Raw genomic sequence first — 56,735 nt, 5'->3', positions numbered from 1 at the left:
CGGCATCGTAATAATCCTCGCCCGGCTGATCGCCGGCTCCCTCGCCCTTGCCGGGACCGGCAGCGGCCTGCGGATCAACGCCAAGCACATCACCTACTTGGCTATCGCCGTCCCCCTGTCCGACGTGCTTGCTCTTATTGTAGTTATAACGTAGACGGTATTCGTCCAGGCTGCGGATCGGCACCTTGACGATTTGCTTGCCATCGGACATGACGATGCTTTCATCGGTGACGAGGTCGGGCAGGTTTTGTTTGATGGCTTCGCGTACCTTTTGCTGGTGCCGCGTTTGATCTTGGTAGCCTTTGCGGTGCAGCGACCAATCCTCGCGGGATACGGTAAATAATGGTTTCACCATTGCGGGACACCTCCTGGCAGTTATGCGCAGCTTAACGGCTATGCCGGCCGGTTGTTTGAGTGAGCTGGAGAGGCGGGCTGCGAGCGGGCCATCGCTTACTCGTCCTTGTCTGCCCTGCGCGTCAGAGCTCCAAAAAGAGTGCTTGTTACTAAATATATTCAAGCGGGACGGGGATATGTGAGCGGGATGAATGCCTATTTATGCGGATGGCTATACAAAAAAGACAGCCCTCCAGGTTGAAGGACTGTCTACATATACGGGATTACAGCACTTGATCGCCATCGTAAGTGGCGATGGCTTTATACAGCTCGGGGCGGCGGTCACGGAAGACGCCCCACTCGATCCGCTGCACCTCCAGCTGGTCGAGGTCGAACTCGGCGACCAGTACGGCTTCCTCGGTGCGGCCGGCTTCGGCCACTTTATTGCCCTGCGGTCCTGCGATGAAGGACGAGCCGTAGAAATCGATGCTCGACTCCTCGTCCTCTTCGCGGCCGATCCGGTTGGAGGCGATCACCGGCATCAGATTGGCTGCGGCGTGGCCGAGCATGCACATCTGCCAATGATCCTTCGAGTCGATCGAGCCGTCTTGAGGCTCGGAACCGATCGCGGTCGGATAAAACAGCAGCTCTGCGCCCATCAGGGCCATGCAGCGGGCGGCTTCCGGGTACCACTGGTCCCAGCAGACGCCTACGCCGATCTTGGCGTACCGCGTGTTCCATACCTTGAACCCGGTGTCGCCGGGATTGAAGTAAAATTTCTCCTCATAGCCGGGACCGTCGGGAATATGGCTTTTGCGGTAGACGCCGAGCACCTCGCCGTCCGCATCGATCACGGCAAGCGAATTATAGCGGGCATAGTTCTTTTTCTCATAGAAGCTGATCGGCAGTACCACCTTCAGCTCCTTGGCGATTGCCCGGAAATGGTTTACCGCCTTGTTGGTTTCCACTTCAGAAGCATACCGGTAGTAGTCCGATTTTTCCTTCTGGCAGAAGTATGGCGTCTCGAATAGCTCCTGGATCAGGATGATCTGAGCGCCTTTTGCCGCGGCCTCGCGTACAAGGGCTTCGGCTTTGCGGATATTGTCCTCGATATCGGTGGAACAGCTCATTTGGGTTGCAGCTACCTTAACGTTTCTCATGAAAATCACCTCATTATGAAGATTAAGCCTGCTACTAGGGAGTTAACCCCTTACGCTGGCCGGCATTTGCTGGGTGGTGCAGTGAACGTTCCCGCCCTCTTTGATGATGGACATCCCGTCGATCGTACGGATTCTGCGGTCCGGGAAGGCTTCGCTCAGCACGCGGATAGCCTCGCGGTCCGTAGCCTCGGCTGTGCCGCCGAAAACAGGCAGGATGATCCCGCCATTTACGAAGTAAAAGTTCAAGTAGCTGAGCGTTAAACGCTGCTCACCGAAGAAGGTCTTGGGCGGCTGCTCGATCTCGATGATGTCGAAGGCTCGTCCTTTGGCGTCGGTCGCTTCGCGCAGAATCGCCAGATTTTCCTGTGTAATCGTATAGTTCTCATCAGAGGGATCATGGCATACCTGCAAAATGATGCTGCCGGGAGCTGCGAAGCATGCGATGTTATCGACATGGCCGTCCGTCTCGTCGCCATCGAGTCCTCTCTTCATCCAGACGATTTTCTCTACATTGACGAAGTTTTTGACATGCTCCTCGATTTGCTCGCGGCTGAGCTCCGGATTGCGGTTCGGATTTAGCAGGCACTCCTCAGTCGTGAGCAGCGTACCCTCGCCATCGACATGAATGGACCCGCCCTCCATGACAAGCGGAGCGTCGAGGCGCTGGATGCCGTAATGCTCCAGCAGCTGCGGGGCAACGGCATCGTCCAGGTCCCATGGCGAATATTTACCGCCCCAGGCATTGAATTTCCAGTTCACACCGGCTATTTCTTTCCGGTCATTCAACACGAAGGTAGGACCGTTATCGCGGAACCATGCGTCGTTATGCTCGATGACCAGAAAGTCCACATTTGTTTCGGTGAAGCGGGCTTTAACCTGTTCGGCGTCGACCGGGTTAACGATGACGGTAACGGGCTCGAATTCGGCTATGGCATGGATCAGGTCTTCATATCCTTTGCCTACTGACGCGAAGTCATCTGGGTAGACCATAGAAGCTTGCACGGGCCAGGACACGAAGGTGCGCTCGTGAGCCGTCCATTCCGCTGGCATTGTATAGTTCAGTTCTTTAGCATTCATCTCATCCAACTCGCTTTATTCTTGTATTTGTGGAGCGGCTCCCGGCTCGGTCTAGCAGCTTCAGGGCTGCATCATCTCTCATCATAACCTAAAAGGGGCACAGGCTCAATGAGGGAAAAGCATGCAGCGGGCAAGAGCTCCAGCGACATGAGGGTACCGAATTGCGACAATTGATTGTTTTACTTGAATGCGGTAAAGCGCAGGTGTACAATATGCGAAGTAAACGATTGCACAGGGGAGAGGATTGTTTTGTTATTTGCGAAGCACGATAAGCTTGTCATGATCGGAGATTCGATTACGGATTGCGGACGCAAGCGGCCATATGGCGAAGGCCGAAACGATGCCTACGGCAGCGGATATGTATCGGCTGTGAATGCGCTTCTCCAATCGACGTACCCGGAGCTGATGGTGCGGATAGTCAATATGGGAATCTCCGGCAACACCGTACGCGATCTGCAGGCCAGATGGGATACGGATGTGCTGGATTTGAAGCCCGATTGGGTCTCGATCATGATCGGAATCAACGATGTGTGGCGCCAGTTCGACCAGCCTCAGATTACGGAGTCGCATGTGTATATGGAAGAATACCGCGAAACGCTGGACGCTCTTGTGGCTGTCACGAAGCCGCAGGTCAAAGGAATCATCCTCTTGACTCCGTTCTATATCGAGCCGAATCCGGAGGATGCCATGCGCGGCAAGATGGACGAGTACGGGCAGGTGGTGAAGGAAACGGCAGCACGGCATGATGCGGTTCTGGTCGACGTCCAGGCTGCGCTTGCGCCGCTGCTTGCTCACCGCTATCCGGCCTCCCTTGCCTGGGATCGCGTCCATCCCGACTTAACGGGCCATATGGCGATTGCGCGAGCCTTCCTCGATGGCGTAGGCTTCGCTTGGAGCGGTTCATCCCGGTAGTGTTTCAACATACTTCCTTCATAATTCCCTCGGCCATGGCTAATCCTGAACATAGATAACATTAGGCATGGCATAAGAAGGAGGTAGACATGAAAACGGAGGATCGAATTCTGGCCGCGTTGGAGGAAGTGATAGATCCCGAAGTCGGGGTCAATATTGTGGATTTGGGACTTGTTTACGGAATAACCGCAGACGAACAGGGCCATGCGGTAATCGAGATGACTTTGACGATCCCCGAGTGTCCGCTTGCTGACCAGATCGTGGCGGATGTCAAGCAGGCCGCCGCTCAAGTGCCTGAGGTGAAGCAGGCTGAAGTGCGGCTGGTCTGGGAACCGAAATGGACTCCCGCCAAAATGAATGACCAGGCTAGAGAAGAAATCAGAGCCAGGCATACTTTGATGTCATAAACGAACCGGCCTGGCATAGATATACGTTAAAGCTCCTTCCTCCGGAAGGGGCTTTTGCTTGTGAAGAAGACCTCGACTTAGGTCCAGGTCTAAAACAGTTCGCGGGTCCGTACTTTCTTGCCGTATAAAACGGTAATTTATAAAGAGAGCGAAATACCGCACCGGGTGAATAAGCGTAGAAGCGAAAGAGGGGCTTATCAAATGAATAAGATCAACAAACCTAAAATTTTGCTGCTGACAGGCGCTTTGGGGGACGGGCACAATCAGGCGGCCCAAGCGATACTGGAAGCTTCTCGCATCATTCGTCCGGATGTGGACGTCGTGACCGTTGATTTTTTGGAGTGGACACATCCTTATCTGCATGGGGTAGGGAAGTTCTGTTACATGCAATGGGTGAAAAGCTTGCCGGGGATGTACGGCTACTTGTACCGCAAAACCCGCGACCCGAATATCATGTCGAACCTGTTCAAGCGTATCAAATCGTTTAGCATTGCCCGCATGCTCAAGCTGCTGGACGAGGTGCAGCCAACGATCGTCGTAAGTACGTTTCCGTCTGCCGCCGCCGCTATGTCCCTGCTGAAGGCCAATGGGATGACCAGCCTCCCTACCGTAACGGTGATGACCGATTATACGGACCACAGCTACTGGGTCCATCCCTGTACGGACCGCTATCTTGTCGGATCGGAGCAAGTGCGCAGCGCGCTGCTGCGATACGGGGTTGCCTCCGGCTCGATCTCGGTTACCGGCATTCCGATCCGCTTGTCCTTCTGCGAGAGGCAGGATCGCGAGCTGCTGCGGGAGCGTCATGGCGTGAAGGGTAATGTGCCCACGGTGCTTGTCATGGGCGGCGGGCATGGATTGATCGGGAGAGAGCTTATATCGCTTATTAAGCTGCAGAGGAAGGCAGCTGCCGCTCGTTATATTCTGGTATGCGGGCGTAATCATAAGCTGCGGCAGCAGCTGGAAGAAGAGTTCATGCATATGCGGCAAAGCGTTACCGTAGTCGGCTTTGTCGATCATATTCATGAGCTGATGGCGGTATCCGACTTAATCGTCACCAAGCCGGGCGGACTGACCGTCTCGGAAGCGCTGGCGATGGAGCTGCCGATGCTGCTCTATAAGCCCATACCCGGCCAAGAGCAGGATAACGCTTCGTATTTGGTTAATCTGGGGGCAGCGCTCGAGGCGAAGAACGCCGAGGAGCTTCAGGAGAAGCTATTGGGGTTATTAACCAATAAAACATCGTTATTAGCGTTGAAAAATAGAGCAAAGCTGGGTACCATGAAGAAAGGAGCGATTCATGCTCTAGATTCGATTCTGGGCACCGCCCGGGATTATCAGGGCCCAGTTTGGCAGGAGAGCCGACAAGCCATATATGCGAATGCTTGAAGCTGCAATATATTCCTGTGCAACGGGGAAGGCTGTTCTCAGGAGGTAGCATGATGGAGATGAATCTTGCGGTTGTATTCATGTTCGTGTTAGCTTTGTATACGGTGCTGCCGTGGATAATGACACGTGTGTTTGGCATCGGGGTGATGCGTGAAGGGAAAGGGAGCAAGGAAGTAGCGTTTACGTTCGATGACGGTCCCGATCCCGTATACACCCCATTGCTTTTGGATTTGCTGCGCAAGCGGGGGATTAAGGGGACCTTTTTCATCCTTGGCGCCAAGGCTCAGGAGTACCCTGAGCTTATCCTGCGCATGCATCGGGAAGGGCATCTGATTGGGATTCATAATTACAATCATATGTCCAATTGGCTGATGCTTCCTTGGACCGTGCAGCGGCGTCAGGTCGAACGTTCGGCCGATATTGTGGAGTCCATTACAGGGGTACGGCCCGTCTATTACCGCCCCCCTTGGGGGATTATCAACCTCTTCGATTATTTTCTCCGCAAGCGGTATACGATCGTGCTCTGGTCGGTCATGGTTCAGGACTGGCGCAGCCGGATTGGGACGGACCGGATGAAGACGGTTCTACTCGACCGGATCAGAGACGGCTCGATTGTCCTGCTGCATGACAGCGGGGATACGTTCGGTGCGGACCGGGATGCGCCGGGGTACATGCTGCGCGCGCTCGAAGAGGTAATCGACGAGCTGGAGGAGCGGGGATACCGCTACCTGCGGGTGGATGAGCTGACAGGGGGCGCTACGGTTGTCGGTTTCGCCAAGCGTTTGCTTGTCTGGATATGGATGTGCTGGGAGCGCAGCTTCGTGAAGCTTATGCAGGTTAAGCCGGTGGATACAGGCAACACCCTTCTTCAGCTGCGTATCACGGAATACCGCGGCAAGCAAACCCTTGTGCTGGCGGACGGCGAGCAAATTCAGCACGGGGATCGAATTGCCGAGCTTCACCTGGATAATCATCTGCTTTATCAGCTGGGCACAAGCTCTAGCAGTTCCTTGCATTTGGCTATTCAACTTGTGCGTCGTACCGAGCTGCTGATGCCGCAGATTATGTCCCTGCTTCAGACTGATCCCGCTTATCGAGATGTCAAGGGACTTTATGGCATCAGTATTATTCATCGGGGGACGAAGAAGCTAGGCTTTACCGTCCTGGATTTGCCGCAAGGCGTGTACTCTTATGCGACCCGGCTTTATTTGCGCTTTCTGCTTTACGTGATTCATCCCCAAGGGAAAGAAAGAATGAAAATCAACTCGGAGCTCCTGGTGCCGAAGATCATTGCCATTTCGAGAAAAGAGCTTATGAACCGGTACATCCCTCAATCATAGAAAGGTGTGTCAGGCTATGCAGAAGTCCCGAAACCTCTTGATCCTTACGGCGAGCTACGGTGACGGGCACCTGCAGGTGTCCCGGGTGCTCAAGCATAAATTTGAGCAGTACGGCTTCCAAAGCGTACGCGTGGTCGATTTATTTCAAGAAGCGCATCCCTTGATGAACAGAGTGACCCGATTTTTGTATATGAACAGCGGAGCCTTATCCTCTTACGGCTTGGATTATTATGGATGGAGCTACTATTTGACGAGGGATCTGAGGCCGGATAGCCTGCTGGCCAAATGTCTGAACATACTGGGAATCCGGAAGCTGATGAACGTCATTTTGAAGGAGAGGCCGGATATCATCATCAGCACTTTCCCGTTCGGGGGCATCTCGGAGCAATTGAAGCGCCGCGGCATCACGATTCCGACGTTTACGATTGTGACGGATTTCGTCCTTCATAATCGTTGGATTTATTCGATTCCGGACCAATTTTTTGTGGCAACCGAGCATTTGCGGCAAACCATGATCGAACGAGGGATACCGGAGCATATCATCACCGTGAGCGGAATTCCGATCCGCGATACGTTCTATATGGCTATGGCCGAGAAGCCTCTTGTGCCGGAGCGTTCGCTGCTCATAATGGCCGGGGCTTACGGCGTGCTCCGGGATTCGAAGAAAATGATCGAGCAGCTCCTGGGGATCTCGGATGTGCACATTAATGTGGTGTGCGGGAAAAATCAAAAGCTGAAGGATGAATTGGAGGAAGCCTTTGCCGGAGAGTCCCGCGTCCGTCTGTACGGCTTTATCGATCATATTCACGAGCTGATGAACGCCTCTTCCTGCGTCATCACGAAGGCAGGAGGGATTACGCTTTCCGAGGCTATTCATGTCAGTGTGCCTGTCGTCGTATTCAAGCCGTTTCCCGGACAGGAAAAAGAGAATGCAGGCTTTTTGTCGGAGCAGGGTATCGTCTTTATTGCTAATGATATGACGGAGCTGCTTCATCATGCTGAAGCACTGTTAAGCGATGAGGCGCTTAACCGGACGGTTAGAGAGCGTGCAGGCACTTTGCAGGCCGGCTATGCCGCCGAGCGCATTGTTGCCGATGTGCTCCGCATGCTTGCCGGTCGTGCCAAGACGCCCAAGTGGAAAGGATCGAGCGCTTGAGATTCGAATGATGGGGGTAAGCATGAAAGGTAACCGCAGTAAAGCATCCTTATATACTTCTTCTTTTATCCGCTTGGCCATGATCTTGTTCTTCACGGAGATGGTTCGGAGCGCCTTTGTTATTTCATTTTTACCCGCCTATGCGGCGGATTACCTCGGCATTTCCGTAGCAGCCGTCGGTCTGGCGATATCCGTTCACTACGTGGCGGATACGGCCGTTAAGGCGATAGCCGGCTATTTGCTGGACCGCTTCCCTCCTAAAGCCATCTTGCATGTTTCGCTCGCCATTGGATTTGTGGGCCTATGGCTGGCTTTCTTCAGCGAGCAGCCCTGGATGCTGATCATGGGGGCCGCTCTGATGGGATTAGGGGTATCTCCGATCTGGCTCATCTGTCTGAGCTCGATCCATGAAGATCAGCGAGGCTCCCAGATGGGGACGATCTATACGGTGTGGCTTGCCAGTCTGGGGCTTGGCCCCGTGGCCGTTAATTTTGTGATCGACTACGGGTATCGGCTCACCTTCTGGCTGCTTGCGGCGATCTATGCTATAGGTTGGTTGATTGCACTGAGCTGGAACGAAAAGCTAAAGCCTATCCCAACCTTGACGCTCGGGGAACAGATGGCTCAGCTTCGCTTGAAGCTGTTCGCGATGAAGCCGCTGGTGCCGGGGATGATCCTGCAAACGGCAGCAGCAGGGCTGCTCGTTCCCATTCTGCCGACCCTAGCGAGGCAGCATCTGGGGCTAAGCTATTCTCAATATTCGCTGGTTCTTATTGCGGGCGGTGCGGTAACGACGCTTTGTCTGATTCCTTTGGGACGCTTGTCCGACAAGTGGGGGCATAAGTGGTTTCTGGTCTTCGGATTCGGGGCGCTTGCGCTAGGATTACTCGGATTGCTATTCTCGGCTAATCATCTCTATGCGACCATGCTTATGGCTGCTCTGCTAGGCGGGTCTTATGCGGCTGTGCTGCCGGCCTGGAATGCTTTGATGTCCTACTTTGTACCTCCGGATCAGAAGGGGACAGGATGGGGCGTGTTGTCCAGCATCGAGGGCCTAGGCGTGATGATCGGACCGCTTATCGGAGGATGGATAGCGAGTCGTTACGATGCGTCGGTTACGGTCTGGATCAGCTCCGCGATGCTGGCGTCTATAGCGTTGTATTATTGGAGGACTTCGCTCTCCAGACCGGTCGCATGGAGCGGCTTGGACGGTTAGGCGGGAAGGCAAAAGGCTGCCGTAGGCAGCCTTTTGGGAGTCAAGCTAGAGCAGGACGTTTAATTTTTGGAGAGCTTCCGAATCGTTTCAACCGGCAGGTCGATCGTCTTCGCCAGTTCCTCAGGTGAAAAGCCCTTGAGCAGAAGTTTTCTAATAATTTCTTCTCTGCCCTCTTCTTTACCTTCCTCCCTACCTTCTTCCTTGCCTTCCTCGTACCCCCATTTTTTCCAAGCAGGCATAAGCTCCATGATGGATTCACCTTCCTCGGGATAATGTTCATGAAGTTCTCTAAGCAAAGCTTCTTCTTCCTCTTTTTCAGGCTTATAGTATAAGTCAGCTACAGACATGATGAGTGCTAGCCGCGCATGATCCAGCTTTTTTTGGAGTCTTAATAGCATACGTAAGTAGGCAAAGCGTAACTCACGCTTTTCTTGCTTATTATAACCCATTTTGGCCAGTAGCGCAGCAGCAACAGGATTGTCGGAGTCGATAAATGCCCGCCAGTGAATATTTCGCAGCTCCACCTTAAGGAATTGAAATTGTAAAATCTCATGCCCGGGAATACACATCGAAAATGAATTCTTTTCCGATCTCGTCTCCTCGGATGTAAACACGGCAATAGGAATAATCAGCTTATGCTCCTTGCGATGCCGCTCAAATAATCGGCTGAAATAAATAAACATTCTTTCATGAAATTCCGTGTCCTTATACGATTGCGGTTCGAAGTGAATGAGGATTTGTGCGTCCAATGCCCTGTAGCGGGTTTCCAATAGCAAGTCTAGATTGCGCGACTCTTCGCCAACAATGTCTACGAGCAGCTCCTGCATAAGAAAACGGGTCTTGCTATGATCCAACAATAGATCCAATTCAGGAAAAAACAATTCAATAAATTCCTTGAAAAAAGTTTGCAGAAGTTTCTTAAAAGCTTCATCATGCGGTGTAATACTAGGTATACTTCTGGATATACGTTTATCTGCATCCATCTCACACATGCCCTCTCGATAAAAATAGGAATGGGACTGAGCTAGTCGGTTTTCCTAAGTATAGGCATTTTTGAAGGATATGTAAAGAACAAATGTTCGTATATGTGGCCATGTGGTTTGGCGAAAAAACGCCGGTTGATAAACCGCGCAAGCCCTCGTGTATTCACCTTAGGTCTTTAGTCTCGAAGGAATCCGTGCCGCAGATGTCGAACTTGTAAGCCATCACTTTATTCCAATCAAGGTGGAACATGGCATGAATGACGACGAGTTGGGGCTCAATTTTCTGAAGAGGTGCCGGAGCGAGATTATCGGCGAATGGACCAAGATGATGACGGATGAATTTCCATCTTTCTATCAGAGGGGAGTATTTAACGGCGGTTCAGCCATTTTTTTCGATTATATGTGTGATATACATAGTCCATTAGTTGAGCATCCCATCAGGCACCTGGTCAGCTTCTGGACACAGAAACTGATTGAGAACGGTATTCCGCTTGATCATATTTTCAAGAGCAGTATGTTCTGGCGCATTTCGCTGCTTCGTGCATTTGAAAACCAGCGGGAAACAGGTAACGGCTGGAGCTTGCCGTTGCTATCGGCTCTGCTTGACAGGCTTGACGGATTCACGTTGATGATAGCTCAAGAATATGTAGCTTGTACAACGGGCCAATTGGAGAATCACAAGGAAGTGATCACGCAGCTCCGTGACGAAAGGCTGGACCTGATCAGCAAAATGGCTGCCAGCATGGCCCATGAAATACGTAACCCGCTGACCTCGATCCTCGGTTTTCTGAAGCTGATCCGAAAGCAGCTGCCTGAGGACAAGCGGGATAAAACTCTTCAGTACCTCTCTATTGTTGAAAGTGAATTTGAAAATATCAACATGCAGATCACCGGCTTCTTGAGCTTTTCCAAAAATCGGGTAGCGGAGGAAGCCGCGGTGGACATGACGGCCGAGCAGCTGCTGGATTCGGTGATATCGCTGCTGGAGCCACGGTTTGTCAGTGAAAATGTGCATCTGGCCGTTAGTGTGGAGAATTCCGCCAAGCTGAGGATTCAGAAGCTGGCTGTCCAACAGGTGATATCCAATGTCATTAACAATGGACTGGACGCTTTATGCCGAGTCAAGAATCCAAAGCAAATGGTCATCCAAGGCTTCAGCGAGGGGGGAGCCTATATCATTGAGATTTCCAATAACGGGCCGGTTATTCGTCAAGACATGATGGATACCTTGTTCGAGCCCTTTGTTACGGACAAGGTAGAAGGCACCGGGCTGGGACTGGCTATCTGCAGAACGATTATGCGCAAAAACAAGGGGGATATTACGTGCGCCTCTTCCCCGGGGAAAACCTCTTTCAAGCTGACATTCGAGCTGCAGGAAACGGCAGCAAGGACCTCCGATTAACAGAAGAGGCGGCAGCTGAGTCGTTTCCTGCGTATAGTCACACGTATGCTTTACCTCTTGTCAGTATGCAAGGCACGCCTTTGCCGACGGCTCCCGGAACCGCCATCTTCTCCAGATATCGGACACCGCGATCGCATTTGCGGCATCGGGCGCAAACGTCTGAAAGCACGACCTTCATGTTAAACTGATTTTTGTCGATCGAGCTGACCGGGGTGTTTTTTTTGGCTTTCTTGTTTTTGCTCATATGCGCTCATCTCCTGCCAGTGGATGGTTATAGTGTATGTGGCAGACCTTCATATGGTTCAATATATGGAAGAGAAGCGGATTAAGATCCTCCTTGTCAGCTCGTTGTTCGTTCATGCGAACGATTTTCAATAAATCTAGGACGTCAAGCAGGAGTTTTGGAAGAAAATGTCGTACTGTCCTAGATAAGAAAATGAAAAATAGGTCTGGAGCCGTATGGCGAGGCGTTCGACCGGGGAGGAATAGCCATGGACTATAAAATTTGTCAAACGGTAAAAATCGTGGATATGAATGAGGAGATCATCACGGAGGTATTATTCGAACACGGGGAGTTCCAAATTCCTGCGATGGCCATCGGTTCTTCCGTTATTTCCTATCAATTAGGACTCAAGCAATTCGAAGTTGTGTTCGATAAGCGCGAAGGCAAGCACCAGCGGTATAAGGTTGTCGATATTGAGATCGATTTGATTCAAAAGCCGGCTAAGCTGCGGGCATTTCTAGAGCCCGTTACGCTAATCGTCGGACAGCATGACATCGGCTTGACTTAAAGCTTGCTTGCCCGAAGGCAGACAACCGGTCGTTATCCCCAAAGGGAGGACGACCGGTTTTTTAAGGTGATAGCATGCCTTGATTTGGCACAGCCTAGAAGGATGACTTATGATAAGGGAAGAAAAGAAAGATGGAGGTGAATACTAAATGAATCGAACCTTTGTAGTGTGGGGAAGCATACTCGGCTTCTTGTCGGTGGCGCTTGGAGCTTTTGGCGCCCATGCCTTGAAGGACGTTCTTAGCGCGGCTAGGCTGGCTAACTTTCAAACCGGCGTACAGTACCAGATGATGCATGCTCTAGGCCTTATAGGCGTGGGGCTGGCTTCGATCGGTCTGGGGCAACGCCGGGCACTAGCCTGGGCTGGGTGGTCCATGGTTATTGGGATCATCGTATTTTCAGGCAGCTTGTATGCGCTGAGCATGCTAGATATGACAATGCTGGGGGCCATAACGCCGATCGGAGGCGTTGCTTTTTTGATCGGGTGGCTGAGTTTGGCGATAGCTGCTTGGAAGTAGAGCTCATCCCATATTCCCCCAAGCGACCAACGACAAAATCGGCAATTCTGCCGATTTTTTTTGTGTATTCCGACACACTTTTCCCTTTTTCGTTGGTTTGGCAGGAAATGATGAGCGTGTCGTAGAATTTGTTCTCGTAGCCCCACGGGGTGGCGGTAAGCATGGGTAAAAAGGCGCTTTTTTCAGAGGAGGACATCCATGTTTAGGACAAAGGATTCAGGTCGAGAGGACAGGGGGCAATTAAGTCCGCCATATGGCTGGATAGTGCCCGTATTGACGGGAAGCAGCTTGCTCCTGTCCCTATTCCTGGCACCGTTCGTTGTGTCTGTGCTTTGCGGGGCCGCGTTGCTGACATCCTTGCGGCTAGGAGCCGTATTACGGGTAGCAAGGCAGAGGGCGCCGCACAAGCCTCAAGAAGCGCTGCCTTCCCGCATCGATTCGGCCGTAGAAACCATACATGACCCGCATTCCTTGCTGGGCGCGTTATACCAGCACAACCCGAGCGGCGTTGTCATCCTCGACACGGATAACAACCTTGTAAAGCTGAATGCTGCCGCATCGCAAATGCTGGGCTATTCTGAAGACGAAGTAAGGGGGAGGCCGGTGCGGGACTACCTGGTACCCGACCGTCTGAAGTCGACAACGGCGGTGTTCGCTGAAACACTGAAGGGAATGACCCGCTCGTTCAGATCGGCCATCCTGCATAAAAACGGCTATCGCGTCGATGTGGAAACCACGGCCGTACCGATCAAGCAAGGGACGGCTATCAAAGGCATCGTCGTGATCTGCAATGATATATCCTCAACCAGGCGTTCGGAAGAGCAAATCCGCCATATGGCTTATTATGACGATATGACGGGACTCCCCAACCGCAGAATGTTCCTGCAACAGCTGGAAGCCGTTCTTGCCGCGGGCGGAGCGGGACGCCTCGCCGTATTTTTCCTGGATATCGACCGATTTAAAATGGTGAATGACGGATTCGGACATGATTACGGAGATATGCTGCTTCTGCAAGTGGCGGAGCGATTTACCCGCTGCATGACGGAGAATGACTTCCTCGCAAGGACGGAGGGGGATGAATTCGCTTTGTTCTTCGCCGGATGGCCGGAGAGCGCGGGAGCAGAACATGTCCACGACTTGGCGAATTCGCTCAGCCGGGTGCTGGAGGAGCCCTTTACGCTCGGGCAATATCAGCTCCATGTGACGGCAAGCATCGGCATTGCTCTCATGACGGAAGAGGAGAACAGCGCCGAGGAGCTGATGAAGTGCGCAGACATGGCGCTAACCCGCGCCAAAGAGAAAGGGCGCAATAACTATCAGCTGTTCAACAGCCAGATGAAGTCGGCATCTCTGGAGAAGCTTACGCTTGAACGGGAGCTGCGCCAGGCGCTGCTGAGGGAGGAATTGCTCTTGCATTACCAGCCTCAGATGGACATCGAGTCAGGGCGAATAGTCGGCTTCGAAGCGCTGGTACGCTGGGCTCATCCGGAGCGTGGGCTTGTTTCGCCGGGACATTTCATTCCTTTCGCCGAAGAATCCGGCTTGATTGTCCCGATCGGCGAGTGGGTGCTGAGGGAGGCTTGCCGTCAGAACAAGGAGTGGCAGGATGCGGGCTATGCCCCTCCGCCGGTCTCGGTCAACTTGTCGACGAGGCAATTTCTTCAGCATAATCTGGCAGGGCGCGTGGCTGAGGTGCTCAAGGTGACGGGCCTCGATCCGAATCAATTGGAGCTTGAGATTACGGAGAGCTGCACGATGGATGTGGAATATGCGATCGAGCAGATGCATGAGCTTAAGCGTTTGGGAGTAAAGATCAGCATCGACGACTTCGGTACGGGCTATAGCTCGCTTTCCTATCTGAAAAAATTTCCGATCGACAAGCTGAAGATTGACCAATCCTTCGTCCGGGATATCATGACCGATCCGAACGACGCGGCTATTGTAGCTTCGATTATTGCCATGACTGGCCATCTGAGTCTGAAGGTGATTGCGGAGGGCGTGGAGACTGAGGAGCAGCTGCAATTTTTGCACCGAAACCAATGCGATGAAATCCAAGGGTACTATTTCAGTCCGCCTCTGCCTGTCCAGAAGGTCCAGCAGCTGATGATAAGCCGCATGCCATAGAAAAACGGCAGCCGATCAACGGTTGCCGTGAGTCATCCAGCTATGAGCATATCTTATAGGCGTCACCGGATTTCGTAATCGTCGATTTCATTAATCTTCAGCAGGTAAACTTTCTTTTCATCGACATGATAGACCGACAGATTGCCGCTAGGCGGATCGATGTTAATGATTCTACAGGGCATGCTGAGCTTGACGCCCATGGCCTTGATGACATAAAGACGAATTAACGTATTGTCCGTCTGAAAACGTTTCATTTCCTCCCATATCTGACGATGCTGATCGCTTGCCGGGAGCGAGTTGCCGGCAGATGCGGATTCCTTGGCCGGTTCGACGGCCGGCTTTGCTTCCTTGTTGGCCGTGGCCCGGGAATCCGGAGCTTTCGTCTGCCTTTGCAAGATCGTTTCCTTCAACGATTGCTCGATTTTCCTCCCCAGCTCAATGCCTTCCCTAATCTGGTAGTCCTCAAATTTATTTGAATTGAGCACATGTAGGAGCGATTCTAAGGCACGCCCGTTCGTCTCTTCCTCGATAAGAATGTCGACTTTGAATAAAAATTTCTTAACTTTGTTGTTCTGACTTTCCATAAGGAACCTCCCTAGTTCGGTAGTACTACTATACCATGATTTGGCCGCGACAAGTAGGGGAGAGAGGCATGTAAAATAATGAGAGAAACCGGGAAGGAGGGCAGCTGTGCCGGAATTGGGTGCGGGCAAGTGCACTTCCTGCCGGCCGGTTTCATATAGTGAAAGCATACCGAGTCTTGAGGGGGAAGCTGGATCATGATGCGTATGGAACCGGTCGATGTGGGCGGACGCAAGGCGCTGGCTATTGAGGTGAAGCTGCCCAAAACGACGCTGCTGGCCGTCACGACGGACAAAGGATATATCATGTGCGGCGCGCTGGATGTCGCTCTGCTGAATACGAAGCTGAAGGATCGCGGGATTATCGCTGCGCGGGCAACCGGCGTAAGGACGATCGAGGAGCTGCTGGAAGCGCCTCTGGAATCCGTCACGCACGAGGCGGAGGGACTGGGTATTGTCGTCGGTATGCGGGGCATCGATGCGGTTGGCTTGATGTTCTAAGCCAGGCCCTGAAGGAATGCCGCTGCTGACCACGATCGGAGGGCCGTTCGCGCGGCCCTTGGTTATTTTTTGATAGATGGACAAGGGGAGACGCCGCAGTTCTTCCTTGCACTTGCTACCGCTTGGAGCTTTTCTGATATAATAAGGTCATCGAGATATCCGACGGGAGGACTGCCATGCGCAGCGATTCTTTCACATACGATGATCCGGAAGGCATCCGTATTCATGTATACCGCTGGCTGCCGGAAGACGGTCTGCCGGTTAAGGCCGTCTTGCAGATCTCGCATGGACTCGCCGAAACGGGGGCGCGTTACGCCAGACTGGCTGGCAAGCTGGCGAAAGCCGGCTATGCGGTCTATGCCAATGATCATCGGGGCCATGGGAAAACCGCCAAATTCCCCGAGCGTGTTACCGTTATCGGCAAAAATGGCTTTGACAAGATGACGGAGGCCGTACATATGCTGACGGTCCGAATTCGGTCGGAGTATCCGGATGCCCCTGTCTTTCTGCTGGGTCACAGTCTGGGCTCCTTTATCGCTATGCAGTATATGTATCGCTATCCGGGTCAGGCCGACGGGATCTTGCTATCAGGAACGATGGGACCTCAAAGGGCTTTACATACGGCGGGCTGGCTGCTGGCGGGTTTGCTGCTGCTTGTGGAAGGGGCCGACTTCCGAAGCAAGCTCCTGAACGGCCTGACCACGGGCGCCTACAATAAGGCGTTCCGCCCCAATCGGACGATGGTGGATTGGCTCAGCCGGGACGAGGAGGAGGTTGACCGGTTTCGGGAAGATCCATTTTGCGGCGGGCTGGCGACAAACGGGTTATGGTTTTATACATTAAGAGCGCTGCTCGGCAACTATAAGGCCGCCCACCTGAGGAAAATTCCCAAGGATCAACCCGTATACCTGTTTGCCGGAGACCGGGATCCGCTTGGCTCGAACGGCAAGTCATTTCTGGCCCTGGTACGCTTGTATAGAAAGCTCGGGATGAAGGATGTCACCTACAGGCTGTATGAAGGCGGCAGGCATGAGATGCTGAATGAAGTCAACCGGAATGAAGTCATGCAGGATGTGCAGGACTGGCTTGACGCCCGGGTGGCCGGACTGGAGAGAAAGAAGAACAACGAGGGCTGAACCGCAACAGTCCGTAGGATGTAGCGGGCTGAAGAACGGAACGGCTCTAACGATAGGAGAGCTAGGATGGACATTCAAAAAATTACAACCCGCAAAATTTACGAGGTGATTGCGGATCAGATCAAGGAACAGATAACGAGCGGGCAGCTTAAGCCGGGGGACAAGCTTCCTTCGACCAAAGAATTATCCGAACGGTTTCAAGCCGGACGCTCCACCGTGCGTGAAGCGCTCAGCGCACTGAAGGCGATGGGACTGGTAGAGATCCATCAGGGCGAGGGCAGCTATGTAAGGACGATTGATTCCGGGGATGTCGACCTGCCTGAATGGAATTCGCTGCTGATGAGCCGCGAAACGATCCTTGATCTGATCGAAGCCCGGCAGGCGCTGGAGATTGCCAATGCAGGGATAGCGGCAGAGAAACGGACGGAGCATGATCTTCGCCGGTTCGAGGCGATCCTGGAGCGTATGGAGCGTCACCTTGGCGATGAGGAAGAAGGGGAGCGGTCCGATATTGAATTTCACCTGACGCTCGCTCAGGCGACGCATAACGATATTCTGGCGCGTATGATCGATTCGATCTCATCGCATATGCAGCTCGCAATTCGCGAGACGCGCCGGCTGCAGATGTACGGGAGCCGAGCGGTATCCGAGCAGCTCTGGAAGGAGCATCAGGCGGTGTACGAGGCGATACGGGACGGCAATCCCGAAGCGGCCAGAGAGGAAATGCGCCGGCATCTGTTTCATGTAGAGCGTGTCCTCGTCACTTTTCTGCAAAAATAAAGGAGTTGAGATAGAAACCGGCTGGAGGACCTCCGACCGGTTTCTTTTTTTTGCGGAAAAGGGGTGGGCGGCGGAGCAAAAAAAATAATGCAGCATAAAGTTGTCAGTAGAGGGTAAATAATAGGCAAAGCTGCCGACAAGATTAACAACACTAATAATCTCCTAATAATTTACTGAAACTTTCTGAAAGATTGCTAGCTATAGTAGAGATATCAAGTTGATGGAGGTGATGGAGATGAAGGATATGCAGCTTCTCCATAAAGGCAAGGTATATCGCGGGCAGGTTTCCTACGAAGGCTCTGATTTGATGGAGGTATCGTTCGACCAGTCCTCTGATTTCGAAAGCGGGGAGTCGGTGGTTTGCTTCAATTATCAGCAGCGCGTGCAAATGAGAGTGCTGCAGGTATCGAGAACGAAGCTGATTCTGGTGCCGGCCGATTCTGAAGTATTTAAAATCCAGGCACAGAACGATCAAAATTACGATATGTATCGGGATGAAGATAAAACGTTTTCCAGCTATAAGCTCAATATGTTCGGCACGATCAACGATGATTTCAAGATACTGCCGGTGCGCTACTGCTCCGTGAGCCGACTCGGATTCGGGTTTGAGGTCAACGACTTCTCGGTTAAAATGAATCATGTCTACGATACGATGATCATCTGCGATGAGGAAACGATCCATCCGCGTCTAGTGGTCCGCTACGCACATATTCAGGAGAATACGATCCGTTATGGCGCCGAAATTCACTCGATCTCGCCGAAAGACCTGAACAAGCTCCGTTACTACCTGGTGACTCAGCAGTTTCTGAAAAACTAGCTTTTATTCCTATGAAAATAATCCGGCTGTCGCCCCAAGGCGCTTGCCGGTTTTTTGTTGTTTCTTAGAGGAATTGATATAATCGAAATACCAAATATGGGCATATTAGGGAAATGAGAGGTTTTCATTTAACGCAGGAGGGATGGGGGTGAGCCAAATAGATAGGAAAGAGTTATCTAAATTATTGCTGGTGCTGGCAGGAATTATTTTTGTGCTAATCACGATCGTGGTGTTTTCGGTTTACTCGCTGCAAAGCTTATCCTTCATCCATATTCGGATTTCATCGATTTATTCGATGTTTGCTTTTATAGGGCTAATCTTGCTGGCAGCGGGCTTCTTAAGTATGGTTGGCACGATGCTGGAAAGTTTGAGAAGACATTTGCTTAAAGAACGTTTTGAACTAGCGGCTACAACGGTGCAGGAGCTTCTGTTGATTAGCTTCTTCGGGGCTATGATCCATGGGATAGACCTTTGGATTGAGGGAGTAGAGATTGGAAATCCCCAAACTGAAGTCGCGTTCACCCTTTTCGTGTATCTACTTCTCAACCTGCTTGGAAAGCTGGGGGAGCAAGTTAAACAACAGGATGCGGAAAAGATAACGAGGCGGCCGTCATAAATAAAACAGCGGCAGTTCATCAACCAAAGCTGCCGCTGTTTCTATATCCGACTGAGTCTTATAATACCCGTATAACGATCCTACAGCTTCGCTTGTCCCTCTACCCATACCTGCTCGATCTGCAAATCGGCAGAGACGAGCAGCACGTCCGCCAGCTTGCCGACGGCAAGCGATCCGATGCGGTCGAACAGCCCGATCGCCTTCGCCGGATTACGGCTTCCCAAGCGGCTCGCTTCCTCGACGGAGAGGCCAATGCGCTCTACCATGAAGCGGAGAGCATCGATCATGGTCAGCGTGCTGCCCGCGAGACTGTTGCCTTCCTTGAGACGAGCGACGCCGTCCTTCACGATAACAGGCAGGCCGCCGAGATCATACTCGCCGTTGCCGAGACCCGCAGCGGAGATGGCATCGGTGATCAGCAGCAGATTATCGCTTCGCTTAGCTTTAGTAAGCAGCTTGATGCCGGCCGGATGAACATGATGCCCGTCTGCTATGACCTCGGCGTTAATAGCGTCCTCGGTCAATACGGCTCCGACGACGCCAGGATTGCGGTGATGCAGGCCGGTCATCGCGTTGAACGTATGGACCGCATGACCGAGGCCGTGAGCAATCGCCTCCACAACTTGGTCGTACGTGGCGTCCGTATGTCCGGCGGCGATCGCGATGCCTTGCTCCGACAAGCGGCGGATGGCCTCGAGCGCTCCTTCGCGTTCGGGAGCCAGCGTTACGAGCTTGATCAGACCGGGATATTCGGCCGTCCAGGCGTCGAGCCAATCCAGCTGCGGGTTTACGATGTAGGAGGGATTTTGCGCTCCCGGCCATTTGGGGCTGATGAACGGGCCTTCCAGATGAACGCCCGCTACCCGGGCATAAGGGGACCCGTCCCGGACATAATCCCGAACGGCGCGCAGAACAGCTTCGATCGCTTCCCGCGATTGGGTAACAGTCGTCGGCAGTATCGTGGTGGTTCCTTTGCTGTTATGGAACCTGGTGATCGTATCGAGCGCGTCCTTCGTAGCGTCCATCACGTCCGACCCGAAGCCGCCATGAATATGAACGTCTACAAAGCCCGGCAGCAGCCAGCTGCCTCCGGCATCGATCCGGGTCGGTACATCGGCGGCTTGGGATTCCGGCAGCTCATCCATAGAACCGAGCGCCGTAATTTTGCCTTGGCTCCAGGCTGCGAAGCCTCTCTCCAGCGTGCGGGCTTCCCCCGCGACCTTTGCATTAACGATTAAAGTATCCCAGGCCGAGGCTGTCATACGAGCAAGCTTCCCGCTTCCTGATCCAGCAGGACGACGACATGCGGATGGGTTTGCAGCAGCGAAGCCGGGCATTCCGTCGTAATCGGCCCTTGCAGCGCTTGCTTCACAATCTCGGCCTTGTCCTTGCCGCGGACGACAAGCAGAATCATCTTGGCCTTCAGGATGGTGCCGACTCCCATAGTGATCGCTTGCACGGGAACCTGCTCCGGCGTATCGAAGAAGCGTGCGTTTGCTTCACGGGTCTGCTCGCGCAGCTGCACGACATGGGTGCTTCGGGTGAGCGCGACATCCGGCTCATTGAAGCCGATATGCCCGTTATGCCCGAGACCGAGCAGCTGGAGATCGATCTGGCCGCTATCCTCCAGCAGCTGCTCATAGCGTCTGCATTCGGCATCCAGATCCTCGGCCATACCATTCGGGATGTGGCAGCGTTCAGGCGCGATATCGATATGCCCGAGCAGCTGCTCCTGCATGAATCTGTAATAGCTGGCTTCGTGACTGCGCTCCAAGCCGATATACTCATCGAGATTGAAGGAGGAAACGCCTTGAAAGCTCACGGTGCCGGCCTTGTAAGCGTCGACGAGCTCCTGGTAAATGCCGACGGGCGTTCCGCCTGTAGCTAGTCCGAGGCGTGCCTTCGGATTGGTTTGGACCAATGCGGTAATGATGCCGGCTCCCGCTTTGTTTAAAGCTTCTTGGGTTTGAAAGGTTAGGATATTCATCAGTTCGTGGTCATCTCCCTTTGTCTTTACGGTATTTACGGACTTGCTGATACGAATGCTCCAGTCGAGGCACATAAACATCGAAGTTCTCGCTGACGAGCGCCGTAAACAAAATGTCCATCACATGCAATTGGGCGATGCGCGAGGCCATATCCCCGCGCCGCATGCCTTCCTCCAGCGACGAGGCGAAGAGGCGGATGTCCGCCTCCTGCGAGATCCGGTTGGAGCCGAATTTGGTCAACGAGACGGTAACGGCTCCCCGCTCCTTCGCACAAAGCAGGGCATCGCAGGTTTCGACGGTTTCGCCCGAGTAGGAGATGGCAAAAGCGACATCGCCTTCGTTCAGACTGGAGGCCGAAGTGATCTGCATGTGAGAATCCGGCCAGTAGTAGGCGGCCTTGCCGATCCGAACGAGCTTTTGCTGGAAATCGAGGGCCACGACTCCGGAGGTAGCCACCCCGTACAGATCGACTCGCTTGGCGCTGCGCAGGGCAGCTGCGGCTTGCGCGATGGCCTGCAGGTCGAGCTGCCGTGTCGTGTCCGATATCGAGCGCAGATGATTCGCTTCGATCGCCTGAGCGATACGATGCAGCGAATTGCCTGCGACGATATCCTGATAAGTCGACTGTGCAGGGGCAACGGCTAGCTCGGCTCCCAGCTTCATCCGAAAATCGCTGTAGCCTTTGAACATCAGGCTGCGGCAGAAGCGGGATACGGTAGCCGTGCTGATGCCGGAGCGCTCGGCCAGATCCGTGATGTTGAGCTGCACCGCTTCATGCGGGTGTCCGAGCAAAAATTGCGCGAGCTCCTGTTCCTTAGGGTTCATGTGCGACTGCTGGCCGCGGATCATTTCCATAATGCTCGACATCGAATCACCCCCCTGTGAAGGTTTTGTAAATTATTTAGGTTAATCAGGGAGTTGTAAAGAAAATTTTTTTCATACTAATCATACCTCAATGGAGTGCAGGCTTGCAACCTTTTCCTGCGACAGGAAAAGGCTGCTTGGTCCAGTAGAGCATACGTACCTATTAGGAATCAAGGCCAAAGTCAAACCCCATATCTCCGCTATCAAGCGAGGCCCAAAGCCGGCGCCGATTGTCGGTTACAGAGGACAAGTGAGCTTCTTACCTGCTGCTTTTCCCTTCGGCAGCCGGAGCTGCCAGAGGGTTGGAATCACACTCTCCTGCACCCGTGACCTGCAGATTGCGCGCATGTATTTCCCGAAGCAGCATGTTAACGAATTCGGGATCAAGCCGAAGCTGAATGGAAGCCGTATATGCCGAGATAAGCTCGTGATTGCTAAGGCGTCTCATGATGGTCTCCTTCTCAATTATTTACGCTTTCTGCTGTTTTTCAGCAGCGTCATTCTACGGGAATGGCGGAGCCAGGAGTAGTAGGTTTTCAAATCGCGAAGCTCCATGGATTGCGACATGCGGCCAAGGAAAGTCACGGCAATCAGTTTATGCAAAGGTGCGCCGAATAGGACCGATTCCTGCTCGGCGGGAGCAAACTCCACGACCATCAACAAGTCATCGTCGACGACATACACGTCTTCTTCATTACGGTAGTAGGATTCGACTCGCCCGGCTTTCAGCCTGTCCCATAGAAAACCTTCGACTTCAGCGGCGGTAAGCTTATCGTTATCCACACGGGTCCTCCAGCGATCATAAGCGTGGTGGGTCAGAATAAGATCGACTATTTGCTTATCCTCCAGCTCAGCCAAGTCCCATTCCTGAATGCTCTCTTGATTTCTGTTGACAGTCTTCATAGCAGATACTCCCCTCTGGAATCACGAGTGCCTCAATTACCATAATTATACTTATTATCATAATGTTAACTTGATGGGGATGCATCGCATATCTCGTCGACACGCTGATAAATTTTTTTCGTCTTGTTGCAAATCATGCAAAAAAAAGCCCCGTCCAGGCCGAAAATAAAAAGAGATTGCCATTAGCGCAAGGCTAAATAGGCAATCTCTTTTTATTTTGATAAAATCATACTAAACGCTCAGGTACTTCTTACCCCCAATCGCTTTCACGACTCGTGATGCTTTGTTTGCGGCTGCTGAAAGGACGACTGAACGTATTGACGATAGCGGAGTTTTCTTCCTTGGATAAAGAAAAATTTGGCGCAATGGTTTCGGATTGAACAAGTGGGGACCGATTATTCCAGTCATGAACGAACTCATGTAAGTGGGGATGCAGCTTAATGGTTGGCATCAGATCACGCTCCATACTAAAGTAATGGTTCTACAGACCTATTATAGCAAAAGTTGGGTCCGAAAGGATAGGTATATGTTTAAGAAAAATCACATTTCCGGGGTCTTTTTAACTATTTTTTTAGTTCTACAAGTCTGGTGTTCTTCCATCACGTTCCAATACCCATACTTTGGAATAAGTGTTGAGCCTGTGGGTGACGAATCTCAGGAATGGGTCATCAAGGAGCTGGAGCAGGAAAACATTCGTGCTCAGCTGGGGCTTCGTGTAGGCGATATCGTGAAGCTGGTGGATTACAAACCGCCAGACCAGTCCCCCTCCGTACAAAAATGGAAAATGGTCGAGCAGGCCCGGACGCTGCATATCGTAAGAGATGGCGAGCAGCTTGAGATCGGGATGAACATTCCAAGCGTGACGATAGGCGATATCATCCCGCTCGTCCAGGAGGCCGTCTGTCTCTTCATGGCCATCCTGCTTTGGGTAAGAGTAAAGCGGTCCCCTTCGGCCAGACTGCTGGCAGCCGTCTTCCTGACCATCGCCACTATTTATATGAGCTTAGGGGCTTCCGTAAGGGGCGATGCTGTCGGTAAATTATTGATTACAGGCTTTTTAATGATTCTGCCGGTCGTTTTTTATCATTTTCTCGTCGTTTTCTTCAAGGAAAAGGGCGGGTTGAACTTGCCGAGACGTGTTCTCACCTATGCGTATGCCGTAGCGCTATTGGGACTGGCTGCACGATTGCTCTATTTTTATGCCCCGATGTCTTACCTGGTGTACCGGTATAGCGCTATGCTTTCGCTGCTGTGCTTCGTCGCAGGCTTTGCGTGTATTATGGCGGTGCTTTCTATCCTGTATTTCCGGTCGAAGAAATCCGCATCGCATGTGACGCCGATCATAACCAGCATATGGCTGTCTTTTTTTCTTTCCTTTTTACCGGTAATCTGTTTGTCGTTTCTACCTATGCTTTTAACGGGCGATTCGTTCATGGACGCAAGGTTTACAAGCGGTTTTATTTTATTTTTTCCGATATCCTTCGCTTATTTGATCGCTTCCGATCAACTGTACGATATTGGCCTTGTGTTTCGGCGCTTCCTGTTCGCCTGCTTGCTGGCCATTGTGCCCGTCAGCGTTTTTACTGGTATGTATATGCTGCTGTTCCAGCAGGTAGTCGATCATAATCAGATCATTTTTATTTTTACGGGCGCGATGATCATGGTATCCCTGATGCTGTATGCAGCCGAGAACTGGACGACCCGGCTCGAGCCGTTCCTGTTTCCGCGAAAATTCATGCTGAAGGTAGCCTTGAAGAAGATATCGCTAAATTTGGGGACGATTTCGAGTCTGAGGGAACTAAGGGAGCTGATCCTGGTTGACCTCGTGTCGGTGCTTCAGGTGTCGGGGTGCGCGATCGTGTTCTGTTATGAGAACGATACGGAAGTCGTACATGAAGGGGAAATCGACCCGGAGGAAATTCGTCAGCTTGTCCTCTCTCCGGCCCGTCAGCGACATCCGTACCTTACGTGCATGGAGATGAATCGGCACGAAGCGTACACCAGCTATTTGATCATCACACGGAAAAAGAACCATACCGTGCTCTCCAAGGAGGAGCTGCAGTGGCTTCATCTGATCACGTCCTACCTGGAGGTCAGTCTGGAGAACGTTCACCTCATCCGCAAGCTCACGTTCCGGCTTCAGGAGATGGCTTCTCAGCTGCCTCAAGAGAACAAGGCTCAGGATATTCAATGGTTCCGCAAGGTGATGTTCGATCTCCAGGAAGAGGAGCGGATTCGTATCGCCGCGGAGCTCCATGATACGACGCTGCAGGACCTGTTTTTTCTCAAACGGAGGCTGACCTTGCTGGCTGAAAGCGAAACCAGGTATAAGGAAGATCAGGAACCGCTAAGAGGGATGATTCATTACGTGGAAATGATCAATGAAAGCTTGCGGCAAAGCTGCTTTGAGCTGAATCCGTTTTTGCTGAAGGAGGTGGGGCTCATCAAGACGCTGAATATGTACTTGGAGAAGGAGGCCTACACAAGTCCGTTCGAGCTGGACTATCAAGTTGATCCGGTTCCGATGATAGAGCAAAGCAGCTTGTCCACCCGGAGGCATTTGTTCCGGATCGTGCAGGAGCTGCTCAATAATGCGAAGAAGCATTCCGGGGCGTCCAAGGTATCCTTTCGCATAACGGAAACGGAACACCGGTTCCATCTGATTTACGAGGATGATGGGGTAGGCTTTGACGACCGCGAGGAGATCACTCTACACATTGGCGCTTCCGGCATGGGCCTGGAGCAAATGAGGACGAGGGTTCTTCATATGAGCGGCGAATTCAAATGTATAACGCAAAAAGGAAACGGGACGAAGGTTATGATCAGCGTACCGGCCGAAGGGAGTAAGACTGCATGAGCGAAGCTATCAAAGCATTGGTTGTTGATGATCATCCGCTTGTCGCCAATGCGACCAAAGCGCTGCTGGAGGAAGTGGACCGTGTCGAGGTGATCGGGACGGTTCCGACCGCAAGGGAGTGTATGGAGCAGGCCTCGTTGTATGTGCCGGATCTTGTTTTTCTCGATTATCATTTGCCCGATCAATCGGGGATGGAGGTCGCAGCCTGGCTCAAGAACCGATTCCCCGGTATGCATATCGTGATCTTCACCGGAGTCGAGCTGACCGGTATTCTGGACAAGCTGATCGAAATCAGGGTAAGCGGGGTGCTCTCCAAGGAGTCGAGCGAGCGAACGATTAAAAATATGGTCAACTGCATATTGGACGGACACACCATGCTGCCGCTATCGATCTATCACCGGATGCAGATGAATACCGGCTATGCTCCCGAGGACGAAAGACTGGAGGAGGAAGAAATTCTTATGATGAATCTGATGGTGAAGGGAGCCACACATGAGCAAATAGCGGCCCGCATCCACATGAGCAAGCGTACCGTCGATAATTACCTGCGCAAGATATATGCAAAGCTGGGTGTCAAAACAAGAGTAGAGGCGTTCGAGAAATTCATCACAAGCAAATACTATACCCAGGATGAGGTGTAAGGATGATTCCGGATATCCAGCAGCAGATGCTGCGCATAGTGGATGACACGATCGAGGTTGAGGATTTAAAAGCATTGCTGAAAGCTTCTATCGCCGATAAGGCGCTGGAGAACGGCTCGTGGTCCAAGATAACCTTGTACACCCACTACATGCTGGGAGGAGCTTCTCCCCATATTCATCGTATGGCTGCGGTGACGGAGCTGATCGTGCTGGCCCTGGATATCGTCGATGATCTTCAGGATCAAGACCATCTGAGCAAGCCCTGGATGCAAGTTCAGCAGGCGACTGCTCTCAACGCGGTGCTGGCTCTTCTGACAGGGGCCATCGGCGAGCTGGGGCGGCTGCAGATCCGGGCGGAAGGCTTGGCAGCCGTCGGTAAGATGCTGGCGAGATCGGTGAACGGTCAGCAGAAGGATATTAGCGGAAGTCCGGCCACGCCGGATGAGTACGTGGAGATGACGCAGGAAAAGTCAGGTTCTTTGTTCCGTCTGGCTTGTTACCTGGGTTGTTCTTTTCTGGACGGCAACGAGGAAAAAGTCGAGCAATTGAATCAACTGGCGGATTGCACGGGCCTGATCCATCAGATTCAGAACGATATGAAGGATCTGATCGGCTTCGATATCAAAAGCGACCTGATCGCCAAAAAGCGCACGCTGCCGATTCTGTATTTGCTCAAAGTGGAAGATGAAGCCTTCCGTCCGTTCAAGGATTACTATACGGGCCTGCTCCCTATCGAGTCGCTGCTGGAGCGCAAGGAAGAGCTGGTAGAGACGCTTCACCGTTCGGGATGCATGGAGTATGCGCGTGTCGTCCAATCGGTATGCGTGCAGAAGGCGCAGGAAATTTATAGCGAATTGGATGCGCTTTCCCCTTGGAAGGAGAAGCTGAAGGAAGTTATGTTCGGGGAATTTCTGGATGAGTAAGACAAGACCGTCCTAGGGATCAGGACGGTCTTGAGTTTATCGATATACGGTTGTCCGGGACTATTTAAACAGCTTCTTCAAATTTTCGCTGTAAGGTCCGCGGATGACGCCCTTCTCCGTTATGATCGCCGTTACATACTCATTCGGGGTGACATCGAAGGCCGGGTTGTATACCTTCACGCCCGCAGGCGCCGTACGCTTCCCGAAGCCCTGAGTGATCTCGTCCTCGTGGCGCTCCTCGATCGGAATATCGGCGCCGGTAGGCGTATTCAGATCGATTGTGGACATCGGGCATGCGACGTAGAACGGGATGCCGTGTGCCTTGGCCAGCACCGCTACGCTGTACGTGCCGATTTTGTTGGCGACGTCCCCGTTGGCAGCGACCCGGTCGGTGCCTACGATGACGGCTTGGATCCATCCCTTGGCCATGACGGCGCCAGCCATGTTGTCGCAGATCAGCGTGACGTCAACCCCGGCCTGCTGAAGCTCGAATGCCGTCAACCGGGCGCCCTGCAGCACGGGGCGGGTTTCATCCGCGAACACCTTCAGCTTGATGCCCTTCTCTTGCGCCAGATACATCGGTGCCAGCGCCGTTCCGTAGCGGGCTGTTGCCAGTCCGCCTGCGTTGCAATGCGTCAGGACGCCCATGTCGTCCTGGAACAACGAAAGCGCATGCTCGCCGATCAGCCGGCATGTCTCCTCGTCCTCCGCTTGGATCGCGATAGCTTCGTCCAGCAAAGCACGCTTGGCCGCTTCCAGATCAGCCGCGCCGTCCCCGGCTTCGCCAAGCAGTACGGCCGCTCTTGCCCGCATCCGGTCGAGCGCCCAGAACAGGTTGACCGCCGTCGGACGGCTTGTCGCCAAGTAATCGCACTGGCGGTTTACCTCCGCCAGCAGCTCTTCGCGGCCGCTATCCACAGAGCGGATGCCCAGATAAACGCCGAATGCAGCAGAGATACCGATCGCGGGCGCTCCGCGTACAGCGAGCTGCTTGATGGCATCCCATACCTGCTCGGCCGTCGTTAGTTCCAAATAGACGATCTCATCGGGGAGCAGCCGCTGATCCAGCAGATCCAGCCGATCCTTCAGCGAATTCCAGCGCACCGATTGCAGCCAATCGGCTGCAGGTGCTTGTTCGTTTGTCATAGCTCCGTCACTCCTCGCAAGTTTTCTTTCTATTTTGTGTGATCGGGCGCAACGGCCTTCTCGGCAATCTCGATCAATTGTTCGATAGACACCGCCGTACGGTTTAATTTGATCAGCGATACCCCTACGGATAAGGAGATGCGCTGGGCGCGTTCGCGGGCAGCCTCATCCTGAATCTGGTTGATATCGGCTACCTGAGCCAGTCCATGCACGCGGCGAACAATCTTGCTGCCGGTATACCCGACCGTGTCGCGCAGAATCTCCTGAACATAATAATCGGCAAAGCCCGGCGTGCGGAACATCCGGTCCACCCCGTGCGTTTCCAGGAGCGAGCGGAATTCGGCTTCGAATTTCGTCCAGATATCGCGGATCGTACCGGTCAAATATTCCCTGTACTCGCGGCGCGATGCGCTATCCTCGCTCCAGCCCTCCTGTGCCGCGAAATTCAGCAGCAGGTTGGCGAACAAGGCTCCGATGTCGAAGCCCATCGGTCCGTAGTAGGCGAACTCCGGATCGATAACCTTCGTAGAATCGGACTTGATAAAGATGCTGCCGGTATGCAGATCTCCATGAAGCAGCGATTGGGCCTTCGATAGGAACTTGTCGCGCAGGATAGCAACCTCCAGATGCAGCTCGGTATCCTGCCAAATAGCCTCTACCGCATCGCGTATCGCGGGCGGTACGTTATTGTTAGGAGAATCGGTATAAGGATCGTCGAAGATAAGATCCTCGGTTATTTTGCACAGCTCCGGGTTGACGAACTGCTTGACGCGCCCCTTTTTTTCCTGTTGATTAAGTCCCAGATCGGAGGTGAAGAAGAGCGTGCGGGCCAGGAAGGTCGCGATATGGCCGGCGAATAAAGGATATTGCCGGCGCTCGATCAGGCCTTTGCGCATAATCACGTGATCGCTGAGATCCTGCATGACGGTAAGAGCCAGGTCGGGCTCGTAGACGTGAACATGAGGAACCAGCTCAGGGCAGAGAGACCCCTGGATGATCAGCGCTTCGCTTTCAATCCGGGCGCGGTCAAGCGTCAGCGGCCACGATTCGCCGACGACCTTGGCATAAGGAAGGGCTTGCTTCAGAATGATGCTCTTGCCGGAAGCAGGCTCGGAGATGTGAAAGACCAGATTCAGGTTGCCGTCGCCGATCTCGCGGCTGACGAGCTCGCTGTCCGGAGCGAACAGATCGGGAAGCTGGCGGGCGTATTGGATAGCCTGGGCCTCCGTAAAAGGGTGATATGCGGACATGTTGCGAATTCCTCCTTTTTCCATAGCAAAACAGGTTCATTCCCTCTAGTATAAAACAATTTGCCGCACGTGGGAATAGCGCCGCGGAGGATGAAGAAGGAAAGCGGGAGAAGCGGCTGCGCAGGGCTCGCAATCGAAAAAGGGAAGGCCGCAGCCCTCCCTTTCCCGTGGTAACTCTTGCTTTTCCTACGCGTGCCGTCCTAGAAAAGCGATTTTCTGCGATGCTCCACCAAATCGATCGCGCCGAGCACGACATGAGCGACCCCGAAGCCGACAACCGCAGCGGCAGCCATCGGATATTTATTGCGAATTGCGGCGCCTGACGCTGTCACGGCCGTACCCAATACCGTTGGAATCAGTCCTTCACGCATAGTCCTGTCCCTCCCTGGCCAATGATTTTTGGTTGGTGCTCTCTTAGGATCGATCAGGATAAAGGATTTTATGCTGCCTGCAAAATTGCATTGTTTTGCCTAAGAACCTATAATGACTTGGAATGGACATCCCGTACGGGCGGCAATCCGGACGCGAGACCCGCTAAAACGGGATTGCAAAGGAGGGAGAGCGCGGATGTATGAAGGCGCACAAGTCATGGGCCTGAAGGAATGGGCCGTAGCGGTGGATGCGCTGGAGCGCGGCGATCAAATTCTGATCATGCGCAAAGGCGGCATTCGCGAGGAGACGAAAGATTTTCGCGTAGAAAGCGAAAGCTTCTTTCTGTACCCTACATACGAGCATCAGCGTAAAGAGCTTGTCAAGCAGCCATTCGCCTTCCGCCTGGAGGAGCTGGCGGAAGGCTGGAGTGCAGAGCAAACCGAAGTATCGATCCGTATCTACGCGGAGCTTGTGGAGGATATCCTGATCCGGACGCAAGAGGAGCTGGACAAGCTGAGGCCTTTCCATATCTGGACGGATCGGTTCTCCGAGGAGCGCCTCAAGTGGAAGCGTACCAAGCCGCTTCATCTGATGCTGCTAAGGGTGTACAAGCTTAAAGACCCGGTGAATGTCCCTGTTTTACCCGAATACAACGGGTGCAAGTCTTGGATAGGGCTTCCGGAGGAGCTGTTGAACTCAGTCGAACGCGTGCAGGTTTTGTCGGAGGAGCGTTTTCAATCCGAGCTGGACAAAATCAAAGCCGCGTTAAATCGATGATTTCAATGGAAAAACGCTAAAATAAGCGATGGCAGGTATTTATTGATTCAATATGGTAAGATATAATAGTATATTATGATTGAGAATCATTGAGAATCAGTTTAGAATGATTCTTAAGAGAAAACAATTCCAAAAATATAAGAAGCACGGAGGCTAATACGCTATGGCAAATTCTCCTCATTTTCAAATAGAGGGCTTGAAAGCATCGATCGAGGGCAAGGAAATTCTCAAGGGGCTTAGCTTGGAAATCAAGGGCGGCGAGGTTCATGCGATCATGGGTCCGAACGGAACCGGTAAAAGTACGCTTGCTTCCACGCTGATGGGCCATCCGAAATTTGAAGTGTCCGGCGGTACGGTAACGCTTGACGGCGAAGATGTACTGGATATGGCTACGGATGAAAGAGCGCGGGCCGGGATGTTTCTGGCTATGCAGTATCCGAGCGAAATTACCGGCGTCACCAACGCAGACTTCCTTCGCAGCGCCATCAACGCACGCCGGGAGGAAGGCAGCGAAATTTCCCTGATCAAGTTCATCCGACTGATGGAAGGCAAGATGAAGGAACTGGAAATGAACCCTGAGTTCATGCACCGCTACCTGAACGAAGGCTTCTCCGGCGGCGAGAAGAAACGTAATGAAATTTTGCAAATGCTGATGCTCGATCCGCGTATCGTCATTCTCGATGAGATCGACTCGGGTCTCGACATCGATGCCCTTCGGATCGTTGCGGCCGGCGTGAACGCCATGCGCTCCGAAGACCGCGGCTTCCTGATCATCACGCACTACCAGCGCCTGCTCGACTACATCAAGCCGGACTTTGTCCACGTTATGATGCAAGGGCGCATCGTCAAATCCGGCGGTCCTGAGCTGGCTCAGCGTCTGGAGAACGAAGGCTACGACTGGGTGAAGGAAGAACTCGGCATTATCGACGAAACCGTAGGCGGCAGTGAGGAAGAGGAATTCAAGATTCCGATGAACACGACCGCTCCAAAATATTAATCAGCTACCCCGGGAGGGACAGGAGGAAAAATACGAATGAGCACACAAACTCTTCCGATCGACCGCGTGAGCTTGGTGGAGCAGTCCAAAGCACGGAAAGAACCTGAATGGATCACCTCTTTGCGTGAACAGGCGCTTGAGCTCGCCGAAACACTCGATTGGCCGGTATTGGAAAAAACAAGAATCGACCGCTGGAACCTGGGTTCCTTCGGTAGTTATAAGCAAGCTGAGAAGGTAACCTCGCTGGAGGCGCTGCCCGAATCGGCCAGAACGCTGTTGACTGGCGGGGGCGAGGGAAGCCCGGACAATCTGCTCGTACAGCGCAATTCGGGCGTCGTGTACAGCAGTCTGTCGGATACGCTTGCTCAGCAAGGCGTTATCTTCTGCAGCCTGGAAGACGCGCTTGTTCAGCACGAGGAGCTCGTACGCAAGTATTTCCATACGGTAATCGCTAAGGACGAACATCGTCTGACAGCGCTGCATGCGGCTCTTTGGAGCGGCGGAGCCTTCCTGTACGTGCCTAAGAACGTCCAAGTCGACGTGCCGGTTCAGGCGCTCTTCCTGACTGACGACGGGGAAGCCAGCTTCTCTCCGCATGTGCTGATCGTAGCCGAGCAGCATGCATCGGTTACTTATGTGGAGAACTTCGTATCCGAAGGCAGCCTGAACGGCCTTGTGCAGAACGGCGCGGTCGAAGTTGTCGTAAAGCCGGGTGCGAAAGTGACGTTTGCCTCGGTGCATGACTTGAACGAGAGCATCACGGATCTTACCTACCGCCGTGCGGTTGTGGAGAACGACGGCTCGATCGAGTGGATCGTGGGCGAGATGCATTACGGCAACGCCGTATCGGATACGACGTCTATTCTCAAGGGCAACGGCTCTACCTCCGATGCCAAGGTCATCTGCGTAGGTACCGGCGAGCAGAAGCTGAACATCTCGACGCGCGCGGTACACTTCGGCAAAAGCTCGGACAGCCAGATGATTACGCGGGCGGTCATGCGCGACTCCGCTACGGCGATCATCAACGGCATCACCAAGATCGAGCATGGAGCGACGAAAGCGAACGGCGAGCAGACGGAAAAAGTATTGATGCTCAGCCCGAAATCGCGCGGCGACGCCAACCCGATCCTGCTGATCGACGAGGACGATGTAACGGCCGGTCACGCAGCGAGCGTCGGCCAGGTTAATCCCGAGCAGGTGTACTATCTGATGAGCCGCGGCATCACCAGAGAGGAAGCGGAGCGTCTTATCATTTACGGCTTCCTGGATCCGGTTGTCGCCGAAATACCGCTCGAGCTTGTACGCTCGCAGCTGCAGCTTCTCGTCGAAAGGAAGTTGGGACAATGAATACGAACGATATCCGCAGTCAGTTCCCCATCCTGAAGCAAGAGATCAACGGACATCCGCTCGTTTATCTGGACTCGGCGGCAACTTCTCAGAAGCCTGTTTCCGTTATCGAAGCCGTTACCAGGTATTATGAGCAGGACAATGCGAATGTGCACCGCGGTGTTCACACCCTCGGGTCACGTGCGACCGACGCCTACGAGGGCGCCCGCGAGAAGGTTCGCCAGTTCTTGAACGCCCGCTCCACGGAGGAAATCATCTTCACGCGGGGAACGACGACGGCTATCAATCTGGTCGCCTCAAGCTACGCCAGGTCCGTTTGCGGGCAAGGCGACGAGATCGTACTCACCCCGATGGAGCATCACAGCAATCTCATTCCATGGCAGCAGGTCGCGAAAGCGACCGGCGCCGTGCTGAAATATATGCCTCTTCAACCTGACGGCACCATCAAGCTGGAGGATGTAGAGAAAACGATAACGGAGCGAACGAAATTCGTCTCCATCGTCTACGCGTCCAATGTGCTCGGCACCGTGAATCCGGTTAAAGAAATCTCGGCGATCGCCCACAAGCACGGAGCGAAGATTTTGGTCGACGGGGCGCAGAGCACGCCGCACAAGAAGGTTGACGTGCAGGAGCTGGATTGCGACTTCTATGCCTTCTCGGGCCATAAGATGTGCGCTCCTACCGGCATCGGGGCTTTGTACGGCAAGAAGGAGCTGCTCCAGAACATGGAGCCGATCGAATTCGGCGGCGAGATGATTGACCACGTCGGTCTGTACGACTCGACCTGGAAGGACCTCCCATGGAGATTCGAAGGGGGGACGCCGATCATCGCAGGAGCGGTCGGCCTCGGGGCTGCGATCGACTTTCTGGAAAGCATCGGTCTGGATGCCATCGAGCAGCATGAGAAGAAGCTGACCTCCTATGCGCTGGACCGTATGAAGCAGATCGATGGATTGACCGTGTATGGTCCCCAGACGAATCGGGTAGGCCTCGTGACGTTCAACCTGGATGACGTTCATCCTCATGATGTGGCCACCGTACTCGACTCGGAGGGTGTAGCCGTTCGTGCTGGGCATCATTGCTGCCAGCCGCTGATGCGTTGGCTGAATGTAACGGCGACGGCTCGAGCAAGCTTTTATCTGTACAACAACGAAGACGATGTTGACCGGTTGATCGCTTCCCTTATCAAAGCAAAGGAGTACTTCGGTCATGCAATTGGATGATTTATACCGCAGAGTCATCATGGATCATTATAAAAATCCCCGAAACCGCGGGAGCTTTGAGGGAGAATCGGTCAGTATCGATCTGAACAACCCGACCTGCGGCGACAAAATCCAGCTGCAGATGCAGGTGGAGGACGGCAAAGTGAAGGCGGCCAAGTTTACCGGCGAGGGCTGCTCCATATCCCTCTCCTCCGCTTCGATGATGACGGATGCCGTAAAAGGGAAAACACTGGCAGAGGCGCTCGACATGGCCGATTCGTTCTCATCGCTGATGAAGGGGGAGCCCGTGGAATTCGATTATGAAGACCTGGAGGCTCTGTCCGGCGTTAACAAATTCCCCGCACGGATCAAGTGCGCTACGCTTGCCTGGAATGCGCTGCGCAAAGGAATTGAGCAGGCTAAGCAATAACCGGGTAATGAATGTTAGGAAGAAAAAGGAGGCGCGACAAACATGGCTAAGAAAATGCCGGAGATGGAAGAGTACAAGTATGGCTTTCGCGACGAGCACAAGAATATCTTCCAGAGCGGAAAAGGGCTGACGCGGGAAATCGTGACCGAGATTTCGCGGATGAAGGGCGAGCCGGAATGGATGCTTGACTTCCGTCTGAAGTCGCTGGATCAATTCCTGAAGATGCCGATGCCGAAATGGGGAGGCAACATGGACGATCTGGATTTCGACGATATCCAGTACTATGTCAAGCCATCCGAGAAGCAGGGCAAGACTTGGGAAGAGGTGCCGACCGAGATCAAGGAAACGTTCGATAAGCTGGGAATTCCGGAAGCGGAACAAAAATTCCTCGCGGGCGTATCCGCGCAGTATGAGTCTGAGGTCGTTTACCACAGCATGCAGAAGGATCTGGAAGATCAAGGCGTGCTGTTCATGGACACGGACACGGCTCTTAAAGAGCATCCCGAAATTTTCCGGAAGTTTTTCGGTACGATCATTCCGCCTAGCGACAACAAGTTCGCTGCGCTGAACAGCGCCGTATGGTCCGGAGGCAGCTTCATCTATGTGCCGAAGGGTGTGAAGGTCGAAATCCCGCTGCAAGCGTACTTCCGGATCAACTCGGAAAACATGGGTCAATTCGAGCGTACCCTGATCATTGCCGACGAAGGCAGCTTCGTCCACTACGTGGAAGGCTGCACGGCCCCGGTATATAGCACGAACTCGCTGCATAGCGCGGTCGTCGAGATTATTTGTCTCAAGGACTCCCGCGTGCGTTATACGACGATTCAGAACTGGGCTCCGAACATCTACAACCTCGTTACCAAGCGTGCGGTTGCCGAGGAGAACGCCACGATGGAGTGGGTGGACGGCAACATCGGCTCCAAGCTGACGATGAAATATCCGGCAGTTGTGTTGAAGGGCCGCGGCGCGAAAGGGATGGTCTTGTCCATCGCCGTTGCAGGCAAAGGACAGCACCAGGATGCGGGCGCGAAAATGACGCATCTGGCGCCGGATACGACTTCTACGATCGTATCCAAGTCGATCAGCAAGCATGGCGGCAAAGTTACCTATCGCGGCCTTGCTTCGTTCGGACGGAACTCCGAGGGCTCCAAAGCCAACATCAAATGCGATACCCTGATCATGGATAATCAGTCCACGTCCGACACGATCCCGTACAACGAGATCATGAACGACAACATCACGCTGGAGCACGAAGCGACGGTATCCAAGGTTTCCGAAGACCAACTGTTCTACCTGATGAGCCGTGGTCTGACGGAAGCGGAAGCTACGCAGATGATCGTCATGGGCTTTATCGAGCCGTTTACCAAGGAACTGCCGATGGAGTATGCCGTGGAAATGAACCGGTTGATCAAGTTCGAAATGGAAGGATCCATCGGTTAAACGCTAAAAACCCCGTTACAATGGAAGTTGTAACGGGGTTTTTATTATATAGAATCTGCAACGTGCCGATACGGATTCCAGCAGTAGTACGGCATGAGAATGATGTCACTCCTCAGTCTTCCACTCTTAAATACGAAAAGCCGTGTTTCCCAGATCCAACCTGTGCGGTCAGCCGGTGTTCATTTAATTCATACTGATTCTGAACCGCGGCAACGGATTGCACTTGGTCCAAAATAATGGTGGCTGTAGTGTTGTGCGGAATTTCAACCTCGACATGAACCATGGAATCTTCGATCTTCCAGGAAGAGGAGATATCGCCATAGATGCTGGAGTAGTTGGCACGGACATAGTCCAAGCCGCCGCCAATATGCGGCTGGATGATCGTATGTTTATAACCGGGTTGTTGCTCATCCGCCTCAATTCCCGCTACTACGCGATACAGCCATTCTCCGATGGCGCCGTACGCATAATGATTAAAGGAATTCATGTCGGGGCTCCACATCGTTCCATCCGGCTTGATGCCGTCCCAGTGCTCCCAGATGGTCGTCGCTCCAGCCTTCACCTGATACAGCCATGAAGGGAAATCATCCTTCAGAAGAAGCTCATACGCTTCCTTCAAGTGGCCGTTTTGACTCAGGGCATGGCAAAAATACGGTGTACCGACAAACCCGGTGACCAGGTGTCCGTCGTTCTCCCTCAGAAGCTCCAGCAGCGTTCGGATGGTTCTAGCCCTGAATTTATCCGGTACCAGGTTAAAGTAAAGCGCAATAATGTGCGCCGTTTGTGTTCTGGCGGCCATTCGTCCGGTAGGTGTGAAAAATTCGTTTTGAAAGGTTTCGACAACCTCACGGTACAGTTGCGAATAGGTGTTATAGTCCTGCTCTCTCCCTAATATCTTAGCTATCTTGGAAAATAGCTCTGTCGAATAGGCGTAATAGGCTGTAGCTACCAAATCATTGGGTGTGGCTCCGAAATAACTTCCTTCCTTCGCATCCAGCGCGACCCAATCGCCAAATTGAAGCTTATAATTCCAAATTCCGTCCTCGCTATTCTGCTGCATGAATTCGATCCAGGCCTTCATGCTGTCATATTGCTCTTTCAGTATTCGGGTATCCCCGAATGTAAGATATAAGGTCCAGGGCATAATGACTGCCACGTCTGCCCAGGCTGCGGATGAATGGCTCCCCTGACCAAGCAGCCAGTCATCATCGGCTTTGCCTGACACGATATCCGGAACGACATGAGGAACGCCTCCTTCAGGTGTTTGATCCGCACTCACATCCTTCAGCCACTTTCTGAAGAAGGTGTATGTGTTCATCAGGTAGCTTGCCGTCCTGCCAAATATTTGAGCGTCTCCCGTCCAACCCAGGCGTTCATCCCGCTGCGGGCAATCTGTCGGAATGTCGACAAAGTTGCCTTTCATTCCCCAGAGAATATTGTGCTGCAGTTGATTGATGTCCGGATTGGAGCATTCAAAGGTTCCCGTAGGCTGCATATCCGAATGAACCGCGACCGCTTCAAAATGGTCCAGCTTGATCTCGCCAGGGTACTCGGCGACTTTGATATATTGGAAGCCCTGGAAGGTGAAATTCGGATGAAAGGCTTCCTCTGTCCCGCCCTTCAGTGTGTAGCAGACCGTTTGCTTGGCTTTTCTGATATTGTCCAGATAAACATTGCCTTCAGCATCGAGAACCTCAAAGTGATTTAGAACAACGCGCTCGCCGGCTTGTCCGTTCACTTTAAAGTGAACCCAGCCGGTCAGATTTTGACCGAAATTAATGACCGTGTCTCCCTGCGGAGTGATGATCAGTTCTTTGGCCGGGATGCGATCAAGCTCCTTCACCTTGCAGCCTGCCTGCGCTGTCAGCACCGATTTATCATATTCCACGATTTCCACGGGTTTCCAAGCGGTATCGTCATAGCCCGGGGTATTCCAGCCTTCTTGTTCCAGTCTGGCGTCATACACTTCCCCATCATAAATTTCAGAGAAGATGACGGGAGAATCCGTCCCCTTCCAGGCTTGATCCGTGACTACAATATCCTTGGAGCCGTCTGCATAAGTAATCTCTAACTGACACAAGAAAGCCGTCTGGTCCCCATAATGGTTTCTCAGACCCGCAAATCCCATTAATCCCTTGTACCAGCCGGCCCCGAGCATGGTCCCGATGGCATTCTCTCCGCTTTGCACCAATGAAGTCACTTCATATGTCTGGTAGAGCAAATGCTTGCTGTAGGAGGTCCAGCCGGGCGCAAGCTCATCCTCGCTGACTTTGATGCCGTTGATATAGAGTTTATACAGTCCTAATGCAGTGGAATAGACGACAGCCGAGACGATATCTGACTTCGCACGAAACTGACGGCGTAGGTAGGTGCCCTTGGAATTGGCCGCATCTGCTTTGGATTCTGCAGACACAAATTGACCCTTCCACTCCTCTTGGCTCCGTAGAGCCGTCGTGAAGAAGGCCGTCTGACTCCAATCGCTTTCTTCTGATCCGTCTGTAATTTGCACTCTCAAATAATAGCGGGTGGAAGAAGCCAGCTTCAAGCCTTCTGCCTCGACATGGGCGGATTGATCGCTAACAATGACGCCGCTGTCAAAAACAAGGCTTTGAAAGTCGGGTTGGCAAGAAATTTGCAAGCGATACGTTTTTTGCATGACATTCGATTTATCGCTTTCAACGATCCATCCGAATTGCGGCGGTTTGGTCAGACCGATCGGATTGACCAAATAATCTACGGTGATTTGCCCTGCAAGTAACATGGTATCCCTCATTTCCGTGATATTAAAAGCTATATTACAGGGTTTTGGAGAAATTATATATGACGATTGAAGAGGTATACCATGACCATTTGTGACTAACTCCCTTACGCTACATGATCAAAATTCGGTATAATTAGCTAGGGATGATACTTTAAGTGAGGTGTGTCGGATGACAGAGCTGGAGTTGGACGTATTCCTGCGTACATATACCCCCGTAGAGAGGCGACTAGAGGATTGCGACAAGCTGGATGACAAAGAGGCTATTCAGCAGGAATATTTTGGACTTCACTCCGATTTTCTCGATGAGGCCCTATTCATTCCTCCTGGGCAAGATATTAGCTTTTCGGTGCACACGCGGTTTAGCCCGGTGAACAGTCACCGCCATTCTTTCATTGAACTGATCTACATCTATTCCGGCGAATGCCGCCAAACGATAAACAACAACAAAGTGTCGATGAAAAAAGGCGAGCTTTGTATCCTTGATATGAACACCTTCCATTCCATAGAGGATACAGGTAAAGATGATATCATCATAAACTGCCTCATGCGGAAAAGCTATTTTGATTGGGCCTTTCTGAGCCGGCTCTCCGGAAATGACATCTTCTCAAGCTTTCTGACCCAAGCGATCTATGAAAACAAGCATTCTAACGACTATATCATCATCCATTCCGGCGACAACGATAAAATCAGCCGCATCATGAACGCTATCCTGTGCGAGTACTTTGATAAACAACCGTGCTCGGACGAGATTATCAACTCCTATATGGTCATTCTATTTGCAGAGATGCTCCGCATGTACAAGGGCGATGTGAATGAGAAGAACTATTCAGCTTTGAAAAATACAAAGTTTACCGACATTATCCACTTTCTGCAGGAAAACTATAAGACCGCGACCCTAGAAGCGACGGCCCGGCATTTCAATTTTAACGCCAACTACCTAGGCAAGATCCTCAAAAAGATTACAGGGAGCACTTTCATGGACCTGATTCACCAGATTCGGCTCAGTCAGGCCTGTATCCTGCTCAGAAATTCGGAAGTGAGCGTGCAGACAATTGCCAACCAGGTCGGCTATGAAAATATCAACTTCTTCTACCGGATATTCAAGCGCAAGTTTAACTGTACGCCAGCGGAATACAGGAGAACTCGTCAATAAAAGCAAAATTTATATAAAAACAGGCAACTAAATAAAATTTTTTCCAATCCCCATGTGATAAAATAATCTCACCCCGTAAGCGTTTACAAGGGGATAAACAAGATAAGGAGGTAGTGCTTCACTGAGTGACGATCCTTGATAAGAATTAAAACAAAAGAAGGAGAGTGAATTTATGTCACAATCAAACGTAAAACATGTATCTTTTATGCTAGCTTTAGCCTTTGTCCTAGCTGTATTTGGAGTATTTCTACAGCCTTCTAAGACTGTTTTCGCTGCAGATGCTTCCGGAGTGAATGCAAGCTTCGCCGATATTCTAAAATACCAACAGCCAGACGGAGGTTGGAGAAAAGATTATACCGTAACCAGTGGAGAATGGGCCAAGTCAACTATTGACAACAAAGCTACGTATACAGAAATAAGAAGATTAGCAAGCGAGTACCAGAGAACAAAAGATAGCAAATATTCCGCAGCAGCAGTAAAAGGGATCAATTTCTTGTTAAACATGCAATATGCTAACGGTGGGTGGCCCCAAATTTATAAAAGCTCAGGATATCATACCCGTATTACATTCAATGACGGTGCTATGGTGAATGTAATGATTCTCTTGGATGAAATTGCAAACAAAAAAGGCGATTTTTCATTTATAGATAGCGCTTTAGCCGATAAATGTAAAACTGCAGTTACCAAAGGCATAGACAATATATTAAAAACACAGGTTGTTGCGAATGGAGTGTTAACAGTCTGGGGGCAACAGCATGACGAGGTGACATTAAAGCCTGCAGGGGGAAGAGCGTATGAAGTTCCTTCTCTATGTTCAGCCGAGAGCGTAGGAATTGTAAAGTTCCTCAAATCCAGACCTGCCACGGCACCAATCACTGCTTCTATTAAAGCGGCTGAACAATGGTTTAAAGCAGTGAAACTTACGGGGATCAAAATAGTGAAAACAAGTGATGATGTCATCGTTGTAAATGATCCTAGTGTAACGACCCCGATCTGGGCGCGTTTTAATGAAATTGGGACGAATAAACCCATATTTGTAGGACGTGACGGGGTAGTTAAATACAAACTTAGCGACATTGAACAAGAAAGAAGAGTAGGATACAGCTGGTATGGAAAGTGGCCTTCAGACCTGGGAATTAATTGATCACGCAGCGACTTAGCTACGACTGAGTGAAGGCTTACCAACACACTTGTTCCGATTTTATGCGGAGCAGGTGTGTTTTTTTGTTTCCAAGGGGAGCTATGCATACCTGCATTCTTCCTGTCTCATGCTAGAACTAAAGCCTATATATGAGTACAGACAGGAGACGGTGTGGATGAAGCGTTACAGCAAGCAATTAACTGGAATCGTATTGGCGCTAAGTGTGATGTTTGCTTCGGGCTGCGGTCAGTTGTCCAAAGAGCAGAAGCAAGCTAATCAGCTAAGCATTCCCCGCAAGGAGCATCAGAATGCGGACAGGAAGCTTAGCGAGGAATGGAATGGAAGGACGACGGCCGTCGGCAATGGGGGGACGATTCGGATACAGGGCAGCTCGGAGCAAGCTACCGTTCCGATCCAAACCCTGAACGGCATTGACTATGTCGTAGGCTCCGAGTTTGCAACGATCGTAGGTTTTCGCTTTAAATGGAATGAAGCCGCAGGCAAGTTTATGTTCGGCGATAATGATGCGGCCTATGAGCTAAGGCCAGGCAGCCTTAAAGCCGAGCGTGCCGATCAGAGCGTCGAACTGGCCCAGGCTCCCATCCTGCATAATTCGCAGTTGCTGATTCCGGTATCCGCCTTCGCTTTTCTCTTGTCCGATGAGATCAGCTACCAGCTGCAAGGAAAGAAGATGATTGTTAACGGGTCAGGCGTCGCCGTAGCGGGATCGATCGACGGACCGGATGAAGCGAGCTCGGGCGGCGAATTGGATTTTGCGGACGACCCGAATGACCCTTATAAGGGGAGTAAGGAAACGGCCCCTACATTCCTCCAAGCCCTGAAGGCGGAAGAGACGTGGGGAGGCAGCGTGGCTGTACCGGTATTAAAAAATATCAATCAAAATACGCTCATCGAACAGGCTAAGCGTTATATCGGGGTCAAATACGATTTTGGCGCAGATCCATACCCCCAATCGGGCAGGTTCGATTGCTCAACCTTTACCCGGTATATGTATGGTAAATACGGAATCAGCCTGCCCCGCACAGCCCGTTCACAGGCTGCTAAGGGGACGACGGTAAACCGAAAGTCGCTGCGCAAGGGCGATCTTATGTTCTTCTACGTGCCTGGACGCTTCAAAAGCAACAAGGTGGTCGGCCATGTCGGCATTTATATGGGCGACCAGCGTATGATTCATTCGTCGCCCAAGCCTAAAGATGGCGTGCAGATCACAAGCATCAATAAAGCTTATTGGAAGCAAACTTATTTGAAAGCTATACGTTTGGCCGATTAGGACGGACGGCTTGAAGTCAAAAGTGCCGCAGTCACAAGGACGCGGCACTTTCAACTAGCGATAAGTTTAGACGAAAATATGCTCGACACCCAGTTCCTGACGCTGTGACAAATCAATGAAAACGCCATCAAAATTAACAAGGGGCCGGAAAAAGTCAGTCGGATGAGTCATGACGATTTTTCCGACCTCTCCTGTGCTTAGCTGCAGCTGTTTCCCTATGAAGTTGGGTACCATATGCTTAATAAAAGCATGGGTGATATGAGGCTCCAGCTCACCGAAGCTGCAGCGGTGAATCTCACGAAGTACGGACAGCAGGTCGCGCTTCTTCTGGTATACCCTTGTCGAGATCATCGCGCTATAGACATCGGCGACGGCGATGATCTTGGCTAAGGGATGAATATCCTTATCCTTCAGCCCAAGCGGGTAGCCAGACCCGTCCATACGTTCGTGATGCTGCAAGGCCGCCAAACAGATACTTTCGGGAAGGCCTGATTTCTTCAATAAGTCATAGCCGTGAACCGTGTGCTTCTTGATATGATCAAATTCTTCCTTGCTCAGCCGTCCGGGCTTCGTCAGAATTTTCGGGTCGGCGACGCTTTTGCCGATATCGTGTAAATATCCTGCTTTGCCTGCGAGCTTGGCCTCGTCCTCCGATTGTCCCATCCACTTGGCAATGTAGTACGAGATCATACCGACCTGAACGCTGTGCTGATACGTATAATCGTCCTTGTTGTTCAGTACCAGCAGAAGCGAGACAACATCCTTCTCCTCTTGAACCTGCTCCACAAGCGGATCGAAGCCTTCATCGATCTGTTCGAGAGAAACATAGCCTTCCTTGGCTGCATGCTCGAAGAGGTCTTGGATCCCGGACACGGCTTCTTCATAAACGGCCTGCGCCATAAGTTTATAGCGATCCGCAGATAGGCTAGAAGGAGGATTCTCCTTCCTACGGCCCTCCCCGGCGTCCTCTTCGACAATGGCAGGCGGAGCCTCTTCGGTCTTGATGTCGACCTCTTCTATCCGGTGAAGCGACAGTTTGAAGATGTCGTCTTCCGATAAGACGGTAGAGGCGGACAAGACCAGCAAACCGGAGTGGTTGAAAATATCGGAGCCTAGACGATCGCCAATCTTAATTCGATTAATCGGTATCCGCAAAAAGAGTCACCTCGGCGTTTTACGAAATCTTACTATTTCGCGCAGCTAAGCTAGCTCTTCCATTGTACCAGCAAAATTTGTCTATGATAATCGGTTTATGTCGGATAAATGCTAAAATTTACTTTAGATATACTTGATTCATGTGCATTTTTCACTCTTGACAAGGGTCTTAGCGCCTAAAGTGAAGGCCTGTCTACATACCTATGTAGCGGCTGTACAAGCTTTTAGCGACGACGGGATCATCCGTGCCTTGTACGATAAGACGGCCATCCGGGAATAGGACCAGTGTCAGATCGTTTTCATCGATGTACAGTTTCAATAAAAACGGATTGCGCTCCACTCGTCCGATAGGAGCAAGTCTTTGTTCCCAATCGGACAAAGTCAGCTGAAGCGGGCTGCTGGGCTGGATCTGAACGGAGTTGCGTCCGCACAACGATTGGATCGTATCTTCCTCGACATAGGCTTCCAAATAATCGAAGGTATGAAGTCCGCAGCAGGGACAATCCGTTTTTCGGGCTTGGCTGACATCGATGCCGGCGAATTGATTGTACCAGATGTCCCAATGAATCATTTTTCGATTAAGGTTTTCGCGGGCTCCGACTAGAAGCTTGAGCGCTTCCGTAGCCTGATGGGAAGCCACCATATGCACAAGCGGCCCTATGACGCCGGCCGTATCGCAGGTTTCTGTCGTGCCTTGACCGGGAGGCTGCCCGAACATGCAGCGAAGGCAGGGGGTTTCACCGGGCAGCACGGTAAGGGAGACGCCCCGGGAGCTTACAGCCCCGCCGTAGATCCAAGGTATGCGATGTTTGACGCTTACGTCATTGATGAGGAAACGGACGGCGAAGTTATCGGTGCCGTCGAGAATCAGGTCCACGCCGGTCAGCAGCTCCTCGGCATTGATTCGGTTCAGATCGGCTACGACGGGTTCGATCACGATCCCTGAGTTCGCCGCACGCAGCCTGGCCGCCCCGGCCTCGGCCTTCGGCGAGGAGGAATCCGCATCCTGCTCGTCATAGAGCATCTGGCGCTGAAGATTGCTGCGCTCGACGAAATCCCGGTCGATGATGCGGACGAAGCCAACTCCGGCCCGCACCATATGATTGGCCAGCACGGTGCCGAGCGCACCCATGCCGACGATCGCGATGCGCGACTTCAGCAGCCGGGCTTGTCCCTCTTCGCCGATCGGTGCAAACAGCATTTGCCGCGAGTAACGCTCCCGGTCTATGCCAGGCAGCGGCGGCAGTAAGTTATCGGTAGAATTCATAGCGAATACCCTCCCTCGTCCGATGAGGAAGGGGAAGCCAGCGGATTCCACGGTCCTTGCTGATGGCCTTTCCATTCGGAGCCGTCCGCCCAGCGTTCCTTCTTCCAGATGGGGACTATCTGTTTCAATCGTTCTATGGCATAACGGCTCGCTTCATACACATCGCTTCGGTGGGGGGCCGAGACAGCGATCACGACGCTGATCTCGCCGATAGCCACTTCGCCCAAGCGATGGGTAACCGCACATAAGCAGCCCGGCCAGCGCGCTGCTATTTCCTCTGTAATTTGCTTCAGGGTGCGCAGAGCCATAGGCTCATAGGCCTCATATTCAAGCAGGACGGTTCGTTTGCCCTGCGTCCATTCCCTTGTCGTGCCGGTGAACGTAAGGGCTGCGCCATGATTCGGGTGCAGCACCTTGCTTGTCACCTGATCGGGGATGATCGTTTCGTGCGTGAGCTCGACCATGACCGGCTCTCCTCCGGAAACCGGCGGGATCAGAGCAATCTCGTCGTTCTCCCGGATAAGGGCGTGATCGTCCGCATATTGTTGATTGATCGCCATATAGGCATTGGCGATGGCGCCGGCTGCGTCGGGGTATTGCCGGCTCAGGATGGCCTTCAGCTCCGACGCTGTCAATGTCCCGGCAACATGACCTTGATCGAGATCGAGCTGCAGGAGGCGGGTGCCCCAAAGCTCCGCCAGTCCGGCGAACAGCAGGATATTCAGCTTCATGACCTTTCACTCCGTAGCTTCATAATTTTCTTTGTTTCGCGGGATCGTATCCTTGTCCAGCATACCATATCCGCATGTAAAAGTGATATAATGGCAGGTAAGCCCATGTGTGTTTGATCTGGCAGCCCAAAAGAAGCTAGTTATAGAAGCCATTTAGAAGCGGAGGCATTTCGGCAATGATCAATGTGGTCGATGATTGGAAGGGAAGTGCAGCTTTTGCCTCGGCTGGCGAGCTGGCCGGGGTTTCCGGCGAGCCGTTTGCAGCAGGGAGCCGGATGGAAGGAGCGACAGGCAACGCCATCGATTGGCGGCATTGGTATGAGACCTGGAGCGCCGGGAAGAAGGGGGAGGGAGGGCATCAGCCTACGCATCTGCAAGTGTGGGCCTCCGATGAGTTTCAGGCGACCATCCCCTGGCACGAGCTCAGGGATGCCTTCATCGTGTTCGAGCAGGAAGATGGACAGCCGCTAAGCAAGGGATATCCGATAAGGCTGTACGTACCGAACGGCAGCAGCGAGTGCCTGAATGTGAAAAGCGTTATCCGTCTGCGGATTGCCTACGATCCCGTTCTGGGGGAGACGGCGACATACGGCTTCCTGAATACGATAGAGCCGGAGCAGCTGCTCCTGTCGCGCCGTACCTGACCATGAGCTCTTCTACCGAACAACGAAAAAAGCTTCGTATCATCCATACGAATGATATTCATAGCCATGTCGATCGAATGGGCAAAATAGCCCGAATTATCCGGGAGCTTCGTGAAGAAGCAGGGGACAGCCATACGCTGACCCTGGATATCGGAGACCATATCGACCGCATGCGTCCGGAGACGGAAGGAACGGACGGACTTGTCAATGTGGCCGTTCTGAATGCGACCGGCTACGATGCGGTTACCCTCGGGAATAATGAAGGACTGACCTACACGCCGGACGTATTGCGAAGCTTGTACGCCGAGCACGCCGAGTTCGCCGTTGTGCTTGGCAATATGTTCGAGACCTCGACCGGTCTTATCCCCGAGTGGGCCAAGGCTTGGCAGCTTGTCGAAAGGGATGGCTTGCGGATCGGATTGATCGGAGCTACCGCCGCGTTCTCCGAGTTTTATCGGCTGCTCGGATGGGACGTTAGGGATCCTTTCCCGATCATCGGCGAAGCGGTACGCCAGCTGCGCCCTCAAGCCGACATTCTCGTCCTGATGTCCCATCTGGGTCTGCGCAGCGACGAGAGATTGGCCGAGGCGTTCCCGGAACTTGATGTGATCCTGGGCGGACATAGCCACCATCTGTTCGCCGAACCCTTAGTCTTAGGAAACACCGTGCTCGGTGCGACCGGAAAGTTTGGCCAGTATGTCGGCTATCTCGATCTGGAGGTGGAGCCGGGCGGACAAGGCGTCGTGCTGGCACGGGGCGGGGTTATAGAGACCGAAGGCTTAGCAGGAGATCCGCAAGTGGAAGCTTTGCTGGAAGGATATTCGCGATTGGCGCGGGAAAAGCTCGCCAAGGAGGTAGCTTACCTCGACCGCAACCTGCAGATCGATTGGCATGGAGAGTCTGAGCTCGGCAATTTGCTGGCGTCGGGTCTGAAGCGGTGGGTAGGCGCAGAGCTTGCGATCGTCAATTCGGGACAATTGCTCGGCGCGTTATCCCCGGGGCCCATATCTGCAGGCGACTTGCTGGATTTATGCCCTTCGCCGATCAATCCGTGCCGGCTGCAGCTGACCGGCGAGCAAATTGTTAGGGCACTGGAAGAATCGCTGCTGCCGGAATATCAGGATAAGCCGATATTCGGCTTCGGCTTTCGGGGGAAAGTCCTGGGATCGCTGGCCGTCGACGGGATGACGGTCGAATACGATCCCCAAGCGGAGCCGTATGCCCGAATTGTGTCTGTACGTATAGGCGAAAGCCTCTTGCAGCCTCAGCGCCGCTATACGGTGGCAAGTATCGATATGTTTACGTTTGGCATCGGATATTTATCCATCGGTCAAGGAACGGAGGCCGAATTTTACTTGCCGGAGTTTATCCGGGATGTGCTGAAGCAGGAGCTGCGCGATCCTCTGGCCCTGAAGGAGAGCGGAGAGAGACGCTGGATCAAGCGCGTGGACTGACATTTGGCAGAAGAAAGCAAGCCGCCGGCTTGTTTTTTTTCTGCCAAAAAACATGCAAGGCGATGTCGGATCTTGCAAAAAAAGTTATTGCTCTTTTATTGCGAATCCGATACGCTATTTATGATAAAAACATTTTCTAAATTTTTCTTTAGGAAGAGATGGGGAACCGGTATGCGTCTGCTGCCGCTCAGCATGGTGGAGCCCGGGATGAGGCTCGGCAAGAAAATCTATAATTCCGAAGGCTTGATTCTGCTCGGTGAGCAGGTCGAGCTGACGCAAGGCATTATCCGCCGGCTGGAAGGCCACGGTATCGACTTTGCCTATATCGATGATCCGCGTACGAATGACCTGGTCATCCGCGACTTATTGTCCGAAGAAACGCGAGTCCGCGCGGTCACCGAGATCAGAGATTCGTTTCGCAAGATTGCGGAGGGCCAGCTCAGGCGCAAGGCAGCCGGACAGCTGCAGGTGGGCAAAGCGTTCCGCGGGCTGATGGATATGATCATGGACGATCTGAGCGACCATAAGGATGCCATGATCATGCTTACGAATATCAATGCGATGGACGATTACTTGTTTCATCACTCCTTAAACGTATGCATCTACACGACCATGCTCGGGTTGGCCCATGGCTACAGCAGGGATGAGCTGATGACGCTCGGCCTCGGAGCTCTTCTTCATGATGTGGGCAAGACACAAATCCCGCTCGAGCTGCTGCGCAAAAGAGATCGGCTGACGGATGATGAATTTTCACATATCAAGCATCATACGTCATTCGGCTTTCAATTTCTTAAGGACGAGCCGAACATCCCTTTGCTCGCGGCGCATTGCGCGTTTCAGCATCATGAGAGATTGGATGGAAGCGGATATCCCCGCGGGTTGAAGGGGGGAGAGATCCATGAGTATGCGCGATGGATTGGCCTGGTGGACTCTTATGACGCGATGACGACGCACCGCGTTTACCGGAAGGCGATGCTGCCCCACCAAGCGATGGAAATCTTATTTACGGGGACCGGCTCCTTGTATGATAAAGAAAAGATCGAGCTGTTCCGGGACAAGATTGCGATTTATCCGATCGGGATCACGGTTACCCTCAGCACAGGTGAGAAGGGGGTCGTCGTGGATCTGAATGCTACGGTGCCTCAGCGTCCGATCGTCCGCATTCTCCAAGACGAAGCGGGGCAAGAGCTGGATGGCAGCCGTGAGATTGATTTGTCCAAATCGCTCAGCGTCATGATAGTCGGCGTAAATGATGAGATGATCGCTTCTTAAGGCGAGGCATATGGAAAAGCCCGCTCCCTGCCGGGAGGGGGCTTTTGGCGTCTCCGGTTTTCTTTTCCGCATGATTGCGCTACAATAAGATTATACGTATGTTAAGAGGTTTTACTATCCTACAGAAGAGTCAGGTGTCTTACTATCATGTCCGAATCATTCTCGTTACCTCCCGCGTTTCTGCCCAAGATATCGCCGCTCTACGATCCCTGGGATCCGCTGCCGGCTTATCGTCAGTACGGGGAACACCGATTGACGAGCGTGGAGCTGACAATAACGAATCTTTGCAACATGCGCTGCGAGCATTGCGCGGTCGGCGAGTCGTTGACGCTGACGGAAGGCACGCGGCTTCCTTTGGCGAACATACTGCGTCGCCTGGATGAAGTCGAGCAGTTGGAGACGATCAGTATTACGGGCGGCGAGCCCAGCTTCCATACGAAAACGGTTCGCGAGTACATCGTTCCCCTATTGAAATATGCGAGGGAACGCGGTATCAGGTCGCAGATCAATTCGAATTTGACCCTTGATCTAGCTCGATACGAAGAGATTGCGCCTTTTCTGGACGTTATGCATATTTCGTTTAATTATTTGAACGAAGAGGACTTCTATCAGGTTGGCTTCGCTCGATCCGAACGCCCGGCCAGCCGTGAGGCAGCCGCCAGGATGTATGAGCGGATGCTTGAGAATGCCCGTGCGCTGTCCGAGGGCGGACTGTTTGTGTCAGCCGAATCGATGATTAATTTCCGTACGCATGAGAAGCTGGCCGGCATTCATCAACTGATCGCTCAGATGGGCTGTGTCCGGCATGAGGTGCACCCGATGTATCCGAGCGCTTTCGCCTCGAATCTCCCGGTATTGACACTGGAGCAGACCCGCAAGGCGATCCATAGCCTGCTCGATAGCCGGGATAAAAACTTATGGATGCTGTTCGGCACGCTGCCGTTCTATGCCTGCAGTGCGCTGGAGGAAGACCGGGACATCGTCTCCCGTCTGCGTCAGGAGCCCCAAGTGACGGTTCGCAACGATCCTGACGGCCGAAACCGGTTGAATGTGAATATGTTCACGGGCGACGTGTTCGTGACCGATTTTTCAGATGTTCCTTCTTTGGGTAATGCGCTTTATGACCGTTTGGAGCAAGTATTCGCCCGTTGGCAGCTGCATCCGCTGTACGCCACCGTCGGATGTTACTGTCCGGCTGCCGCGTGCTGCGGCCCCAACCTGCTTGTTGCGGATACGTACTACAAGGGTGTCGATTTTACAAAGCGCCGTGCGGTTATCTGACTGAAAGTTCCGCATGAAAACCATACCAGAAGCAAAGGAGTTTGAATCGCATTGGACAGTAGTAGTGCATTGGACGGTAGTATAGAAAGCTACAGCACAGGACTAGCAGCCTTTGATTTCGGCTCCATCGCGTTAAATCTCGTTCTTGTCGTATTTTTAGTACTGCTTAACGGATTTTTTGTGGCAGCGGAGTTTGCCTTGGTTAAAGTCAGGCAGACACGCTTGCAGCAGCTGGAAAGCGAGGGGAACGGCAAGGCACGCTATGCGCTGGCCGTCACTAAGAAGCTGGATGCTTATCTGTCCTCTACACAGCTCGGCATTACACTGGCTTCTCTCGGACTCGGCTGGGTCGGAGAGCCTGCGATCTCGCATCTGATCGTGGAGCCCCTGTTCGATCTTATGGGGCTTGGACATGCCTGGTATGCCGATGCGCTCGCCATTGCAATTGGGTTTGGAGTCATTACCTTTCTTCATATCGTCCTTGGGGAACTGGCTCCCAAATCGCTCGCGATCCAGAAGTCGGAGATGACGTCGCTATGGCTGTCCGCTCCGCTTATGTTGTTCTACAAGATCTTCTTTCCCTTGATCTGGCTGCTCAACGGCGCGGCCAACCGCCTGATCCGGCTGGTGGGCATCCACCCGGCAACGGAGCATGAAGCGGCGCATACGGAAGAAGAGATTCGCATCCTGATGGACGAAAGCGCGCGCAGCGGTCATATCGACAAGGACGAAATGGTACTCTTCGATAATATTTTCGAATTTTCAGAACGGGTTGCCCGTGAGATCATGCTCCCTCGTACCGACATGGATTGCCTCTTCACGGAGCAGCCCTTCCAGGAAAACTTGAATATCGTCTACGAAACCAAGCATACCCGATATCCGGTGGCTACTCATGATAAAGATGAGATTATCGGATTCGTCCATATTACCGACATCTTGACCTACAAGGGTGCTGAGCCCGATCTGAAGCGGTTCGTCCGTCCGGTGCTGATGGTGCCCGAATCCATGGAGATCAGCCAGGTGCTTCGTCTTATGCAGAGAAAGCGGTCTCAGCTTGCGATTGTGATCGATGAGTACGGAGGAACGGCCGGATTAGTTACGGCAGAAGATATTCTGGAGGAAATTGTCGGCGAAATTCATGACGAATTCGACGTGACCGAACGTCCGGAGATCGAGAAGATCGGCGATGTTTATTCCATAGACGGCCGTGTGCTGCTCGAGGATCTTAACGATATGCTGGGTCTTGGGATCGAGGATGAGGAAGTGGATTCGATCGGGGGATGGCTGTTCAAGCAGCTGGAGGGTTCTGTATCCAAGGGCAAACGGCTCGCCCACGAGCAGTTCGTCTTCGAAATTACGGAGGTTGACCGGCTGCGCGTGCTCCGCTTGACGATTCAGCAAATCCAGGATCCGGTTCAGGAGGAGGGAGAAAGTCAGGAGCAGTAATACCTGAGATGGAGGAGGGGCTTGGCCGAACATGTCTTTACGAACGGTGCTCTTATGCGTGATCGGTGCGCTGCTGCTCTACGGATTATTTACGATTGGCTTTCCATTTCTGCTGGCTATGCTGGTTGCGATCCTGCTCGAACCTGTGGTTCAGGCGCTTATCCGGTATGCTAGATTCGGCAGGGCGGCGGCCGCTGTAACGGCATGCACCATATTCACCGGATTGGTGCTGGGATTTATTTACCTCGCGGGATTTAAAATGATATCGGAGCTTGTCCAGTTACTTAAGAACGTTCCCGGCTACTTCAACGAAGCGCAGAGCTTTATTGAGGATACGGCGATCAAAACGCAATTTTTCTTCGATAAGCTGCCGCCGGCCATGGCTGCGGATGTGCTGAAGTGGATGGAGGATGGCCTGGCGGGACTCACCAGTAATTTGAACAGCATCATATCGGGCATTACCGGGTATCTGATCGGCTTCGCCAAAACGATTCCCAATCTGTTCATCTTTTTCGTGGTCTTTATCATTGCGCTGTATCTGATCTCGCTCAGCCTGCCCAAGCTCCATCAATCGTTTCTGAACCTCTTCGACGCCGCCTCCAAGTCCAAGATGAGCACCGTTCTTCTTGATTTGCGCAGAGCGATAATCGGCTTCATCTTCGCCCAGGCCTTGATCAGCCTGCTCACTTATATCGTAACCCTGGTCGGATTATTGCTGCTGCGAGTGGATTATCCGCTGGCCGTGGCGCTGGTTATTATTTTGGTGGATATTCTCCCCGTGCTGGGAGTAAGCGCCGTTCTTCTGCCATGGGCCATCTACAGCATACTGGTAGGGAACGTTCAGCTCGCGATCGGCCTGATTGTCCTATATCTGGTTATTCTTATTTTCCGTCGAATCGTTGAGCCGAAAATCATCGGAGATGCGGTCGGCATCAACGCGCTGGCAGCGCTGGTCAGCATGTACGTCGGGTTTCAGGCGATCGGCGTCGTAGGATTGTTTCTCGGGCCGGTCCTGATTATTATCTACCACGCTTTGCGGCGTGTGGGCCTGTTAAAGATCGAGTTCAAGCTTGACGGCTAATGACGAACGTATACAAAGGGGGGAACAAGCAGTTGCAAGGGAATCTAGCTAGTGTCAAGCAGCATACCAAGCTGTCGCCCGCCAAACTGGTTCGGCGCGCAGTCCTCATGTTCATCGGGGCTGCGCTTGTCTCGGTCGGACTGGAAATTTTCCTCGTACCTAATAATATTATTGATGGCGGAATTGTCGGTATTTCGATTATTGCCTCGCATCTATCCCATCTGCCCATCGGCGTTTTTCTGATCTTATTCAATATTCCATTTTTCTTTATCGGCTATAAGCAAATTGGCAAGACCTTCGCGTTCTCCACGTTGTTCGCGGTCTTGATCATGTCGATCGGCACGTCTATCCTGCATCCGGTCAAGGCCTTTACAGCCGACCCCTTGCTTGCGGCCGTATTCGGCGGAGTCATCCTGGGGGTTGGGGTAGGTATGGTTATCCGCTCCGGAGGCTCCTTGGACGGCACGGAGATCATGGCGATCTTATTCAGTAAAAAATCGCCGTTTTCCGTAGGCGAGATCGTTATGTTTTTCAATCTGTTCATTTTGAGCAGCGCAGGGTTCGTATTTGGCTGGGATCATGCGATGTACTCGCTGATCGCCTACTATATCGCTTACAAGATGATCGATATTACGATCGAAGGCTTTGACGAATCCAAGTCGGTCTGGATTATAAGCGAGAACAGCCGTGAGATCGGCGATGCCATCATCCATCGTCTTGGTCGCGGGGTGACCTTCCTTCAGGGAGAGGGCGCCTTCTCGGGAGGCAATAAGCTCGTGATCTTCTGCGTGATCAACCGGCTTGAGGAGGCGAAGCTGAAGTCCATTGTCGAGGAGATGGACCGGTCCGCTTTCCTGGCTGTAGGCAATATTCACGATGTGAAGGGCGGAAGATTCCGCAAAAAGGATATTCATTAGCGCGCAAGGGCCGTCGGCAGACGGCCTTTTTTCATTTTGTCCGGCATGCAGCCGCTTCTCGCCGGACTGAGAGAAAAATTTTATACGCATACGGTCAAGCTGAGCCCTGTATAAATAATGGTAGCCAATCCTAAGTAAAGGAGGAACGGTTCATGGAACAAGTTCGAGTATGGCATCCCTACGTCAGTCCCTTTGACCCATGTCCGCCCATGCGGGTGAAGACTTACAGCACTCCCCCTCAGCTATTTATCGGGTTTCAACCGCCCAATCTGCCGCAATTTTCTCCCATGGAAGCTTTGAAGCACGGCACGCTGTGGCCCGCGCTGTACAGTCCGTACGGACCGAGAAAATAGGTTGCCTGGAGGAGGAGAGCCCATGTCCCATACGGTTCCTGAGCATTACTATACCAAGCTGAAGGAGCTCCAGGCGATCGATTTCGTTATTGTGGAGCTTACGTTGTATCTGGACACCCACCCCGACGATATACAGGCCTTAGAGCAGTACAATCGGTTCGTTCAGCATCGCATGCAGATTGCCCAAGAATTTCAGAATGAATTTGGCCCCTTGACCAGCTTCGGATACAGCTTCTCCAAGGCCCCCTGGCAGTGGAAGGAAGCTCCCTGGCCATGGCAGGTATGATGGCCGGCCCGCACACGATGATCAATAGAAGGGAGAATCGGCATGTGGGTATATGAGAAAAAGCTTCAATACCCGGTGAAGGTCGGGAAATGCGATGTGCGTATGGCGAAATATTTGATAGAGCAGTACGGCGGAGCCGACGGGGAATTGGCCGCGGCGCTGCGGTACTTGAATCAGAGGTATACGATCCCGGACAAGGTCATCGGGCTGCTGACGGATATAGGGACGGAGGAGTTTGCCCATCTGGAAATGATTGCAACCATGGTGTATAAACTAACAAAAGACGCGACGGTCGAGCAGCTGAAGGCAGCGGGTATGGGCGATTACTACGCCAATCACGATAAAGCGTTGTTCTATCAAAATGCGAGCGGGGCTCCCTGGACTGCGACTTATATTCAGGCGAAGGGCGATCCGATAGCGGATTTGTATGAGGATATAGCGGCGGAAGAGAAGGCGCGGGCCACCTATCAGTGGCTGATCGATTTGACGGACGATGTCGATCTCCAGGACGGATTAAAGTTTCTGCGGGAGAGGGAGATCATCCATTCGCTCCGCTTTCGGGAAGCTGTAGAAATTTTGAAGGCGGAGCAAGGGGCGAAGAAGTTTTTTTGAATGGGTAAGCGAAGGAGTGGAGAAGGCCATGCCCGGGTGTGACTGGGGTGGTCTTTTTCATGCGCGGTCGGGTCATAAAGAGGTAGGAAGAGGGCGGAAAGAAGAGCCGTAGGCTGGACATTCATAAAATTTGGTTTTTTTTAACTTTTTCCCCGTTTGCAAAAAATGTCCGTTTCGCTATCATTTAATAGGATCCCATTAATTAAACTACCAAGAGGTGTTGACATTTGAAATGGCTCTCCTTCTTTAAGCAATCAGCGGTCTTCGCTATGGGCGGTTTGCTGGTGGCCATGTCCTCCATCGCCCAGTCGGATGAAGTTTACTATGAAAATCAGGTTGCCGTTCTGCTTTATCATCATATCAGCGAGACCGACACCAGCACGGTGACGATTACCCCTCAGGCGTTCCGCGATCAATTGGAATATTTGCAGCACAAAGGCTATCACTTTATCGACATGCCGGCTTTCCAGAGGTATATGAAAGGAGAAGGCGTGCCAAGCAATGCGGTGCTGGTCACCTTCGACGACAGCTATAAAAGTATCGCCGAGCAGGCTCTGCCGGTTATGCAGACCCTGCATATTCCCGCTGTCAACTTCGTGATCACGCAGGATCTGGACGGACCGTTCAGCAGCAAGCTTCCTTCGCTCAATGAAGAGGATGTTGCCCGGATGTCGGCGTCTGGGATCGATATCGAGTGCCATTCCAATCGGCTTCACCGGAAGCACGACGGCAACGCGCCGTTCCTGACCACACGGCTCTCGGAAGAAGGCCGGAGCGAGTCGGAAGAAGAGTACCGCGGCCGAATCGAAAACGATACGAAGGTGTGCGCCGATCGCCTTGGCCGGGTGACGGGCAGGACGGTCAACGCTTATGCGTATCCGTTCGGAAGCTTCAATCAGATGGCCATTGAAGGGATACGGAAGGCCGGTATGGAATACGGCTTCACGGTCGTTCCCGAGGTAGCTACCCGGGCGGATAATGAAATGCTGATCCCTCGCATCAATGCGGGAAGTCCCGGCATTACGCCTCAGACGCTTCATAACACGATCGTGCGGCAGGCCGTCGATCCTTATAAAGCTGCCGATTATGTGCCGCTGCGAGATACGTTTGCCGAGCTGGGAGGCGTCGTCATCCGGAATGATAGCGGACAGGTCAGCCTGCACTACGGGGACAAACGTTGGATACTGGAAACAGGAAAGGGGATCGTCACCAGCGACGGCATCGATAGGCGGCTGGGCCATCCCTTGATCAAGAAAGGGATGAAGCTGTGGATTCATCTGAACGACCTGGAGGCCATTACCGGATTCGAAATCATCTACCAGCCGAACAAGGGAAGGTATGGAATAAGAGAGACGCCGATGCGGTTGATTCACTCGTAATTCCTTCATTTATATAGATTGAACTGAAAAACTTCATACCTGAACAAGCAGACGGTCTATGACTTCAAGAGGCGATTTATTGATCCGTTTCATGAAAGCAGCGACATGAGAACGAATCACATAAAACTTATGGAAA

The 56,735-nt window shown here is 52.5% G+C and carries 57 protein-coding genes (1 of these 57 running past the window's edge); 38 read left to right on the top strand and 19 right to left on the bottom strand.

The annotated features are described in order from the left end of the window. From yhbH to GSF01_RS22265, 3 genes are all read right to left on the bottom strand, one after another. On the bottom strand, positions 1-355 hold the 5' portion of the coding sequence (gene yhbH / locus GSF01_RS22275) for a sporulation protein YhbH (RefSeq protein ID WP_159887505.1). 806 nt of this gene lie to the left of the window's left edge; the window shows 355 of its 1,161 coding nt (coding positions 1-355); it begins with the start codon at positions 353-355; its stop codon lies beyond the left edge, outside the window. A gap of 262 nt (positions 356-617) precedes the next feature. Continuing rightward, positions 618-1,493, bottom strand: a complete 876-nt coding sequence (gene aguB, locus GSF01_RS22270; RefSeq protein WP_159887504.1) for an N-carbamoylputrescine amidase — start codon at positions 1,491-1,493, stop codon at positions 618-620. A 42-nt stretch (positions 1,494-1,535) separates the two neighbouring features. Continuing rightward, complete coding sequence (locus GSF01_RS22265) at positions 1,536-2,570, bottom strand: agmatine deiminase family protein (protein ID WP_159887503.1); 1,035 nt, start codon at positions 2,568-2,570, stop codon at positions 1,536-1,538. 249 nt (positions 2,571-2,819) lie between these two features. Here GSF01_RS22265 and GSF01_RS22260 point away from each other — a divergent pair, with 249 nt between their 5' ends. From GSF01_RS22260 to GSF01_RS22235, 6 genes are all read left to right on the top strand, one after another. Beyond that, on the top strand, positions 2,820-3,482 hold the full coding sequence (locus GSF01_RS22260) for an SGNH/GDSL hydrolase family protein (protein ID WP_159887502.1): 663 nt from the start codon (positions 2,820-2,822) through the stop codon (positions 3,480-3,482). 89 nt (positions 3,483-3,571) lie between these two features. Continuing rightward, positions 3,572-3,889, top strand: coding sequence for a metal-sulfur cluster assembly factor (locus GSF01_RS22255; RefSeq protein WP_159887501.1), 318 nt, complete (start codon positions 3,572-3,574; stop codon positions 3,887-3,889). A 201-nt stretch (positions 3,890-4,090) separates the two neighbouring features. Continuing rightward, positions 4,091-5,278: an MGDG synthase family glycosyltransferase gene (locus GSF01_RS22250; RefSeq protein WP_159887500.1), complete on the top strand. Its 1,188-nt coding sequence runs from the start codon at positions 4,091-4,093 to the stop codon at positions 5,276-5,278. A 50-nt stretch (positions 5,279-5,328) separates the two neighbouring features. Continuing rightward, the gene (locus GSF01_RS22245; RefSeq protein WP_159887499.1) at positions 5,329-6,618 is read left to right on the top strand and encodes a polysaccharide deacetylase family protein; all 1,290 of its coding nucleotides are present in this window, start codon (positions 5,329-5,331) and stop codon (positions 6,616-6,618) included. Between the two features lie 16 nt (positions 6,619-6,634). Continuing rightward, positions 6,635-7,774, top strand: a complete 1,140-nt coding sequence (locus GSF01_RS22240; RefSeq protein WP_159887498.1) for an MGDG synthase family glycosyltransferase — start codon at positions 6,635-6,637, stop codon at positions 7,772-7,774. Positions 7,775-7,796: 22 nt separating this feature from the next. After that, positions 7,797-8,990, top strand: coding sequence for an MFS transporter (locus GSF01_RS22235; protein WP_159887497.1), 1,194 nt, complete (start codon positions 7,797-7,799; stop codon positions 8,988-8,990). Positions 8,991-9,049: 59 nt separating this feature from the next. On the opposite strand, the gene GSF01_RS22230 is transcribed toward GSF01_RS22235, so the two are convergent. Further along, a complete protein-coding gene (locus tag GSF01_RS22230) occupies positions 9,050-9,973 on the bottom strand; it encodes an Rpn family recombination-promoting nuclease/putative transposase (RefSeq protein WP_159887496.1) in 924 nt (307 codons plus the stop codon). 253 nt (positions 9,974-10,226) lie between these two features. Here GSF01_RS22230 and GSF01_RS22225 point away from each other — a divergent pair, with 253 nt between their 5' ends. Continuing rightward, positions 10,227-11,375: a two-component system sensor histidine kinase NtrB gene (locus GSF01_RS22225; RefSeq protein ID WP_159887495.1), complete on the top strand. Its 1,149-nt coding sequence runs from the start codon at positions 10,227-10,229 to the stop codon at positions 11,373-11,375. 37 nt (positions 11,376-11,412) lie between these two features. Here the strand turns inward: GSF01_RS22225 and GSF01_RS22220 are convergent, their stop codons facing one another. Beyond that, entirely contained in the window at positions 11,413-11,619 is a 207-nt protein-coding gene (locus tag GSF01_RS22220; RefSeq protein WP_159887494.1) for a hypothetical protein, read from the bottom strand. A 247-nt stretch (positions 11,620-11,866) separates the two neighbouring features. Here GSF01_RS22220 and GSF01_RS22215 point away from each other — a divergent pair, with 247 nt between their 5' ends. From GSF01_RS22215 to GSF01_RS22205, 3 genes are all read left to right on the top strand, one after another. Next, positions 11,867-12,166 carry a hypothetical protein gene (locus GSF01_RS22215; RefSeq protein WP_159887493.1) on the top strand — a complete coding sequence of 100 codons (300 nt, stop codon included), beginning with the start codon at positions 11,867-11,869 and terminating at the stop codon, positions 12,164-12,166. A gap of 148 nt (positions 12,167-12,314) precedes the next feature. Next, positions 12,315-12,683 carry a DUF423 domain-containing protein gene (locus GSF01_RS22210; RefSeq protein ID WP_159887492.1) on the top strand — a complete coding sequence of 123 codons (369 nt, stop codon included), beginning with the start codon at positions 12,315-12,317 and terminating at the stop codon, positions 12,681-12,683. A 198-nt stretch (positions 12,684-12,881) separates the two neighbouring features. Continuing rightward, positions 12,882-14,807, top strand: coding sequence for a putative bifunctional diguanylate cyclase/phosphodiesterase (locus GSF01_RS22205; RefSeq protein WP_159887491.1), 1,926 nt, complete (start codon positions 12,882-12,884; stop codon positions 14,805-14,807). 62 nt (positions 14,808-14,869) lie between these two features. On the opposite strand, the gene GSF01_RS22200 is transcribed toward GSF01_RS22205, so the two are convergent. Further along, entirely contained in the window at positions 14,870-15,391 is a 522-nt protein-coding gene (locus GSF01_RS22200; RefSeq protein WP_159887490.1) for a hypothetical protein, read from the bottom strand. Between the two features lie 195 nt (positions 15,392-15,586). On the opposite strand from GSF01_RS22200, the gene GSF01_RS22195 reads away from it, so the two are divergent. The 5 genes from GSF01_RS22195 to GSF01_RS22175 all read left to right on the top strand — a co-directional run bounded on the left by GSF01_RS22195 (position 15,587) and on the right by GSF01_RS22175 (position 19,238). Then, complete coding sequence (locus GSF01_RS22195; RefSeq protein WP_159887489.1) at positions 15,587-15,889, top strand: YunC family protein; 303 nt, start codon at positions 15,587-15,589, stop codon at positions 15,887-15,889. Positions 15,890-16,065: 176 nt separating this feature from the next. After that, positions 16,066-17,025, top strand: a complete 960-nt coding sequence (locus tag GSF01_RS22190) for an alpha/beta hydrolase (RefSeq protein ID WP_159887488.1) — start codon at positions 16,066-16,068, stop codon at positions 17,023-17,025. 66 nt (positions 17,026-17,091) lie between these two features. After that, positions 17,092-17,805, top strand: coding sequence for a FadR/GntR family transcriptional regulator (locus GSF01_RS22185; protein WP_159887487.1), 714 nt, complete (start codon positions 17,092-17,094; stop codon positions 17,803-17,805). Positions 17,806-18,040: 235 nt separating this feature from the next. Then, positions 18,041-18,622, top strand: a complete 582-nt coding sequence (locus GSF01_RS22180; RefSeq protein WP_159887486.1) for a hypothetical protein — start codon at positions 18,041-18,043, stop codon at positions 18,620-18,622. Between the two features lie 148 nt (positions 18,623-18,770). Beyond that, positions 18,771-19,238: a hypothetical protein gene (locus tag GSF01_RS22175; RefSeq protein WP_159887485.1), complete on the top strand. Its 468-nt coding sequence runs from the start codon at positions 18,771-18,773 to the stop codon at positions 19,236-19,238. 80 nt (positions 19,239-19,318) lie between these two features. Here GSF01_RS22175 and nagA read toward each other — a convergent pair whose 3' ends face one another. The 6 genes from nagA to GSF01_RS22145 all read right to left on the bottom strand — a co-directional run bounded on the left by nagA (position 19,319) and on the right by GSF01_RS22145 (position 23,444). Beyond that, complete coding sequence (gene nagA, locus GSF01_RS22170) at positions 19,319-20,500, bottom strand: N-acetylglucosamine-6-phosphate deacetylase (protein WP_159887484.1); 1,182 nt, start codon at positions 20,498-20,500, stop codon at positions 19,319-19,321. After that, a complete protein-coding gene (nagB, locus tag GSF01_RS22165; RefSeq protein WP_159887483.1) occupies positions 20,497-21,225 on the bottom strand; it encodes a glucosamine-6-phosphate deaminase in 729 nt (242 codons plus the stop codon). Before nagB ends, nagA begins: the two co-directional genes overlap by 4 nt. A gap of 10 nt (positions 21,226-21,235) precedes the next feature. Continuing rightward, complete coding sequence (locus tag GSF01_RS22160) at positions 21,236-22,093, bottom strand: MurR/RpiR family transcriptional regulator (RefSeq protein ID WP_159887482.1); 858 nt, start codon at positions 22,091-22,093, stop codon at positions 21,236-21,238. A gap of 256 nt (positions 22,094-22,349) precedes the next feature. After that, entirely contained in the window at positions 22,350-22,538 is a 189-nt protein-coding gene (gene sda, locus GSF01_RS22155) for a sporulation histidine kinase inhibitor Sda (RefSeq protein WP_159887481.1), read from the bottom strand. Between the two features lie 17 nt (positions 22,539-22,555). After that, complete coding sequence (locus tag GSF01_RS22150) at positions 22,556-22,993, bottom strand: hypothetical protein (protein ID WP_159887480.1); 438 nt, start codon at positions 22,991-22,993, stop codon at positions 22,556-22,558. A gap of 250 nt (positions 22,994-23,243) precedes the next feature. Beyond that, positions 23,244-23,444 (bottom strand): hypothetical protein, encoded by a 201-nt coding sequence (locus GSF01_RS22145; RefSeq protein ID WP_159887479.1) that lies wholly within the window; start codon positions 23,442-23,444, stop codon positions 23,244-23,246. 189 nt (positions 23,445-23,633) lie between these two features. On the opposite strand from GSF01_RS22145, the gene GSF01_RS22140 reads away from it, so the two are divergent. The 3 genes from GSF01_RS22140 to GSF01_RS22130 are packed head-to-tail and all read left to right on the top strand — an operon-like array spanning position 23,634 to position 27,414. Further along, on the top strand, positions 23,634-25,850 hold the full coding sequence (locus tag GSF01_RS22140) for a sensor histidine kinase (RefSeq protein WP_159887478.1): 2,217 nt from the start codon (positions 23,634-23,636) through the stop codon (positions 25,848-25,850). Further along, positions 25,847-26,491 carry a response regulator transcription factor gene (locus tag GSF01_RS22135; RefSeq protein WP_159887477.1) on the top strand — a complete coding sequence of 215 codons (645 nt, stop codon included), beginning with the start codon at positions 25,847-25,849 and terminating at the stop codon, positions 26,489-26,491. The genes GSF01_RS22140 and GSF01_RS22135 overlap by 4 nt, the downstream gene beginning before the upstream one ends. A gap of 2 nt (positions 26,492-26,493) precedes the next feature. Continuing rightward, complete coding sequence (locus tag GSF01_RS22130; protein ID WP_159887476.1) at positions 26,494-27,414, top strand: polyprenyl synthetase family protein; 921 nt, start codon at positions 26,494-26,496, stop codon at positions 27,412-27,414. A 60-nt stretch (positions 27,415-27,474) separates the two neighbouring features. On the opposite strand, the gene mtnA is transcribed toward GSF01_RS22130, so the two are convergent. The 3 genes from mtnA to GSF01_RS22115 all read right to left on the bottom strand — a co-directional run bounded on the left by mtnA (position 27,475) and on the right by GSF01_RS22115 (position 30,181). Beyond that, entirely contained in the window at positions 27,475-28,560 is a 1,086-nt protein-coding gene (gene mtnA / locus GSF01_RS22125) for an S-methyl-5-thioribose-1-phosphate isomerase (protein ID WP_159887475.1), read from the bottom strand. Positions 28,561-28,589: 29 nt separating this feature from the next. Next, positions 28,590-29,810 carry an S-methyl-5-thioribose kinase gene (mtnK, locus tag GSF01_RS22120; RefSeq protein WP_159887474.1) on the bottom strand — a complete coding sequence of 407 codons (1,221 nt, stop codon included), beginning with the start codon at positions 29,808-29,810 and terminating at the stop codon, positions 28,590-28,592. A 200-nt stretch (positions 29,811-30,010) separates the two neighbouring features. Further along, entirely contained in the window at positions 30,011-30,181 is a 171-nt protein-coding gene (locus GSF01_RS22115; protein WP_159887473.1) for an asparagine synthase, read from the bottom strand. Positions 30,182-30,377: 196 nt separating this feature from the next. Between GSF01_RS22115 and GSF01_RS22110 the strand changes: the two genes are divergently transcribed. The 6 genes from GSF01_RS22110 (at position 30,378) to sufB (ending at position 36,375) form a co-directional block, all read left to right on the top strand. Next, on the top strand, positions 30,378-30,959 hold the full coding sequence (locus tag GSF01_RS22110; RefSeq protein ID WP_159887472.1) for a DUF1802 family protein: 582 nt from the start codon (positions 30,378-30,380) through the stop codon (positions 30,957-30,959). 163 nt (positions 30,960-31,122) lie between these two features. Continuing rightward, positions 31,123-31,956: a Fe-S cluster assembly ATPase SufC gene (gene sufC, locus GSF01_RS22105; RefSeq protein ID WP_159887471.1), complete on the top strand. Its 834-nt coding sequence runs from the start codon at positions 31,123-31,125 to the stop codon at positions 31,954-31,956. A 36-nt stretch (positions 31,957-31,992) separates the two neighbouring features. Beyond that, positions 31,993-33,303: a Fe-S cluster assembly protein SufD gene (sufD, locus tag GSF01_RS22100; protein WP_159887470.1), complete on the top strand. Its 1,311-nt coding sequence runs from the start codon at positions 31,993-31,995 to the stop codon at positions 33,301-33,303. Next, entirely contained in the window at positions 33,300-34,526 is a 1,227-nt protein-coding gene (locus GSF01_RS22095; protein ID WP_159887469.1) for a cysteine desulfurase, read from the top strand. The genes sufD and GSF01_RS22095 overlap by 4 nt, the downstream gene beginning before the upstream one ends. Continuing rightward, on the top strand, positions 34,513-34,935 hold the full coding sequence (gene sufU / locus GSF01_RS22090; RefSeq protein WP_159887468.1) for a Fe-S cluster assembly sulfur transfer protein SufU: 423 nt from the start codon (positions 34,513-34,515) through the stop codon (positions 34,933-34,935). Before GSF01_RS22095 ends, sufU begins: the two co-directional genes overlap by 14 nt. A 42-nt stretch (positions 34,936-34,977) precedes the next feature. After that, a complete protein-coding gene (sufB, locus tag GSF01_RS22085) occupies positions 34,978-36,375 on the top strand; it encodes a Fe-S cluster assembly protein SufB (protein ID WP_159887467.1) in 1,398 nt (465 codons plus the stop codon). A gap of 112 nt (positions 36,376-36,487) precedes the next feature. On the opposite strand, the gene GSF01_RS22080 is transcribed toward sufB, so the two are convergent. After that, a complete protein-coding gene (locus GSF01_RS22080; protein ID WP_159887466.1) occupies positions 36,488-39,136 on the bottom strand; it encodes an alpha-L-rhamnosidase in 2,649 nt (882 codons plus the stop codon). A 169-nt stretch (positions 39,137-39,305) separates the two neighbouring features. Between GSF01_RS22080 and GSF01_RS22075 the strand changes: the two genes are divergently transcribed. The 3 genes from GSF01_RS22075 to GSF01_RS22065 all read left to right on the top strand — a co-directional run bounded on the left by GSF01_RS22075 (position 39,306) and on the right by GSF01_RS22065 (position 42,721). Then, a complete protein-coding gene (locus GSF01_RS22075; RefSeq protein WP_159887465.1) occupies positions 39,306-40,289 on the top strand; it encodes an AraC family transcriptional regulator in 984 nt (327 codons plus the stop codon). 172 nt (positions 40,290-40,461) lie between these two features. Continuing rightward, positions 40,462-41,433, top strand: coding sequence for a pectate lyase (gene pelA, locus GSF01_RS22070; RefSeq protein ID WP_159887464.1), 972 nt, complete (start codon positions 40,462-40,464; stop codon positions 41,431-41,433). A gap of 172 nt (positions 41,434-41,605) precedes the next feature. Beyond that, the gene (locus GSF01_RS22065) at positions 41,606-42,721 is read left to right on the top strand and encodes a C40 family peptidase (RefSeq protein ID WP_159887463.1); all 1,116 of its coding nucleotides are present in this window, start codon (positions 41,606-41,608) and stop codon (positions 42,719-42,721) included. Positions 42,722-42,787: 66 nt separating this feature from the next. Here GSF01_RS22065 and GSF01_RS22060 read toward each other — a convergent pair whose 3' ends face one another. The 3 genes from GSF01_RS22060 to GSF01_RS22050 all read right to left on the bottom strand — a co-directional run bounded on the left by GSF01_RS22060 (position 42,788) and on the right by GSF01_RS22050 (position 45,874). Then, positions 42,788-43,876 carry an HD-GYP domain-containing protein gene (locus GSF01_RS22060; RefSeq protein ID WP_159887462.1) on the bottom strand — a complete coding sequence of 363 codons (1,089 nt, stop codon included), beginning with the start codon at positions 43,874-43,876 and terminating at the stop codon, positions 42,788-42,790. Between the two features lie 193 nt (positions 43,877-44,069). Continuing rightward, the gene (locus GSF01_RS22055) at positions 44,070-45,143 is read right to left on the bottom strand and encodes a ThiF family adenylyltransferase (RefSeq protein ID WP_159887461.1); all 1,074 of its coding nucleotides are present in this window, start codon (positions 45,141-45,143) and stop codon (positions 44,070-44,072) included. Further along, positions 45,140-45,874 (bottom strand): molybdenum cofactor biosynthesis protein MoaE, encoded by a 735-nt coding sequence (locus tag GSF01_RS22050; RefSeq protein WP_159887460.1) that lies wholly within the window; start codon positions 45,872-45,874, stop codon positions 45,140-45,142. Before GSF01_RS22050 ends, GSF01_RS22055 begins: the two co-directional genes overlap by 4 nt. A 176-nt stretch (positions 45,875-46,050) precedes the next feature. Between GSF01_RS22050 and GSF01_RS22045 the strand changes: the two genes are divergently transcribed. The 11 genes from GSF01_RS22045 (at position 46,051) to GSF01_RS21995 (ending at position 56,599) form a co-directional block, all read left to right on the top strand. Continuing rightward, on the top strand, positions 46,051-46,518 hold the full coding sequence (locus tag GSF01_RS22045) for a molybdopterin-binding protein (protein ID WP_159887459.1): 468 nt from the start codon (positions 46,051-46,053) through the stop codon (positions 46,516-46,518). A gap of 2 nt (positions 46,519-46,520) precedes the next feature. Continuing rightward, the gene (locus GSF01_RS22040; RefSeq protein ID WP_159887458.1) at positions 46,521-47,972 is read left to right on the top strand and encodes a bifunctional metallophosphatase/5'-nucleotidase; all 1,452 of its coding nucleotides are present in this window, start codon (positions 46,521-46,523) and stop codon (positions 47,970-47,972) included. A gap of 171 nt (positions 47,973-48,143) precedes the next feature. Beyond that, positions 48,144-49,244, top strand: a complete 1,101-nt coding sequence (locus tag GSF01_RS22035; protein ID WP_159887457.1) for an HD-GYP domain-containing protein — start codon at positions 48,144-48,146, stop codon at positions 49,242-49,244. A gap of 147 nt (positions 49,245-49,391) precedes the next feature. Beyond that, entirely contained in the window at positions 49,392-50,525 is a 1,134-nt protein-coding gene (gene yfkAB, locus GSF01_RS22030) for a radical SAM/CxCxxxxC motif protein YfkAB (RefSeq protein ID WP_159887456.1), read from the top strand. 51 nt (positions 50,526-50,576) lie between these two features. Beyond that, positions 50,577-51,971: a hemolysin family protein gene (locus GSF01_RS22025; RefSeq protein WP_407945790.1), complete on the top strand. Its 1,395-nt coding sequence runs from the start codon at positions 50,577-50,579 to the stop codon at positions 51,969-51,971. A 31-nt stretch (positions 51,972-52,002) separates the two neighbouring features. Then, on the top strand, positions 52,003-53,052 hold the full coding sequence (gene ytvI / locus GSF01_RS22020) for a sporulation integral membrane protein YtvI (protein WP_159887455.1): 1,050 nt from the start codon (positions 52,003-52,005) through the stop codon (positions 53,050-53,052). A gap of 107 nt (positions 53,053-53,159) precedes the next feature. Then, entirely contained in the window at positions 53,160-53,969 is an 810-nt protein-coding gene (locus GSF01_RS22015; protein ID WP_235941677.1) for a YitT family protein, read from the top strand. 152 nt (positions 53,970-54,121) lie between these two features. Continuing rightward, positions 54,122-54,322, top strand: a complete 201-nt coding sequence (locus GSF01_RS22010; protein ID WP_159887453.1) for a spore coat associated protein CotJA — start codon at positions 54,122-54,124, stop codon at positions 54,320-54,322. A 22-nt stretch (positions 54,323-54,344) separates the two neighbouring features. Further along, positions 54,345-54,608, top strand: coding sequence for a spore coat protein CotJB (locus tag GSF01_RS22005; RefSeq protein WP_159887452.1), 264 nt, complete (start codon positions 54,345-54,347; stop codon positions 54,606-54,608). Positions 54,609-54,650: 42 nt separating this feature from the next. Further along, on the top strand, positions 54,651-55,220 hold the full coding sequence (locus GSF01_RS22000; protein WP_159887451.1) for a manganese catalase family protein: 570 nt from the start codon (positions 54,651-54,653) through the stop codon (positions 55,218-55,220). Positions 55,221-55,447: 227 nt separating this feature from the next. Beyond that, entirely contained in the window at positions 55,448-56,599 is a 1,152-nt protein-coding gene (locus tag GSF01_RS21995; protein ID WP_159887450.1) for a polysaccharide deacetylase family protein, read from the top strand. Positions 56,600-56,735 lie beyond the last annotated feature (136 nt).

The organism is Paenibacillus puerhi (assembly GCF_009846885.1).
Lineage (GTDB): Bacteria > Bacillota > Bacilli > Paenibacillales > NBRC-103111 > Paenibacillus_G > Paenibacillus_G puerhi.
Note: the sequence above shows the minus strand (reverse complement) of the source record. Positions and strands in the feature narration are given on the sequence as shown.

Excerpts from the sequence above, each read along its gene's own strand:
- nagA (WP_159887484.1), bottom strand. The coding sequence starts at position 20,500 with ATGACAGCCTCGGCCTGGGATACTTTAATCGTTAATGCAAAGGTCGCG.
- GSF01_RS22190 (WP_159887488.1), top strand. The coding sequence starts at position 16,066 with ATGCGCAGCGATTCTTTCACATACGATGATCCGGAAGGCATCCGTATT.
- GSF01_RS22180 (WP_159887486.1), top strand. The coding sequence starts at position 18,041 with ATGAAGGATATGCAGCTTCTCCATAAAGGCAAGGTATATCGCGGGCAG.
- GSF01_RS22075 (WP_159887465.1), top strand. The coding sequence starts at position 39,306 with ATGACAGAGCTGGAGTTGGACGTATTCCTGCGTACATATACCCCCGTA.
- GSF01_RS22240 (WP_159887498.1), top strand. The coding sequence starts at position 6,635 with ATGCAGAAGTCCCGAAACCTCTTGATCCTTACGGCGAGCTACGGTGAC.
- GSF01_RS22160 (WP_159887482.1), bottom strand. The coding sequence starts at position 22,093 with ATGTCGAGCATTATGGAAATGATCCGCGGCCAGCAGTCGCACATGAAC.
- aguB (WP_159887504.1), bottom strand. The coding sequence starts at position 1,493 with ATGAGAAACGTTAAGGTAGCTGCAACCCAAATGAGCTGTTCCACCGAT.
- yfkAB (WP_159887456.1), top strand. The coding sequence starts at position 49,392 with ATGTCCGAATCATTCTCGTTACCTCCCGCGTTTCTGCCCAAGATATCG.
- GSF01_RS22015 (WP_235941677.1), top strand. The coding sequence starts at position 53,160 with ATGTTCATCGGGGCTGCGCTTGTCTCGGTCGGACTGGAAATTTTCCTC.
- GSF01_RS22115 (WP_159887473.1), bottom strand. The coding sequence starts at position 30,181 with ATGCGTGAAGGACTGATTCCAACGGTATTGGGTACGGCCGTGACAGCG.
- pelA (WP_159887464.1), top strand. The coding sequence starts at position 40,462 with ATGTCACAATCAAACGTAAAACATGTATCTTTTATGCTAGCTTTAGCC.
- GSF01_RS22230 (WP_159887496.1), bottom strand. The coding sequence starts at position 9,973 with ATGGATGCAGATAAACGTATATCCAGAAGTATACCTAGTATTACACCG.
- GSF01_RS22045 (WP_159887459.1), top strand. The coding sequence starts at position 46,051 with ATGATCAATGTGGTCGATGATTGGAAGGGAAGTGCAGCTTTTGCCTCG.
- nagB (WP_159887483.1), bottom strand. The coding sequence starts at position 21,225 with ATGAATATCCTAACCTTTCAAACCCAAGAAGCTTTAAACAAAGCGGGA.
- GSF01_RS22215 (WP_159887493.1), top strand. The coding sequence starts at position 11,867 with ATGGACTATAAAATTTGTCAAACGGTAAAAATCGTGGATATGAATGAG.
- GSF01_RS22000 (WP_159887451.1), top strand. The coding sequence starts at position 54,651 with ATGTGGGTATATGAGAAAAAGCTTCAATACCCGGTGAAGGTCGGGAAA.
- GSF01_RS22185 (WP_159887487.1), top strand. The coding sequence starts at position 17,092 with ATGGACATTCAAAAAATTACAACCCGCAAAATTTACGAGGTGATTGCG.
- GSF01_RS22095 (WP_159887469.1), top strand. The coding sequence starts at position 33,300 with ATGAATACGAACGATATCCGCAGTCAGTTCCCCATCCTGAAGCAAGAG.
- GSF01_RS22145 (WP_159887479.1), bottom strand. The coding sequence starts at position 23,444 with ATGCCAACCATTAAGCTGCATCCCCACTTACATGAGTTCGTTCATGAC.
- GSF01_RS22035 (WP_159887457.1), top strand. The coding sequence starts at position 48,144 with ATGCGTCTGCTGCCGCTCAGCATGGTGGAGCCCGGGATGAGGCTCGGC.
- mtnK (WP_159887474.1), bottom strand. The coding sequence starts at position 29,810 with ATGTCCGCATATCACCCTTTTACGGAGGCCCAGGCTATCCAATACGCC.
- mtnA (WP_159887475.1), bottom strand. The coding sequence starts at position 28,560 with ATGACAAACGAACAAGCACCTGCAGCCGATTGGCTGCAATCGGTGCGC.
- GSF01_RS22235 (WP_159887497.1), top strand. The coding sequence starts at position 7,797 with ATGAAAGGTAACCGCAGTAAAGCATCCTTATATACTTCTTCTTTTATC.
- GSF01_RS22130 (WP_159887476.1), top strand. The coding sequence starts at position 26,494 with ATGATTCCGGATATCCAGCAGCAGATGCTGCGCATAGTGGATGACACG.
- sufC (WP_159887471.1), top strand. The coding sequence starts at position 31,123 with ATGGCAAATTCTCCTCATTTTCAAATAGAGGGCTTGAAAGCATCGATC.
- GSF01_RS22245 (WP_159887499.1), top strand. The coding sequence starts at position 5,329 with ATGATGGAGATGAATCTTGCGGTTGTATTCATGTTCGTGTTAGCTTTG.
- GSF01_RS22225 (WP_159887495.1), top strand. The coding sequence starts at position 10,227 with ATGAATGACGACGAGTTGGGGCTCAATTTTCTGAAGAGGTGCCGGAGC.
- GSF01_RS22220 (WP_159887494.1), bottom strand. The coding sequence starts at position 11,619 with ATGAGCAAAAACAAGAAAGCCAAAAAAAACACCCCGGTCAGCTCGATC.
- GSF01_RS22250 (WP_159887500.1), top strand. The coding sequence starts at position 4,091 with ATGAATAAGATCAACAAACCTAAAATTTTGCTGCTGACAGGCGCTTTG.
- GSF01_RS22040 (WP_159887458.1), top strand. The coding sequence starts at position 46,521 with ATGAGCTCTTCTACCGAACAACGAAAAAAGCTTCGTATCATCCATACG.
- sufD (WP_159887470.1), top strand. The coding sequence starts at position 31,993 with ATGAGCACACAAACTCTTCCGATCGACCGCGTGAGCTTGGTGGAGCAG.
- GSF01_RS22010 (WP_159887453.1), top strand. The coding sequence starts at position 54,122 with ATGGAACAAGTTCGAGTATGGCATCCCTACGTCAGTCCCTTTGACCCA.
- sufU (WP_159887468.1), top strand. The coding sequence starts at position 34,513 with ATGCAATTGGATGATTTATACCGCAGAGTCATCATGGATCATTATAAA.
- GSF01_RS22050 (WP_159887460.1), bottom strand. The coding sequence starts at position 45,874 with ATGAAGCTGAATATCCTGCTGTTCGCCGGACTGGCGGAGCTTTGGGGC.
- GSF01_RS22110 (WP_159887472.1), top strand. The coding sequence starts at position 30,378 with ATGTATGAAGGCGCACAAGTCATGGGCCTGAAGGAATGGGCCGTAGCG.
- ytvI (WP_159887455.1), top strand. The coding sequence starts at position 52,003 with ATGTCTTTACGAACGGTGCTCTTATGCGTGATCGGTGCGCTGCTGCTC.
- sda (WP_159887481.1), bottom strand. The coding sequence starts at position 22,538 with ATGAGACGCCTTAGCAATCACGAGCTTATCTCGGCATATACGGCTTCC.
- GSF01_RS22195 (WP_159887489.1), top strand. The coding sequence starts at position 15,587 with ATGATGCGTATGGAACCGGTCGATGTGGGCGGACGCAAGGCGCTGGCT.
- GSF01_RS22080 (WP_159887466.1), bottom strand. The coding sequence starts at position 39,136 with ATGTTACTTGCAGGGCAAATCACCGTAGATTATTTGGTCAATCCGATC.
- GSF01_RS22150 (WP_159887480.1), bottom strand. The coding sequence starts at position 22,993 with ATGAAGACTGTCAACAGAAATCAAGAGAGCATTCAGGAATGGGACTTG.
- GSF01_RS22065 (WP_159887463.1), top strand. The coding sequence starts at position 41,606 with ATGAAGCGTTACAGCAAGCAATTAACTGGAATCGTATTGGCGCTAAGT.
- GSF01_RS22135 (WP_159887477.1), top strand. The coding sequence starts at position 25,847 with ATGAGCGAAGCTATCAAAGCATTGGTTGTTGATGATCATCCGCTTGTC.
- GSF01_RS22210 (WP_159887492.1), top strand. The coding sequence starts at position 12,315 with ATGAATCGAACCTTTGTAGTGTGGGGAAGCATACTCGGCTTCTTGTCG.
- GSF01_RS22055 (WP_159887461.1), bottom strand. The coding sequence starts at position 45,143 with ATGAATTCTACCGATAACTTACTGCCGCCGCTGCCTGGCATAGACCGG.
- GSF01_RS22205 (WP_159887491.1), top strand. The coding sequence starts at position 12,882 with ATGTTTAGGACAAAGGATTCAGGTCGAGAGGACAGGGGGCAATTAAGT.
- GSF01_RS22005 (WP_159887452.1), top strand. The coding sequence starts at position 54,345 with ATGTCCCATACGGTTCCTGAGCATTACTATACCAAGCTGAAGGAGCTC.
- GSF01_RS22200 (WP_159887490.1), bottom strand. The coding sequence starts at position 15,391 with ATGGAAAGTCAGAACAACAAAGTTAAGAAATTTTTATTCAAAGTCGAC.
- sufB (WP_159887467.1), top strand. The coding sequence starts at position 34,978 with ATGGCTAAGAAAATGCCGGAGATGGAAGAGTACAAGTATGGCTTTCGC.
- GSF01_RS22255 (WP_159887501.1), top strand. The coding sequence starts at position 3,572 with ATGAAAACGGAGGATCGAATTCTGGCCGCGTTGGAGGAAGTGATAGAT.
- GSF01_RS22265 (WP_159887503.1), bottom strand. The coding sequence starts at position 2,570 with ATGAATGCTAAAGAACTGAACTATACAATGCCAGCGGAATGGACGGCT.